A 57,671-nucleotide genomic window follows, 5' to 3' on the forward strand; every position below is an offset into this window, starting at 1 on the left:
GCTAGTTAGGATATTTGAATTGACTGTGCCAAATAACCGAAGTTATTTGTATTGGTCACTAGTATCATTGATAAATCTTTCGACTTAACTTTTCAACGAGTGCCCACACAGATTGCATGGTCAAATTATTAAAGAACAATCTTCAGCGAAACTAAAACTTTTAAACGTTTCAGGCTTTCGTTGAAGTGGATGGCCATTCTAGCGAAATAAGCTGTCGAGTCAAACACTTTTTTCAACTTATTTTATTAAATCTTTCATCCTATCGTCACTTCCCGAAATCCTTACTGGAAGCCGTTATCGCGTCGATGTGGCGGCATTATAGAGACAAAATGAGGCTTAGCAAGCAATAATTAACTTTTCTTTTAAAAAAGAGCACGTTAGTTCAAAAAGCAATCAACTTCCTATTTTTCATTCCGTTGCTGCTTAAATTGCGTAGCAAAATCGCTCACTTTATTCCAATCCGTGTATTCCACCTCTTTCGTCGTATCCGTTTCTCCACCTGTGATTTTCATAATCAACTTAATCATTGTGCGATCAAATAAGTTATAACGGGGATATCTTAGTGCGCCAGCAAAAACGCCGATTAACACAGGATGCCATGGTGACTTAATTAAGAACTTCTTAATATAAGCACTGCCCTCTGGCGTATCTTTGCCTTCTTTACGTGCAGTAAGATTCACACAGAAAAAAGCAACATTATATTGTGACAGTTCTTGTTGGTATTTATTGATAAATCGATACAGTTTCTTATTGAAGTGACCATAGCGAATAGAGGCGCCAACAAGCACACGATCATACAAATTAAAATCAACATTGGGCTCACTATGAATGTCTACATAGTCACAGTGGTACTGTTCACCTAATTGTTGCTCAATATGATTTAAGATTTTCTTAGTTTGCCCTTCACAACTCGAATGCAGCAACAATACCTTTTCCATAAGTGCTCCTTTAGTTACGCCAGAATGTCGGCGTAAATAAAACTAATAATGTAAAGACTTCTAATCGACCAAATAACATCGCAATAATTAATATCCATTTTGCGGAATCATTAACTTCACCAAAGTGGACAGCGACTTCTCCTAAACCGGGGCCTAAATTATTAAGTGTGGCTGCAACAGCTGAGAATGCAGTCAGCTCATCAAGCCCGGTCGCGATTAATGCCAACATGCAAACCACAAACACTAAGGCATAAGCCGAGAAAAAACCCCATACAGCATCAACGACTCGCTGAGGTAATGCTTTATTACCTAACTTAATCGTGTAAACCGCACGCGGGTGAACAAGACGTTTTAATTCACGTACACCTTGCAAAGAAAGTAGTAAAATTCTTATCACTTTCATACCGCCACCCGTTGAGCCTGCACATCCTCCTATAAATGAAGAGAATAAAAGCAGCACCGGTAAGAAAAGCGGCCAGTCAGAAAATCCTGTGGTCGTAAATCCTGCGGTCGTTGAGATAGATACGGTTTGAAATAACGCCTGATCAAACGCCGTAAAATAGGAATCATAAGGGCTATGTTTGAGTAATAAACCAAAGCAGATACCAAATAAAATCACCTGCGCACCGAGAAATGCGCGAAACTCAGGATCACGCCAATAGGTTCTTAAGTGCACACCACCATTACCGAAGGCAGCAAAGTGCAAAGAAAAATTACACGCTGAAATTAAAAGAAACACCACGGTGATCATATTAATCGTGGGGCTATTAAAATACCCGATACTGGCATCGTGGGTAGAAAAACCACCAATAGCGATAGTTGAGAAACTATGTGAGATAGCATCAAAAGCTGACATCCCTGCTAACCAAAATGCGAGTGCGCAAGCAATAGTTAAGGCAAGATAGATATACCACAAGGTTTTTGCTGTCTCAGCAATACGCGGCGTCATCTTACTGTCTTTTACCGGTCCCGGAATTTCTGCTCGATATAACTGCATCCCACCAATACCCAGTACGGGTAAAATGGCGACAGCAAGTACGATGATCCCCATACCACCAAACCACTGTAATAACTGGCGATAAAACAAAATCGCTTTAGGCAGATAGTCAAGGCCGACAATAACGGTCGCTCCTGTGGTTGTCAGCGCGGAAAATGATTCAAAAAAGGAGTCTGCGACTGACAAATCAGGTGTTTTAGATAATAAAAATGGGATTGCACCGGCACTACCAATAACCACCCAAAATAAGACAACAATAAGAAAACCGTCTCGAGCTTTTAGTTCATGGCGATGTTGTCGGTTTGGTAGCCACAATAAGCCACCACCTGTAATAAGAATAAAAAACGTCACGACAAACGGGAAACCCGCACCATCACGATAGATCAATGCCACCAGTGCAGGGATAAGCATGGTGACACTAAATAACGCGAGCAATAGCCCGACGATTCGAATAATTGAACGAAATTGCATGGCCTAAGCGGCTCTCACCTTAATATGGAAATGATTATGTATCTGAAGCCGAGCCTACAATGATGCGCCCGCCACTACGATTGGTTAATTTGGCACGAAACTCTTCCACTATACGATTATCTAGCTCTATCTGCATAGTGACTTGATTACCATAATCGGCATGTAACTGAGTGCCATTGTATTCACTTAATAATGCTTCAACTAAAGACACTTGATTATATTCACAACTCAAATGCAATGTTGAAGTGATCACTTTTTCTTTTGTTTCGAGTAATGTCAGGGCTTGCTGTACCCCACCACCATAAGCTTTTACTAACCCACCAGTACCTAAACGAATACCACCATAGTAACGTGTTACAACAGCGGTCATTTCACCAACACCAGAGCCTGTTAGCTGGGCCAATATCGGCTTACCAGCGGTGCCTGATGGTTCGCCATCATCACTAAACCCCCATTTCATTGAGTCACTCGGGCGACCAGCGACAAATGCCCAGCAATTATGGCGCGCATCATGGTGACGCTCTTTAATTTGCTGTACGAACAGTTTCGCAGCCTCAATATTAGGGGTATGCGCTAAATAAGTAATAAAGCGACTTTTCTTGATCTCTTCTTCAAATATCACTTCTGCAGTAGGAACAAGATAAGGTTCAGAATTCGACATTATTTACGCCTTAATGATAAAGGGGTGGCAGGATACCACATTCCTCTCTATCTCATAGTGCTGTCGTTAACACCCTGTTATTACGCCATGCGTCAACTCACACCTTGTCTTGAAGTTGAGTCATTCATCATAAATGTTAAACAAATGTTTAAATTAGTGTTTGAATTTGTTTCTTTTAGGGTTCACACTTAGTTTATACCTACAACAGGTCAAACCAGTTAAATCAAACCAAATCCAGCGTAGACTGGAACATATGGAGATAGAACATGATTTACCAAGGTGAAACCCTATCCGTTAGCTATCTGGAAGATGGTATTGCGGAGATCAACCTTAATGCTCAAGGCCCAGTGAATAAATTCAATATTTCGACACTGGAAAGCTTCAATCAAGCACTTAATGCGTTGTATCAACAACCCGATTTAAAAGGGGTAATTATTACCTCAGCAAAAGACGCCTTTATTGTCGGTGCGGATATTACTGAGTTTCTCGGACTATTTGCCAAGCCAGAACAAGAACTCTCACAATGGCTTTCTCATGCCAATGACATTTTTAATAAGCTTGAAGATCTCCCTGTACCGACGCTTTCAGCCATTAATGGTTATGCGTTAGGCGGCGGTTGTGAGTGTGTACTTGCTACAGATTTTCGTGTTGCTGATACTAAAGCGCGTATTGGTCTACCTGAAACAAAATTGGGGATCATGCCAGGCTTTGGTGGCACAGTAAGACTGCCGCGTTTAATTGGTGCTGATTCAGCAATGGAAATCATTACCGCAGGTAAAGATAAGAAAGCACAAGACGCTTTAAAGTTGGGACTGGTTGATGCTGTTGTTGAAACTGACAACTTAAAGTGCGCCGCACTGGCAATGATAAAAAGTGCGATTGAAGGAAAACTAGACTGGCAACAACGTCGAAAACAAAAACAAGCACCGCTTTCGCTTAATAAAATAGAAGCGACTATGAGCTTCTCGACAGCCAAAGGTATGGTCGCCAAAGTCGCTGGTAAACATTACCCTGCACCTATGGCTGCTGTGGCGACTATCGAACAAGCCGCACGATGCGCTCGAGATGAAGCATTAGTGATCGAAAACCAGCATTTTGTTCAATTAGCCAAAACCGATGTTGCTCAAGCATTGGTTAGCATTTTCTTAAACGACCAATATATTAAAAGCCAAGCCAAAAAAGCGTCAAAATCAGCAAAACCGACAGAGCACGCCATGGTATTAGGCGCAGGTATTATGGGGGGTGGTATCGCCTATCAATCAGCGCTAAAAGGCACGCCTGTTTTAATGAAAGATATTGCTGAAGCTTCATTGAGCTTAGGCATGAATGAAGCGGCCAAGCTGTTAAATAAACAACTTGAGCGTAAGCGTATTGATGGTTTAAAAATGGCTTCCGTTCTGTCATCCATTACTCCGAGTTTACATTACGCTGGCGCAGACAGTGTCGATATCGTAGTGGAAGCTGTCGTTGAAAATCCAAAAGTAAAAGCGGCGGTATTAGCTGATGTTGAAAACCAAGTGACCGACGACACCGTGCTTGCTTCAAATACCTCAACTATTCCAATTAACCTACTAGCCAAATCACTTAAACGCCCTGAAAATTTCTGTGGCATGCACTTTTTCAACCCCGTTCATCGCATGCCATTAGTTGAGATCATTCGCGGTGAAAAAACATCGAAAGAGACCATTGATCGCGTTGTCGCTTATGCTGCGAAAATGGGTAAATCACCAATTGTTGTTAATGACTGCCCAGGGTTCTTTGTGAACCGCGTGCTCTTCCCTTACTTTTCTGGCTTTAGCTTATTGCTTAAAGATGGGGCTGATTACATTCAAATCGATAAAGTCATGGAAAAAGAGTTTGGTTGGCCAATGGGTCCTGCTTATCTACTCGATGTTGTCGGTATTGATACGGCGCATCACGCGCAAGCGGTCATGGCAGAAGGTTTCCCTGATCGTATGGGGAAAAATGGTAAAGATGCCATTGATGTGATGTTTGAAGCACAGCGTTTCGGTCAGAAAAACGGCCATGGTTTCTTTAGCTACTCTATCGATCGTAAAGGTAAACCGAAAAAAGCCGTGTCAGATAAGACAGAAGCACTTCTCGCCCCTGTTTGCCAACCAAATACAGCGTTTACCAGCGACGCTATTATCGCTCGTATGATGATCCCTATGATTAATGAAGTGGTGCGTTGTTTAGAAGAAAACATTATCGCCACGCCAGCCGAAGCCGATATGGCGTTGGTGTACGGTTTAGGTTTCCCACCATTTAGAGGTGGTGTGTTCCGTTACCTTGATAGCTTAGGGCTTGCCAATTATGTTGCACTGGCCGATCAATATGCCGAATTAGGTGCATTGTATGAAGTACCAAAAGGACTACGAGAAAAAGCCACTAAAGGCGAAACGTACTATAACCATACCACTAACCTGAACGCTTAAGGATGAGGGCATCATTATGAATAACGTTGTAATTGTTGATTGTATCCGCACCCCGATGGGACGTTCAAAAGCTGGGGCTTATAGGAACGTTCGCGCCGAAGATCTTTCCGCTCATTTAATGAAAGGTTTGCTTGAGCGCAACCCACAACTCGATCCAAACAATATTGAAGATATTTACTGGGGCTGTGTGCAGCAAACCTTAGAGCAAGGTTTTAATGTCGCACGTAATGCCGCACTCTTAGCAGGCATTCCCCATTCTGTTGGTGCGACAACGGTTAATCGCTTATGTGGTTCATCAATGCAGGCGATACATGATGCAACCCGCGCAATCATGGTTGGTGACGCGAAAACGTGCATTATCGGTGGCGTTGAACACATGGGACATGTACCAATGAACCATGGTGTTGATTTCCACCCGGGTCTGTCAAAATCCGTTGCAAAAGCGGCAGGTATGATGGGACTAACCGCTGAAATGCTAGGTCGAATGCATGGTATCAGTCGAGAAATGCAAGATGCCTTTGCTGCACGCTCTCATCAACGAGCTTACGCAGCCACAGTTGAAGGACGTTTTAATAACGAAATACTCGCCACTGAAGGTCACGATAGCGATGGGATTTTAAAGCGCTTTGAAACCGATGAAGTTATTCGTCCTGAAACCACCGTAGAAACCTTGAGTCAGCTTCGCCCTGTTTTCGATCCCGTTAATGGTACGGTTACCGCTGGTACCTCTTCGGCCTTATCTGATGGTGCATCTGCTATGTTATTAATGGATGAGCAACATGCTCGTGATTTAGGGCTTCGTATTCGTGCGCGCGTAAAATCGATGGCCGTTGCAGGCTGCGATCCTTCGATTATGGGCTATGGCCCAGTACCTGCCACTCAAAAAGCACTCAAACGAGCGGGCTTAACCATCGATGACATCGGAATGATAGAACTCAATGAAGCCTTTGCAGCGCAATCGCTCCCTTGCGCAAAAGACTTAGGTCTACTCGATAAAATGGATGAAAAAGTCAATCTCAATGGCGGTGCGATTGCACTTGGGCATCCTCTTGGCTGTTCAGGCTCTCGTATTTCAACCACATTAATAAACTTAATGGAAAGCCATGACGTTGAGTTTGGTTTAGCGACCATGTGTATTGGTCTTGGTCAAGGTATTGCGACCATTTTTGAACGCGTAGAATAATAGACACGCTTCTGACACAAAAAGCTTACCCTCACGGTAAGCTTTTTTTATTCTCGCTATTTATTTTTTATATTAGGGATATACTCAATCAGACTATCTACCTAAAAGATAAAAGACGATTTCAACGAATATATGCTAGGTGTACATAGATACCATGATTAAGTTTCATTTTATTCATCACTAAAAGTCGATATACACTTATCTTACATTCACTGTCGAACATGAATTTACCGGAGCATTGCTATGTTTAAAGCACTCGTACTAGAACAAGAAGATAAAAAAACAATTGCAGGTATTCGTCAGCTAGAAACATCAGAGCTTCCTGAAGGTGATGTATTAATTAATGTTGATTACTCTTCACTGAATTACAAAGATGGTTTAGCGATCACCGGTAAAGGTCGCATTGTTCGTCAATTCCCAATGGTTCCAGGTGTCGATCTAACGGGTACTGTCGCTGAGTCTTCAGATAACCGTTACAAAGCTGGTGATAAAGTTGTCTTAACTGGCTGGGGTGTCGGTGAAGGTCACTGGGGTGGCATGGCAGAAAAAGCACGCCTAAAAGCAGATTGGTTAGTACCGCTACCTGAAAAATTCGATGGCAAGCAAGCCATGATGATTGGTACTGCGGGCTTAACAGCAATGCTTTGTGTACAAGCGCTTATTGATGCTGATGTAAAACCAGAAGACGGTGAAATTTTAGTTACAGGTGCAAGTGGCGGTGTTGGCTCTGTTGCTGTGACTTTACTTTCTCAACTAGGCTACAAAGTAGCGGCAGTGACAGGTCGCGCAGAAGTTAATGGCGACCTACTGAAAAAGCTTGGCGCAACAACAATTATTGAGCGTAGCGTATTTGAAGAGCCTGCTCGCCCATTAGATAAACAACTATGGGCTGGTGCTATTGATACTGTTGGTAGCAAAGTATTGGCAAAAGTATTGAGCCAAATTAACTACAATGGTGCGGTTGCTATTTGTGGTCTTGCTGGCGGCTTTGATTTACCAACAACAGTAATGCCATTTATTCTTCGTAACGTTCGCCTACAAGGTGTAGATTCTGTAATGTGTCCGTTCGAGAAACGTCAACAAGCTTGGCAACGTCTATCTGAAATTCTACCAGCAAGCTACTTTGAACAAGCTTGTCGCGAAGTAGAACTTGAAGAAGTTGCAGAATGTGCTGAAGCGATCACTAATGGTCAAATCACAGGTCGTGTCGTTATCAAGCTTTAATCGATAACCCCACACCAACTAAGAAGGTCAGTCATTGTGCTGGCCTTTTTGTTATCCGCTACTTTATTAAACCCATATCAAGGATCCGCGAATCAATCAGCCGACTACACTCTTCTTTTATAATATTACGTAGCCATATTTGCGATGCTGAATGCTCACACCGTGAATGCCAAATAAGAGAGTAATCAAACGGTTTAAACTCAAACGGCAGCGGTTTAACCACCAAGTCATAACGTTCTGCGACTAAATACGCGAGATCGGCAGGAACGGTAATAATCAGCGGCATGATCTTGAGCACCGCTAATGCGGCTTCTAAGTGGTATGCCCGTAGCACCAATTTAAGTTCAGGGTAGCCACGCAACTCATCATCAATTAATGACTTAACTCCATCACTAATCGCTATCATGGCATGAGGGTACGTCAGGTAATCATCAAACGTTAAGGGCTTATTAGCTAACGGGTGATCGGATGCTATCAAGCAAAATACACTCACTAAACCAAGTTGCTGATGACAAAGTGAATCAATATCTCCAACAGGGCGACAAATTGCCATGTCACATCCGTCACTGGTTAATTGCCCCAATAGGTGATCATGTTGCAGTGGTGCAAACTCTAATGAGATATGTGGCGCTTCTTGATAAATTCGCGGCAAAGCAAAAGGCAAAATGGTTTGCATCGCATAGTCTGTTGTCGCAATTTTGAACCGCTGATCACACTGGCTAGGTTGAAAATCATTAGGCGTTAATAAAAGACGTAACGACTCCAAAGGGTCATTTAACAGCTCATTGATCTCTAATGCTCGTTGAGTTGGAATTAGTGCCTGCCCCTGTCGGGTAAATAAGGGATCATGTAATAAATCACGTAATCGACCTAACACACGGCTCATGGCTGATTGGCTTAAATTCAAACGAACAGCTGCACGACTAACGCTTCCTTCATCCAAAAGAACTTTCAGTGCTACCAACAAATTTAAGTCACGACGATAAACTTCTTCTAGTTCCATCAGGCTCTCAGGGACTCGGAATTAATCAAATGTGACAATATTATGAGGGGATAGATAAAAAAAATCCCGCTTTAATCGCGGGAAAACCCAAGATGATGGGTGTTGGTTATGAATAAATTAGTTTTCTTCTTCCAATTCAGCATCGCTGGTCAGTTCAAACCATAATCCAAGAGCCGCTGAAAACAGGCCGCCAATAGCAAAAATGCCCATATCATTTGAACTGGTTAACATGATGGTGCAGAACGAGATAAAACACAGCACGGCATAAATTGTCAGTCTATCCATTGATGTCAGCATACTACTTCCCCCTAATCCTTCAGAAAGAAAAGTTAATAACTTGTTAATTACGTTACACAGTATATCTTGATTTGCCAAGTGTTATTGATTAATTCTTGTCCATAAGTATGATCTACCACTTACTAATTAGATGTGTATGTTATGACTGCTATTTTTGATAATCCGACCCACAGCCTAGAAGCGCAAGGACTACGCTGCCCTGAGCCTGTGATGATGGTTCGTAAAACGGTAAGGAAAATGGCCGAAGGCGAAACCCTATTGGTATTGGCTGACGATCCGTCAACGACACGCGATATTCCCAGTTTTTGCCGCTTTATGGATCACACACTGCTTGCCGCAGAAACAGAAAGCGTTCCTTATCGCTTTTTGATCCAAAAAGGCACCAACTAAGCACTGACAAAAATACCAAAATAAATAACAAAAAAGGCAGCCCTTTAAATTAGGCTGCCTTTTTAATTACTATCACATTATCTCTAACGTGAAAGAACACTACACATCATTCATTTTTTGACGTAATGCTGCTAACTCATGATGCAAATCACGTATTTCTTTTTTAAGCGGTAAGACATAACGCAATCGAACTAATGAATCTAACGCCAGATATAAGGTAACAAGCGCCCCTACTACCATAGGAAGCCACATGTCCGTTAAGACCATACCAAAGATATTCAGCACCAATGCCAAGTGAAATAACCAACATTGGCTTTTCAGCGATAGCGCGAGAAACTGAGCCATACTCCCTCCTGCAATTACAGCAAAACGAACCAATGACATAACTTCATTTACTCTAGCATGAGAGAATTAACGCTTCTTATCGTGCTATCACACTTCATCATAATGAAACAAAACACTGACTCCTGCTAGGCAATAAAGTCATGTTTCACATGAAACGATCAGTGATATCTACATACCAAACGCAGCACCTGCAGCTAAGAAAATAAAGAGCGCAGCAGTAATTTTGCGTATCAGTCCTAGCGGCATTTTTTCAGCTGATAACTTACCAATAAGAACCACGGGAACATTGGCCAACAACATTCCAATCGTCGTACCAAGCACAACCCACATTAGTGCATCATGGTATTTCGCCCCTAGCATCGTCGTAGCGATTTGGGTTTTATCACCAATTTCCGCGATAAAGAACGCAATAAAACTGGCAATGAAAGGGCCTCGATTTGATAATTTTTCTTCATCATCGAGTTTATCGGGAATTAAGATCCAGCCAGCCATTAAAATAAAACTCACCACTAACACCCACTTTAAAATATTCGGTGTTAAGTAATCAGCAATAGCGACACCAAGCCATGCAGCTAATGCATGATTAACGATAGTCGCAAGAAAAATGGCACTAATAATGGGAAAGGGTTTGCGATATCGACTGGCTAACAGTAGGGATAAAAGTTGGGTCTTATCACCAATTTCGGCTAAAGCAACAGACGTAATAGAAACAGCTAAAACACTCACAACATACTCTCTGGGGCGGGAATTATTGATACCAATAGCAAAACATACACTCCCACCCCGGTTTGTGTTGTTTGCCGTTGGTCTTGCCAAATTTATCGCGCTGGATAAATCATAATTACCACGAAGATTTTGCTTCGATTATGTTGATAATTATCTCGCAAAGTGCGAGAGGCTACTCCCCAAAGGAAAGCTAAGTGTAACAAAGAAAAGCGGGTATTTTAACCATTAATGATCATTCTATAGATACAAAAACGGTGAGCCAACGCTCACCGTTTGATCACGCTAAAGGTAAAATTAACCCAGTGGAGAAAGAATAATTTCTACACGACGGTTTTGCGCACGACCGTTCGCCGTACTATTAGAAGCGATTGGATTAGACTCACCACGCCCTTGAGATACCACACGATTAGCATTCACACCTTGACGGATTAAGTAGTTAGCAACCGCATCTGCACGAACTTGAGATAGGCGAAGATTGTATGCTTCAGCGCCTTTGCTATCAGTGAAACCTAATACATTTAACTGTGTTTTTTCGTATTCTTTAGCCACAATCGCTACGTTATGCAGAGCATTCATCGCACGATCATTTAAGTTTGCCTGATCAAAACCAAACGTAATTTCGTTTGGCATGTTAAGAATGATGTTATTACCATCACGGGTAACACTGATACCTGAAGATGCTAATTGCTGACGTAGTTTCGCTTCTTGCACATCCATGTAGTAACCAATACCGCCACCAAGTGCAGCACCAGCAGCAGCGCCAATCAGAGCACCTTTACCGCGGTCGTGCTTGCTTGAAGAAGCAACACCAATTGCAGCTCCAGCAAGTGCACCAATGATTGAGCCACCAGTGCCTTTCGCTGTTTGTGATTCACCTGTGTATGGATTTACAGTTGAACAACCAGCCATAGTTACAGAAGCCACAACAGAAAGTACTGCAGCGCGCACCCACTTTTTAGATGCCATTGCTTGAATTTGAGCCATCTTTTTTAAGTATCCGTATACTCGATCCGAAGATCGAAAAAATTGAAATTTATGCTACTAGGCCATTAAACCTAATAATACTTTTTATGTATTGTAATCAACAACGGTATATGAGGCATCAAAAGAATGTAAAAATTCCCTTAATGCAAAATAAAAAAGGAGAAAAGCTGGAAGAATTTTGGTAAATCCCCCAACAGATGTGTAAAAAACACGCACTGCCCCTACTCGCCTCAGGGTTGGCGAGGTATACTGGATTATTACTCTTTTTAATCCACTAATCTCGCGAAGCTGACAATGCAGAAATACGATATTAAAACCTTTCAGGGCATGATCCTCGCGCTGCAGGATTACTGGGGCCAACAAGGTTGTACTATTGTGCAACCCCTAGACATGGAAGTGGGCGCAGGTACTTCTCACCCAATGACATGTTTACGTGCTCTAGGTCCAGAACCAATTGCAGCAGCGTATGTACAACCATCTCGCCGACCAACTGACGGTCGTTACGGCGAAAACCCTAACCGTCTACAGCACTACTACCAGTTCCAAGTGATGCTAAAACCATCGCCAGACAACATTCAAGAACTGTACTTAGGCTCATTAGAAGTACTCGGTATCGATACTAAAGTGCACGACATCCGTTTTGTTGAAGACAACTGGGAAAACCCAACATTGGGTGCTTGGGGTCTAGGCTGGGAAGTTTGGCTAAACGGCATGGAAGTAACACAGTTTACTTACTTCCAGCAGGTTGGTGGCCTTGAGTGTAAACCTGTAACAGGTGAAATCACTTACGGTATCGAGCGTCTTGCGATGTACATTCAGAACGTTGATTCTGTTTACGACCTAGTATGGACTGATGGTCCTTTAGGCAAAGTGACGTATGGTGATATTTTCCACCAGAACGAAGTTGAGCAATCAACGTACAACTTTGAACACGCTGATGTCGACTTCCTATTCACATTCTTCGATCAATGTGAAAAAGAATCAATCAAACTACTAGAGCTAGAGCAACCACTACCGTTGCCTGCTTACGAGCGTATTCTAAAAGCCGCTCATGCATTTAACCTATTAGATGCACGTAAAGCGATCTCTGTAACTGAACGTCAACGTTATATTTTGCGTATTCGCAACGTAACTAAACAAGTTGCTGAAGCTTACTACGCATCTCGTGAAGCACTTGGCTTCCCAATGTGTAAAAAAGACAAGTAAGGGATCGCCATGACACATAAGAATTTCTTAATCGAACTCGGTACGGAAGAGCTACCACCAACAGCATTACGTACCCTAGCAGAAGCTTTTGCTGCTAACTTTGAAGCTGAATTAAAAGCCGCAGATCTACCTCATGATGGTATCAAATGGTATGCCGCTCCTCGTCGTTTAGCCCTTAAAGTAACGGGTCTTGCTGAAAACCAGCCAGACAAAGTGGTTGAAAAACGTGGACCTGCGGTATCAGCAGCATTCGACGCTGACGGAAAACCAACCAAAGCTGCTCAAGGTTGGGCTCGTGGTAATGGTATTACGGTTGATCAAGCAGAGCGCATGGTTACCGATAAAGGCGAATGGTTACTGTTCAAGCAAGAAGTCAAAGGCCAACCAGCCCAAACACTACTACCTGAACTGGCTGCTGCTGCACTGGCTAAACTGCCAATCCCACGTCCAATGCGTTGGGGTGATAAAGAAACTCAGTTTATCCGTCCAGTGAAAACACTGACCATGCTATTGGGTGACGAGCTAATCGAAGGCACTATTTTAGGTGTTGCTTCAGCACGTACTATCCGTGGTCACCGCTTCATGGGTGAAGCTGAGTTTACTATCGACAACGCGGATCAATACCCTGCTATCTTAGAAGAGCGCGGTAAAGTAATGGCTGATTATGAAGCGCGTAAAGCGATCATTTTAGCTGATGCGAAAAAAGCAGCTGAAGCTGTTGGCGGTATTGCAGATCTTGAAGATGATCTGGTTGAAGAAGTGACCTCTCTTGTTGAGTGGCCTGTGGTACTAACAGCATCTTTTGAAGAGGAATTCTTAAAGGTTCCTTCTGAAGCTTTAGTTTACACCATGAAAGGTGATCAGAAGTACTTCCCTGTCTACGATACGGAAGGCAAACTTGTGCCTAAGTTCATCTTCGTATCCAACATCATCTCTAACGATCCAAGCCAAATTATCTCAGGTAACGAGAAAGTGGTTCGTCCTCGTCTAGCGGATGCTGAGTTCTTCTTTAATACTGACCTTAAGAGCAAGTTGATTGATCGCCTGCCTCAACTAGAGACTGCGATTTTCCAAAAGCAATTGGGTACAATTAAAGACAAGACAGATCGTATTACTGAGCTTGCTGGCTACATTGCAGACAAGATCGGTGCTGATGTAACTAACGCAAAACGTGCTGGTCTACTGGCGAAATGTGACCTAATGACATCTATGGTATTTGAATTTACAGATACGCAAGGTGTAATGGGTATGCACTATGCACGTCACGACGGCGAAGCTGAAGATGTTGCACTAGCACTTAACGAGCAATACATGCCTCGTTTTGCTGGCGATCAACTTCCAAGCACACCTGTATCATCAGCCGTGGCTATGGCTGATAAACTAGATACGATTGTAGGTATCTTCGGTATTGGTCAAGCACCAAAAGGTAGTGATCCCTTCGCACTTCGTCGCGCATCGCTAGGTGTATTACGTATCATCGTTGAAAATGGCTACGACTTAGACTTAGTTGATCTAGTCGCGAAAGCGCACTCACTATTTGGTGACAAGCTAACCAACAACAACGTTGATTCAGATGTCATTGAGTTTATACTTGGCCGTTTCCGTGCATGGTACCAAGATGCAGGCTTTAGTATTGATGTTATCCAAGCTGTGCTTGCGATGCACCCAACTCAACCAGCCGACTTTGATAAGCGTGTTAAAGCGGTAAGCCACTTCCGTGAGCTTGATGCAGCTGAGTCACTAGCAGCAGCGAATAAGCGTGTTGGTAACATCCTTGCGAAGTTTGACGGTGAGCTCCCAACTACAGTTGATAACAGCCTACTTGTTGAAGCTGCGGAAAAAGAGCTAGCTGAAAAAGTTGAAGCGGTTGTAACAGCCCTTGAACCTGTCTTTGCTACTGGCGATTACCAAACAGCACTGACAGAACTTGCTTCACTTCGTGAGCCTGTCGATGCATTCTTCGATAACGTAATGGTGATGGCTGATGACGAAAAACTTAAAGTTAATCGTCTAGCACTACTTAACCTACTACGTAACCAATTCTTGAAAGTAGCAGATATCTCTCTACTGCAAAAATAAGGTTACTGACGTTATTAAAAACCACGCTCCGGCGTGGTTTTTTTTCGCCTTGATTCTGCTGTATCTTATCTATTGTTTCATGTGGAACATCTTTTTACTTATATTAAATACGCGTACAACCACCTTGATATACAGTGAAATCCACAGCACCGACCATCACCAACCGATAATATTTCAACTTTTTCTGAACCGAACAATACGTTATGTTACGCTCAATAAGCCATCATATTGATAGCACTTACATCAAGAACTAAATATCGACACTGAGGTTGTAAACGTAATGGACTTTTCGCGCTTTGGTAATAAGTTTGCAGGTGATTCTGGGATCACTCTATTAATGCAAGATCTCAACAATGGACTCACCAATCCCAATGCCATCATGCTCGGTGGTGGAAATCCAGCGCAAATCCCAGCCATGAATCACTACTTTACCGAGCTATTAAAAGACATGGCAATTACAGGTGAGCTTACCGCGTCGATGACTAACTATGATGGCCCACAAGGTAAAGATCGCTTTCTAGATGCGCTTGCTGCACTGTTACAGCAACAATACGGTTGGGAAATTAGTGCGAAAAATATTGTCTTAACCAATGGCAGCCAAAGTGCATTCTTTAGTTTATTTAACTTGCTGGCAGGTGAATTTGAAAATGGCAAAAAGAAGAAAATATTACTGCCGTTATCGCCAGAATACATTGGTTACGCTGATGCTGGTTTAAGCCCTGATATGTTTATCTCGTACCAACCTACGATCAGCATGTTGGATGATGGCTTTTTTAAATACCATATCGATTTTAGCAAACTCGTCATCGATGACAGCATCGCAGCAATTTGTGCTTCTCGTCCTACTAACCCGACTGGCAATGTACTTACAGATAAAGAAATTGAACATTTAGCAGCACTGGCTAAAGAGCACCAGATCCCATTAATTATCGACAATGCTTACGGCTTACCCTTCCCTGATATTATCTTTGAAGAGGTAACACCGTTTTGGGATCACAACACCATTCTGTGTATGAGCTTATCCAAACTTGGGTTACCCGGTGTCCGATGCGGTATCGTGATTGCCAATGAAGCCATGGTTACTGCTTTGTCTAACATCAATGGTATCGTCAACTTAGCGCCTGGTAGTATTGGCCCTGCGGTGGCAACGAAAATGATCCACCAGCAAGAACTATTACCACTAAGCCAAAACGTGATTAAGCCGTTTTATCATCAGAAGGTGCAACGCGCCGTTGAATTACTGCGCCAAGCTATCCCCGATCCTCGATTTAAAATTCACAAACCTGAAGGCGCTATCTTCTTATGGCTATGGTTTGAAGATTTACCGATCACCACGAAAGTACTGTATCAACGCTTAAAACAACGTGGCGTACTGATCGTGCCTGGTGAATATTTCTTTATCGGATTACAAGATGAGTGGGCACATAGCCATGAATGCTTACGCATGAACTATGTCCAAGATGATGAAGCAATGCAGCGTGGTATTACGATTATTGCAGAAGAAGTCGCTAAAGCTTACGCAGAATAACCACTTTTTAGTTAATATGGATAAATAAAAAACGCCGCTATCACTAGCGGCGTTTTTATTGAGCTTGAAAGCCAAACTATACGTTTGTGCTACACGTCAAGGTTAGCAACTTTCAGTGCATTCTCTTCGATGAAGTTACGACGAGGCTCAACTTGATCACCCATTAGACAGGTAAACAGTTCATCTGCGGCAACCGCATCATTGATCGTTACTTGCATCATGCGACGAGATTCAGGATCCATCGTTGTTTCCCAAAGCTGCTCTGGGTTCATTTCACCTAGACCTTTGTAGCGCTGTAGAGAAAGACCACGACGTGATTCTTTGTTCAGCCACTCCAACGCATCTTTAAAGCTTGAAACCGCTTGCTTACGCTCACCACGTTGAACAAATGCAGTATCATCAAGTAAACCGTTTAATGCTTCAGAAAGATCAGCGATCTTCGCGTATTCTTTTGAATTCAGTAAATCAAAGCTGAGTAAGTATTCGTGATCAACACCGTGAGTACGAACCACAACTTTAGGTAGGTACACATTGTTTTCTTCATCACGGATGACTTCGAAGCTGTACTGACTTTCACCAGATTGTTTAGCATTAAGTGCAACAATCAATGGTGTTAACCATGCTTCTACTTGTGCTTCTTCAGCCATCATCTCTGTACTTAAACGAGGTTGGTATACAAACTCATTTAACATCAATGATGGGTAGCGACGACTCATACGCTCAATTAACTTTATACCTGCATTATATTGAGTAACAAGACTTTCTAATGCTGTACCCGTCATTGCAGGTGCGCCATCATTGGCAAACAATGATGCGTTATCCAGTGCCAATGTCGTTTGGTACTGGTTCATGTCTTCATCATCTTTAATGTATTGCTCTTGCTTACCTTTCTTCACTTTGTAAAGTGGTGGCTGAGCAATATAAATGTGACCACGTTCGATCAGCTCTGGCATTTGACGGTAGAAGAAGGTCAATAGTAGCGTACGAATGTGCGAACCATCGACGTCGGCATCGGTCATGATGATGATGTTGTGGTAACGCAGTTTATCTGGGTTGTACTCGTCACGACCAATACCACAGCCCATTGCCGTGATAAGTGTTGCCACTTCTTGTGAAGACAGCATCTTGTCGAAACGGGCTTTTTCTACGTTAAGGATCTTACCTTTAAGCGGTAGGATTGCCTGATTTTTACGGTTACGTCCCTGCTTGGCTGAACCGCCAGCAGAGTCCCCTTCCACAATGTAAAGTTCAGATACTGCAGGATCTTTTTCCTGACAATCTGCAAGTTTACCAGGAAGACCTGCTAAATCTAATGCGCCTTTACGACGTGTCATTTCACGGGCTTTACGTGCCGCTTCACGCGCGCGTGATGCATCAATGATTTTGCTACATACGGTTTTCGCATCACTTGGGTTTTCTAATAAGAATTCCGCCAGCTTTTCGTTCATTGCAGATTCAACAGCCGCTTTGACTTCACTTGAAACTAGCTTATCTTTGGTCTGGCTAGAGAACTTAGGATCCGGCACTTTAACAGAAACAACTGCAGTTAAACCTTCACGTGCATCATCACCCGATGTCGCTGCTTTCGCTTTCTTCGAGTAGCCTTCTTTATCCATGAACGAGTTCAGCGTACGTGTTAACGCACCACGGAACCCCGCTAAGTGCGTACCACCATCACGTTGAGGGATGTTGTTCGTAAAGCAGTAAATATTTTCTTGGAAACCATCGTTCCACTGCATCGCAACTTCAACTGAGATACCGTCATCACGCTCACTATCAAAGTGGAAAACCTTCGGATGAATTGGCGTTTTGTTACGGTTTAAGTGCTCTACGAATGCGCGAATACCACCTTCATACATAAAGTGATCTTCTTTACCTTCTTCACGCTCATCACTTAAGTTGATTGATACGCCAGAGTTTAGGAATGAAAGCTCACGTAAACGCTTTGCTAGAATATCGTAGTGGAATTCGATATTGGTAAAGGTGTCTTCACTTGGCCAAAAGCGGATTCGTGTACCGGTTTTTTCAGTATCACCGATCACAGCCAATGGCGCATCAGGTACACCATGACGGTACACTTGTTGGTAAATATGGCCACCACGTTGAATAGTTAGCTCTACTTTTTCAGATAAGGCGTTAACAACTGATACACCTACACCGTGTAGACCACCCGATACTTTGTAAGAGTTATCATCGAACTTACCACCGGCGTGAAGTACCGTCATGATAACTTCTGCTGCTGATACACCTTCTTCTTCATGCATCTCGGTTGGAATACCACGACCGTCATCGCTTACCGATACCGAACCATCTTCATGGATAGTAACAATGATATCTTCACAGTGACCAGCAAGAGCTTCATCGATAGAGTTATCGACAACCTCAAAAACCATGTGGTGCAAGCCAGTACCATCATCGGTATCACCGATGTACATTCCTGGGCGCTTACGTACCGCATCGAGGCCTTTAAGCACCTTAATGCTTGATGAATCGTAATTATTGGACATTGAGTTACTCTCGCTTTAATTATCCTGCGGTTATTTTACCGTGTTCCACATGGAACAACTTGCCATTTTCATCAAGCATATCGGCAACTTGATCGTCACTAATAGCACTGATAAAGACTTGGGCGTTCGTTTCCTTTAATCGTTGCGCTAGCAACGCTCGCCTGTGGCTATCCAATTCGGAAGCAAAATCATCAATAAGGTAAATACATTGTTTGCCAGTCGCTTCTGTAAGATGTAAACCTTGCGCTAAGCGCAAAGCACACACCATCAATTTCAGTTGTCCACGAGACAACACGTCCTCAACAGGCGTACCGGCAACCTTTATCCGTAAATCAGCTTTGTGTGGCCCACTTACGGTATAGCCGAGTTGGCAATCACGTTCAAAATTGCGCTGCAACAACTCAGCATAAGGTGTTTCTTTTTCCCAGCCTCGGTAAAAGCCGAGTTGAATATCAAATTCAGGGAGAAAAACCTGAAATATCTCTGCGGCTTTTTCTTTTACCGCAGAAATGTAATCTTTACGCCATACACTTATTTCTTCTGCCAATAAGGCAAGCTCTTGATCCCAGTAACTGAGCTCTCGATAACTGCGGGCAGTTTTTAATAAGGCATTACGTTGTTTGGTTAATCGCTTTAAGCGCGCCCATGCATTATAGAACTTAGGTTCAACATGAAACACACCCCAATCGATAAACGCTCGGCGGTATTTAGGACCGCCGATTAATAAATCAAATCCTTCAGGGGTTATCAACTGTAATGGCAAAATCTGCGCAAGTTGTGCCAATTTTTGATTGGACTCCCCTGCTATTTTAACGTCAGTTGTCCCATCACGTTTTTTGTTGATCCCAATCGGCAGCATTAACTGAGTTTGGTTATCAACTACTCGGCCATGAATAAACAGCTCGGCCTGTTCATGACGGATCACTCTGCTCGTTAAGTGGCTACGGAACGAACGCCCATGACCTAAGTAATGGATAGCTTCCAATACACTGGTTTTGCCACTACCGTTAGCACCCACTAAAAAGTTAAAACCAGCAGCTAATGCTAAATCGCACGATGCAATATTACGAAAGTCGTGCACCATCAAACGAGTAAGTGCCATACCTATAGTCTGATAGGCATCACCACATACATGGCTTCATCGTTAGTGGCATCTTCAATTAACGACGGCGCATTAGCATCAGATAATGACAAACGAACTTGATCGCATTTAAGGGTGTTTAATACATCCAACACGTAGCTCACATTAAAACCAATTTCTAAGCTATCGCCTTGGTAATCAACATCAAGAAACTCTTCCGCTTCTTCTTGCTCTGGGTTGTTTGCGGTAATACGCATCTCACCATTAGACAAGTTAACCCGCACACCACGGAATTTTTCGTTTGATAAAATCGCCGCACGAGCAAATGCATTACGCATCTCTTCACAGCCAGCTTCAACAAACTTAGTGCTATTTTGTGGCATAACGCGACGATAATCAGGGAAGCGTCCATCAACTAATTTAGATGTGAAGACAAAGTTGTTCACTGTTGCGCGAATATTTGAATTACCAATTTGAATGTTGACTAACGATTCGGGGTTATCAAATAGACGAACCAACTCTAATACCCCTTTACGCGGTACGATAATTTGCTTCGTTGGTAATTCATGGCCTGTATCAATCGCACACACCGCCATACGGTGGCCGTCAGTTGCGACTGATCGTAAATGCTGACCATCAGTTTCAAACAACATACCATTTAAGTAGTAACGAACATCTTGGTTAGCCATTGAAAACTGCGTGCTATCAATCAACTGACGCATACGGCCTTGTTCAAGCGTAAATTCAACTTCGCTTTGCCAATCTTCAATATTTGGGAAATCAGCAGCAGGCAGTGTGGTTAATGTATAACGGCTACGGCTTGAACGAATAAGTACGCGATCACCTTCGTAACTCACCGAGATAGTGGCATTACTTGGTAAACCACGACAAATATCGAGGAACTTACGAGAAGGTACAGTAACCGTACCGGATTCATAATCCCCTTCAAGGGCAACCTTGGCGATAAGTTCAACTTCAAGATCGGTACCCGTCATCGACAAGCAACCATCTTCTACTTTCAACAAGATATTACCTAAAATAGGCAATGATGGACGACCACCAAGTGCCGCAGCAACTTGTTGTAAAGGCTTTAATAAATATTCGCGTTCGACGGTAAATTTCATATCAAGACGACAATGTTCTAATTAGGTTTGAATAATCTTCTTTAATATCGTGGCTCTCTTCACGCAGTTGCTCGATCTTACGGCAAGCATGAAGCACGGTAGTATGATCGCGGCCACCAAAAGCATCACCGATCTCAGGAAGACTGTGGTTGGTCAATTCTTTTGCCAGTGCCATTGCCATCTGACGAGGACGTGCAACACTGCGAGAACGACGCTTAGACAACATATCTGCCATCTTTATTTTATAGTATTCAGCAACAGTCTTCTGAATATTATCTATCGTGACCAGCTTTTCTTGCAGTGCTAGTAAGTCACGCAATGCTTCACGAACAAAATCAATCGTGATCGCACGACCAGTGAAGTTTGCATTGGCAATAACACGGTTCAATGCCCCTTCTAATTCGCGGACATTTGAACGAAGACGCTTGGCAATAAAGAACGCCACTTCATCAGCCAGACGAATATTATGATCTTCCGCCTTCTTCATTAAAATAGCAACGCGTGTTTCAAGCTCTGGCGGCTCAATTGCCACCGTTAAGCCCCAACCAAAACGTGATTTTAATCGATCCTCAACCCCGTTAATTTCACGCGGGTAACGATCTGAAGTCAAAATGATTTGCTGATTACCTTCTAATAACGCATTAAAGGTATGGAAGAACTCTTCTTGAGAACGCTCTTTATTAGCAAAGAATTGAATATCATCAATCAATAATGCATCAACGCTACGGTAATAACGTTTAAACTCTTCAATCGCATTATTTTGTAAGGCTTTGACCATATCCTGCACAAAACGTTCTGAATGCATGTAAACCACTTTGGCGTTCGGTTTACGATTAGCAATCGCATTACCGACCGCATGCAATAGGTGCGTTTTACCTAACCCGGTACCGCCATATAAAAACAATGGATTATACGCCGCTCCCGGATTATCAGATACCTGACGACACGCCGCTAAACCTAACTGGTTAGATTTACCTTCAACAAAATTATTAAAATTATGTTTTGGGTTGACGTTAGAACGGTAACCACCAGGCGATTCATTTTGCACCGGAGAAGGCGCAGACGCTGGCTCATGGTGGACGGCTGGTTGAGGTTCTACTTCAGGTTTTGATTTTGGCAAAGTAAAAACAGGAGGCGCAACTGGCTGCGGCGGTGCTGCAACAGGTTTGCTCCCAACTTCAAAATGCAGGCTCGGTGCATCTGCACCACAAAACTCATTAAGTAGACGATTGATGTTATTAAGATATTTATCGCGAACCCAATCTAATACAAATCGATTAGGAGCAAATAATGTCAAAGTATGATCATTTAATTCAGCCTGAAGCGGACGTAGCCACATACTGAATTCTGTCGCAGGGAGTTCTTCTTGAAGGCGTTGAAGGCACTGCAACCATAGCGAAGATGACAAGGTAGACTCCACACTGAATAAACAAAACATAAAAGGAAGATAATTTTATACTCGCTGAACAAGGATCACCAGTAAAGAGATCGCAGATCCAGTGAATAAGATCGAACTTATGCACATAGATCGCACAACAAGATGTAAGATCAGCACAAATTAACCCACCATTACCCACAGCTATATTAACACAGCTAGCACAAAGATAAGTCTTTCATTCCCCGTTTAATGCTATTTTTACTTAAGAATGACCATTTTATCATCGCCAATTATCATCCACAGGGAAAAGTTTTCATTGTGGGTAACCTTTTCTATCAATTTCCTCGCTCAGACATACAAAAAAGACATGATGACACACGGTAATATGCTAGCAATTAAACAAATAGTTATTTCAGATAGCTGTTAATTATTATTTAGTGCCAAGACAGAATTGATTACGCGCATAAAACACGACGAATAAAAGGTAAATATCGAATAAAAAATGGGATTACACCGACCATGGTTACCACTACACGGGTTGCATGTTCTACCACCAGCGTTATGGCAGAAACTATGGTAAAAGTCGGTATGTCAGGACGTTATTTCCCTTTTACATTTGTTAGTAACGACAAATTACAGAGATTTGAAGTCGACCTATGGCATGAGATAAGTCAACGTAATGACTATAAGGTTAAATTTGTTATCGCGAGTTTCTCTATCTAGATTGTTTGGACAATGATAAACAGGGCGTATTGATACTATTTCAACCAAAGGATTTGGTAACAATACCAACCCAATAATAATCACGCCCCCACCATTGATAGTTTAGCCCAATAGTGGCTCTCTCTTATCTTTCATTCCATCAGCACAACGGATCATCATTATGGGTTTTGATTTTAATTTTTACTTGGTTACGGCTTACCTCAGATCATACCAAGCTTGGTCGGGCTAGATGCATTTAGCGCAGCCGTGATGAGTCTTAGCATGCATTATGCCGCTTACATGTCTGAAAGTATTCGTGCTGCAATTATAATAGGGGGTGATCGAAACCAACGCTTATCCAACAGCGCTTTTAGGCGGTTAACAACAACGTATAAGCATTGGTCAAGCAATGGCATTAGACGCTGAATGATTGTTAGTTGATGAGCCAACATCAGTGTTGGATCCCCCTATGGGTAAATGAAGTATTAAGCTTGATCAATCAATTAGCGCAACAACAGCAAACCATGTTGATCGTTACTCATAAATTACAGTTTTCCCGTGAAGTCGCCGATAGCGTGATCGTCATCGCTGACGGCGAATTTGTCGAGCAAGGACCACCACACCAGATCTTCAGTCAACCTAAGGATCTACGGCCACAAGCGTTCTGAACACAAATTGAGATCCAATAAGGATCCTTGAACTTCGGCTAATAAAAAGTATAATGCAGCGCCCGTTGCCAGTTACACGTATATTTATTGACTCTTTGTTAGTCAGTGATTACAATTCCGCCTCTTTGTTAGAGGTGTTTGACTAATTTAAGTCAAAGACTGGTAACACACTTAAAAACTGATCAGTTAATTTAAGGTAACAAAATGTCTAAACGTACTTTCCAACCAACTGTTCTTAAGCGTAAGCGTACTCACGGTTTCCGTGCTCGCATGGCTACTAAGAACGGTCGTGCAACAATCAATGCACGTCGCGCTAAAGGCCGTAAGCGTCTTTCTAAGTAATCATCGACGATTATTTTGAAGAACTACGCTTTTTCTCGGGAGTTACGCTTGTTAACTCCCGAACATTATAAAACTGTCTTCCAGCAAGCTCATCGTGCTGGCTCTCCTCACTTAACTATTCTTGCCCGTTCTAACGAACTAAACTGCCCCCGTCTTGGTCTGGCTGTTCCAAAAAAACAGATTAAAACTGCTGTAGATAGAAATCGCTTTAAACGCATTGTGCGTGAAAGTTTTCGTCTGAAACAACATCAGCTTCCAGCAAAAGACTTCGTAGTGATTGCAAAGAAATCAGCTAACGAGTTGAGCAACGAAGAACTCTTCAAGTTGTTAGATAAGTTATGGCATCGCCTGTCTCGCCCTTCGCGTGGCTAGTCGTTGGACTAGTCCGCTTTTACCAAATGGCAATCAGTCCTCTCCTTGGGCCACGATGTCGTTTCACTCCGACCTGCTCTCAATATGCGATCGAAGCTGTAAAAACGCATGGAGCGCTAAAAGGTTGTTGGTTAGCGGCGAAACGTCTATTAAAATGTCATCCTTTAAATGACGGTGGTTACGACCCCGTTCCGCCTACTAAGCATAACGACAGAGAACATTAACTATGGGTTCCCAACGTAATATTCTGTTAATTGCCCTACTTTTTGTCTCATTCTTATTATTTCAACAATGGAATGCTGACAAAACTCCTAAGCCTCAAAGCCAAGGTGTAGCGCAACAATCGACACAAAGCAGTGATATCCCGTCACATTCTGCTGAAGGTCAGCCTCTAACTGATCAAACTAGCTCACAAAACTTAATTACCATAAAAACGAATGTACTGGAATTAACAGTCGATACGCTTGGTGGTGATGTAGTTGATGCTAAGCTGCTAAAATACAACAACACACTCGATTCAAAAGACCCGTTTGTACTGCTTAATGATACAGATGGTCATGAATACATTGCACAATCAGGTTTAATCGGCCCGAATGGTGCTGATTCTCAACAAGGTGGCCGTGCGCAATACAGCGTAACAGCAAAAGACTTTGTAATGGGTCCTGATCAAAATGAATTACGTGTACCGATGACATTTACTAAAGATGGCATCAATTACACTAAAACATTTGTTCTTAAGCGTAATGATTACGCTGTTAACGTTGATTACACCGTTGCGAACAACACTGATAAAGCAGCAAGCGTGCAGATGTATGCACAGCTTCGTCATAAGCTAAGTGATTCAGGCGGTAGCCTAACTATGCCTACTTACCTTGGTGGCGCATATTCTGCAAACGATACTAAGTACAAGAAATACAGTTTCGACGACATGAAGGAGAAGAACCTTGATGTTGCTGCGAACGAAGGTTGGGTTGCTATCATGCAACACTACTTTGTTTCTGCTTGGATCCCACGCGATGGCGCAGATCAAACGTCTCAAGTTTACTCTACAACTAGCAACGGTAACGGCTATATTGGTGTACGCATGCCAATCGAAACAATTGCACCTGGTAAGAGTAAAGAAATCAAAGCAACACTTTGGGTCGGTCCTAAGCTACAAAACGAAATGGCTGCAACGGCGAAGAACCTTAACCTAACAGTTGATTACGGTTGGTTATGGTTCATTGCTAGCCCGCTACACAAGCTATTATCATTTATCCATAGCCTTGTGGGTAACTGGGGTATTGCAATCATCATCCTAACGTTTATCGTTCGTGGTGCGATGTATCCACTAACAAAAGCGCAATACACGTCGATGGCTAAAATGCGTATGCTTCAGCCTAAGATCCAAGCAATGCGCGAGCGTCTAGGTGATGACCGTCAACGTCAAAGCCAAGAGATGATGGAACTGTACAAGAAAGAGAAAGTTAACCCACTGGGTGGCTGTCTTCCTATCTTACTACAGATGCCAATCTTCATTGCACTGTACTGGGCATTAATGGAATCGGTTGAATTGCGTCACGCGCCATTCTTCGGTTGGATCCATGACTTGTCAGCACAAGACCCGTACTACGTGCTACCTATCTTAATGGGTATCACTATGTTCTTTATCCAGAAGATGAGTCCGTCAACAGTGACAGACCCTATGCAGCAGAAGATCATGACCTTTATGCCGGTTATGTTTACTTTCTTCTTCCTGTTCTTCCCTTCAGGTCTAGTACTTTACTGGTTAGTGTCAAACATCGTTACACTGATCCAGCAAACGATTATTTTCCGTGCCCTTGAGAAAAAAGGCTTACACAGCAGTAAAAAAGCGAAGTAATCTTCTCTAGCACTAAAAAGGCGACCCTCGGGTCGCCTTTTTTATTTGCATTACTCGGACTTTAGTACGAATATTATTGGTTAAAATTTAATCTTTCTATGGCAGAGCCCGGCACGACATTATGAATCCAGATTTAAATACAGCAGCACTCCCTGATTACGGTTGGTCATCATTTATCGCCACTCCCTTACATGAACTTCTTGCATTCATTCATGGCATCGTGGGTAACTGGGGCGTCGCCATCATTATTCTAACGTTGATTGTCCGTGGCTTAATGTATCCACTAACTAAAGCGCAATACACATCAATGGCTAAGATGCGTATGCTGCAACCGAAAATCCAAGCGATGCGTGAGCGTTTCGGCGACGACCGCCAACGTCAAAGCCAAGAGATGATGGCGCTGTACAAGAAAGAGAAAGTTAACCCATTGGGTGGCTGCTTACCTTTGCTAATACAAATGCCCATTTTTATTGCGCTTTATACCGTATTGAATCTATCTACAGAGCTGCGTAACGCGCCCTTTTTTGGGTGGATCCAAAACTTATCAGCGCAAGACCCATACTATGTACTGCCGATTTTAATGGGTATCACTATGTTCTTTATCCAAAAGAATAACCCCTCTACCGTCACTGATCCCATGCAAAAGAAAATCATGACGTTTATGCCTGTAATATTCACGGTTTTCTTCTTGTACTTCCCTGCTGGACTTGTGCTGTACTGGTTAACCTCCAATATTGTCACCTTGATCCAACAAACTATTATTTTCCGTAAATTAGAACAGCAGGGCTTACATAGTCGAAAAAAGACGAAGTAAGAGAATATTTGCACTGAGGTGGCTTTTTAGCCACCTTTTTTATTTGCCTAATTAGGTGTTACACGCAACACTAGTTTACAATTCCCCTGTTTTTATCAAGCAAAGCCAAGGTTATGAATCAACACATCGATACTATCGTCGCTCAAGCGACACCGCCGGGTCGTGGTGGCGTCGGCATCATCCGCGTTTCAGGTCCTAAAGCCAAAGAGGTTGCGCTTGCTGTTGCAGGTCGCGAACTGAAAACGCGTTACGCTGAATACCTTCCTTTTAAAAATGAAGATGGCACCGCACTGGATCAAGGCATCGCCCTCTTTTTTAAAGGCCCTAACTCATTTACTGGCGAAGATGTGTTGGAACTCCAAGGTCATGGTGGCCCTGTACTGATGGATATGATGATCCGTCGTATCTTAAAAATTGACGGGATCCGTGCAGCACGTCCTGGTGAGTTCTCAGAGCGCGCCTTTATGAACGATAAGCTCGATTTAGCGCAAGCAGAAGCGATTGCCGACTTAATTGATGCAAGCTCTGAAGAAGCGGCAAAGAGTGCGTTTAAATCACTGCAAGGGGCATTCTCAACCAAAGTAAATGAACTGGTTGAAGCCTTGATCCATTTACGTATTTTTGTAGAAGCAGCAATTGATTTCCCAGAAGAAGAAATTGATTTTCTTTCTGATGGTAAAGTCGGTGGTGATTTAAATGGCATTATCGAGCGCTTAAATGCAGTACGTAAAGAAGCCAACCAAGGCGCAATTATGCGTGAAGGCATGAAAGTCGTCATTGCGGGTCGCCCTAATGCAGGTAAATCTAGCCTGTTGAATGCTCTATCTGGTAAAGATAGCGCGATTGTGACAGATATTGCAGGTACGACTCGTGACGTATTGCGTGAGCATATCCACATTGATGGCATGCCTCTGCACATTATTGATACTGCAGGTTTGCGTGAAGCCTCTGATGAAGTAGAGCGCATTGGTATTGAACGTGCGTGGGATGAAATTGAGCATGCTGATCGCGTTCTGTTTATGGTTGATAGCACCACGACAGATGCGACCGATCCCAAAGAGATCTGGCCTGATTTCATTGAGCGTCTGCCGGCTGATATGGGTTTAACTGTGATTCGTAACAAAGCAGAGCTTACCGGTGAACAAGCGGGTATCTGTCATGCCAATAATCCAACCTTAATTCGATTATCAGCACGTACAGGCGATGGCGTAGATGCCCTACGTGAACACCTAAAACAATGTATGGGTTTCTCTGGTACCACTGAAGGCGGCTTTATGGCTCGCCGCCGTCACTTAGATGCCCTAGAGCGTGCCGCTGAGCACCTCGATATTGGTAAAGAGCAGCTTGAAGGCTTTATGGCAGGTGAAATTCTTGCTGAAGAGTTACGTCTTGCTCAACAACACTTAAGTGAGATCACAGGTGAATTTACATCGGATGATTTACTCGGTCGTATCTTTACCTCGTTCTGTATTGGTAAGTAAATACTAACCATTGATAACAGAAACAAGAAAACGTCATATATCTTTGATATATGACGTTTTTTATTATTTTTTATCTTCACTTTTCGGCGCTTTAGGATAATTAATACTGATATATTCTGGCTCTTCAATACCCGCTTGTTGGTTTAATACTCGGGTCAATGCAAAATAGTAGTTCACTAACAAGTTAGTAAAGCGCGGTAAGGTCTCTGGTACATTTTTACCCGAAGCGTCCACTAACACTAATTGACGAACCACTTTCTTCGCTAAACTTCGACATTGATGCAACAGCACAACCGAACCAACACCACGAGGCAAAACAAAGCGTTTATTGTTATCCGTCACCTGATCTCGGAAATGGTGGTAATCCGATTTGAGTTTCTCGATATCAGTTTCAAAAATCCCACATTTTCCCCGAATAGAACCATTGAGATGGAACAGATGTGGCTGTAACCATGCTAATGATTGGCGGATCTCCCCCTCTTCAAGTTGAGATAATGCCAGCCCTGTATAGGTGCATAATTCATCGGTTAGAATTTCAAAATCACACAAGGGGGAGTCTTCAAATATAAAGGGATAAGCCAGCTCATCAATATCACCTGAGAACTTTAATGTCATTGGTACCACCTTAAGATAACGAATCCTGCGATATTAACAGAGTGATACACGACTGTAATTGACAGCATAATCAAAATCGCTAACTATGACGCCACCTTTTGTTCGCCCAAGGAAGAGCGACAAGCAGCCTTTATCATGCTTTCGATGACTATTATGCGCCAATTTTTTCATGCTTTTTCACTGTGTACCATATTACTACTCAGCAGCCCAAGTAATGCTGAACAAGCAACAACCTACCCGCTTACAGTAATGGATGCGACTCAAAAAATGGTCTCTCTCAACAACCCACCATTGCGTGTATCATCAAAAAGTATGTTCAGTGATCAGGTATTAATTGAATTACTACCAGCTCATCAAATCACAAGCTTAAGTCGATTAAGTAACGATCCGACTTACTCTTTGATCGCTAATAAATTACCGACAACAATCCCACTATTGGATCTGAATATTGAACGCACTATCGCTAACCAACCTGATTTACTGATTGCAGCCAATTGGAGCGACCAACAAAAAGTGAATATCCTGCGTCAAGCAGGGATCAATGTTTTTGTATTTAATACCGTATATACATTAGCTGATATTGAAAAAAACATTCTCATGTTAGGTAAATTAGTTAATCAAAACCAACGCGCTCAGCAGTTAGTCGAGACGATGGATCGTAAATTAAAACAACACGTCATCATTCCCAAGCACCGACTTACCGCCGTTGAATACACCCCATGGGGCGCATCAAGCAACCGCCAATCAACCATTAATACCATTTTTGAGCAAGCAGGCTTAATCAATGCCATTGCTGCAACCCAAGGGGATAAATACGGTCAAGTACCACTGGCAAAAGAGCAGTTATTACTTATCAATCCTGATGTCATTATTGTTCCTGGAACCTGTGGTAAAGATACCAATGATAGCAGTAACACCTTTCGTCAGGAGTTATTAAACGATCCTTCACTACAACAATTAAACGCCATAAAACACCACAAAGTGATCTGTTTGCCTCAAGCACTACGTTCAACAGATAGCCAGTATATTGTTGATGCCATTATCTATTTAAACCATCGCGTTTATGGCAAACCTCATGCCTAAATTAGCAACTTCCTATCAGTGGTTACTGACGAGCGTCATCTTTATTATTACTGTTATAGCGTATCTCAGCTTAGGCTCTGTCTCTATCCCAATAACAGATATCACAGGTCTGCTACATACTTATCTCGTCCAAGGTAGCCACGCAGCAGCGGAGCAATATCCACTCGCCAATGCTATCGTGCTCCATATTCGCCTCCCCCGTGCTTGTGCCGCCATATTAGCGGGTGGTGCATTAGCCCTTGCAGGTGCTTGTAGCCAAGGATTATTTAAAAACCCCTTGGCCAGCCCTGATATTTTAGGGATCAGTGCCGGTAGCAGCTTTGCTGCTGTTATCGCCATCGTCACAGGGATCAGTGCCGCAGCTATAGGTTGGCTACCTCTTTTCACGACTATTGGCGCACTTACTAGCGCTTTATTGGTATATATGCTCGCGGCTAAATCTCACCAACAAGGACTATTTATTATCTTGGCAGGTCTCGCAGTATCAAGTTTGCTAGGAGGCTTAACCATGGGCGTATTACTGACTGCACAACAATATGAGATCAGCGAGTTTGTCTTCTGGACAATGGGAGGATTAGACTCTCGCATCTGGCAACAGTTGCTATGGCCCACACCGATCATTGTTATTGCAGCAATCGTGCTGTTACGCCATGGCCAAGTTTTAAACTTGCTGGCTTTAGGTGAACAAAATGCCCATGGTATGGGCGTTAATGTCAGGCGCAGCCGATTCACATTACTGGTATTAACCACCGTACTCACCGCAATGGCTATTGCGGTAGCAGGCCCGATTGGCTTTATCGGCTTAATCGTACCGCATTTGGTTCGTCTTCTTTTAGGACCAGATAATCGACGGTTACTGCCATTTTCAGCTATTTTCGGCGCTTTATTTTTATTACTGTGCGATCTTCTAGCGCGAACCGTGATCGCTCCCAATGAATTGAAAACAGGGATCATTACCGCCGTGATTGGTGGCATTTATTTTATTGCCCTATTGATCCGTAGTCAGTACCAAGGGATAGCCCAATGAATACGATCATTCAAGCCAAACACCTTTCTTTTCAGCAAGGAAACAAGCCATTATTAACCGATATCAATTTCACAATTGGCGCAGGTGAACTGGTTGGGATTATTGGTCCAAATGGTGCAGGAAAAAGTACATTATTAAAGTGTTTAGCGGGCTATTTGACGCCGTCATCTGGCGAGATATTTCTCAAAGAAAAACGACTTTCCAGTTATCGTCACCAACAACGTGCACAGCACATGAGTTATCTCCCCCAACATACAGAGCCAGCGTTCGCTTTTTTAGTCAAAGATGTAATTGATTACGGCCGCTACAGCCACAACAACCCAATAAGTGACAAAGAGTTTAATAGAACCATCCATCAATTAAACATTGAAAAACTATTAAATCAATCACTTAATCAACTATCGGGAGGAGAACAACAACGCGTACACTTTGCTCGTCTATTACTTCAAAACGCTGATTGCATGTTACTGGACGAGCCCACAGCCAGCCTAGATATCGGCCATGAATCTGAGTTAATGAATATCCTCGCAGCGCAATGCCAACAAGGCAAAACGGCGCTGGTGGCCATTCACAACCTCAATACTGCACTTGAATTCTGCGATCAGTTATTACTTTTACAGCAGGGTGAATTAATTGCCTTTGATACCCCAGATAACGTATTAACTCCTTCTCGATTACATCAGTTATACCAAGATAACATCACGATTTGTCGCCACCCAACATCCGATAAACTTTATCTGACGCCACGAAGAAAATAGATCCTTTTTTTACATCATAAAACGATAGGATCGACCGGTTTGTTATGATCATAAGCCTGTGATTAAAATATCAAGATCGTGTGGGTAAGATCATTAGTGATATATTATCCACAACAGTATGATCTCCAATCTAAGATCATCTATCTACTTTATAACTCGACCTTTTCTTATAAAGTACCCACATATTTTCCTCTTAATTAAGACTTAATTTGCTGGTGGATATCAGTTAGCCATAGATAAGTGAATAAAATGGCGATAACCTACAGCAAAGAATATCTAATTGATGATAAAAATCATCGAAATTAACAATCAACACGAGCTAGATCTTTGCTAATTCAAAGGCTCTAGCTTTTTCTATCTATATAAAGGATAACTATGAGCTCACTTAGCCTTATTACCGGTAGTACTTTAGGTGGCGCTGAATATGTCGCCGATCATTTAGCAGAATTGCTCGAAGATAATGGCCACCAAGCTGAAGTCATCAATCAAGCAGAGTTTTCAGAGCTCGATCAAGACACTATCTGGCTAATCATTTGCTCAACGCACGGTGCTGGCGACTATCCTGATAACTTTTTGCCATTTGTAGAGCAACTCACTCAACAACAACCCACACTGAGCGGTGTTAAATTTGCTGTCATTGGGCTTGGTGATAGTAATTACGATACCTTCTGTGCGGCAGGTAAGAAAATAGAAGGATTATTACTTTCTTTAGGTGCAAAGCAGATCGGTGAACGTCTTGATATTGATGTTTCAGAGACACCAGTGCCTGAAGAGCCTGCTGAAGCATGGTTTAATAACTGGAAAAACTTAATTACTGATTAAAAAACCATCAATAGTTACTCAGTTTCCAGCTTATTTCGATCTTTTTTCTGTGGATAACTATAGATCTAAACGGTGGTCAACCCATAGTTATCCATTTAATAACTTATATGACTTCCTCCCCCTGTGTATAAGTAGCTTTTTTGATCCCAGCCTATACACGATCAGATCCAAGCTCCTACACAAGAAATGATCCTTCTTAAATACATGATCATTAGGATCATTTGTCGGTTATCCACACGATCGTACGATCCTAATAGTAGATCTAATAGAAGATCTCTTTAAAAAGATCTTATATATATTTAAAGAGCGTAATTAAACTGATCAAATGATCTTGATGAAATATTCTCTCTTGCACAGAAAAAGGATAGAATGTCCGCCCTTTGCTCGAGTTAACTCACTGGCTATTTAAATACCTGAGGAAGTTCCATGTTTTACCAGGAAAAATTTGATGTCATCGTTGTGGGTGGTGGTCATGCAGGCACAGAAGCCGCATTGGCAGCAGCCCGAATGGGACAAAAAACCTTACTGTTGACCCATAATATCGATACGTTGGGCCAAATGTCGTGCAACCCAGCTATTGGCGGGATCGGGAAAGGACACCTGGTTAAAGAAGTTGATGCCCTTGGTGGATTAATGGCGCAAGCCATTGATAAAGGTGGTATTCAATTTCGTACACTGAACTCATCGAAAGGTCCTGCAGTACGTGCGACTCGTGCTCAAGCAGACCGCGCATTATACAAAGCAGCTGTTCGTAACGTATTAGAAAACCAAGAAAATCTAATGATTTTCCAACAAGCCGTCACTGATTTAATTGTTGAAAATCACCGTGCTGTTGGTGTTGTAACGGAAATGGGCTTAAAGTTTCACGCCAAAGCCGTTGTGTTAACTGTTGGTACTTTCCTTGGTGGTAAGATCCACATTGGTATGGAAAACTACAGTGGCGGACGTACTGGTGATCCTGCATCGAATGCCCTCGCGGATCGTCTACGCGAATTACCATTACGTGTTGATCGCTTAAAAACAGGTACTCCTCCACGTATTGATGCGCGCAGTGTTGATTTCAGTGTGCTTGAAGAGCAGCACGGTGATAACCCGACACCAACATTTTCATTTATGGGTAAGTCGTCGGATCATCCACGTCAAATCCCATGTTTTATTACTTACACCAATGAACGCACACATGAAGTGATCCGCAATAATTTGGATCGTAGCCCAATGTATGCCGGTGTTATTGAAGGAATTGGTCCACGTTACTGTCCTTCGATTGAAGATAAAGTGATGCGTTTTGCAGATAAAAATAGTCACCAGATCTTCATTGAGCCGGAAGGCTTAACGACAAATGAATTATATCCAAACGGGATCTCCACCAGCTTACCGTTTGATGTACAAATGCAAATTGTTCGTTCAATGAAAGGCTTTGAGAACGCAACCATTATGCGTCCAGGTTATGCGATTGAATATGATTTCTTTGACCCTCGCGATCTAAAACAAACCTTCGAAAACAAATATATCGATGGTCTGTTCTTTGCAGGACAAATTAACGGTACGACAGGTTACGAAGAAGCGGCAGCACAAGGCTTAATGGCGGGTATGAACGCCGCGCTTCAAGTTCAAGATAAAGAAGGCTGGAGTCCTCGTCGTGATCAAGCATACATGGGCGTATTGATTGATGATCTATCAACGATTGGTACTAAAGAACCATACCGTATGTTTACTTCTCGTGCCGAATACCGCTTATTGCTTCGTGAAGACAATGCTGATTTACGCTTAACCCCAATGGGTCGTGAGTTTGGTTTAGTTGATGATGCTCGCTGGTCTCGTTTCAATCAAAAAATTGAAAATATGGAACTTGAACGTCAACGTCTGAAAGATATTTGGATCAATCCAAAATCGGATCATGTTGATGAATTAAACAAAATTCTTAAAGCGCCGATCGCTCGTGAAGCGAGTGGTGAAGATCTTCTTCGTCGTCCTGAAGTGACTTACGAACAACTGACAAGCATCGAAACATTTGCACCAGCGCTTGACGATATTGAAGCGCGTGAGCAAGTTGAGATCCAGGTGAAATACCAAGGTTATATTGATCGTCAGCGTGATGAAGTTGAAAAATCCCTGCGTCATGAAACTACTAAGCTGCCATTTGATATTGATTACAGCAATGTTAAAGGCCTATCGAATGAAGTAGTGGTAAAACTTAATGATGCAAAACCTGAATCAATTGGTATGGCATCACGTATTTCAGGTATTACCCCTGCTGCGATTTCGCTGTTATTGGTTTATTTGAAAAAACACGGCTTATTAAAAAAAGGCGAATAAGGGCTAAACAATGAAACAACGATTAGTACAACTTATCGCCCAAACTGAACTGCAGGTCACAGAACAGCAACTTGACCAGCTGATCGGTTATGTAGAACTGCTGCACAAATGGAATAAAGCGTATAATCTGACGTCAGTCCGTGATCCTAACGAAATGTTAGTTAAACATATTATGGATAGTATTGTCGTCAGCCAGTATTTAGATGGCGCTAGTTACATTGATGTTGGAACAGGACCGGGACTGCCAGGTATTCCGTTGGCGATTATGTGTCCTGATAAATCATTTACCTTGTTAGATAGCTTAGGTAAACGCATCCGTTTTATTCGCCAAGTGATCCATGAGCTAAAAATTACCAATGTGACGCCAGTACAAAGTCGCGTTGAAGAGTTTGAAGCCGGTGATGGCTTTGATGCAGTGTTAAGTCGTGCGTTTGCTTCAATGGCCGATATGGTTAACTGGTGCCACCATCTACCAAAATCAGGTGGTCAGTTCCTCGCATTGAAAGGCCAATATAACGAGCAAGAAGCGGCAGAACTGCCAGAATGGTGCTCAGTTATAGAAGTGAAATCTTTACAGGTTCCTGATTTAGAAGGTGAGCGTCATCTAGTAGTCTTGACGGCAAAGGATTAATTGTTGAGGTTTTCTTGTGGGAAGAATCATAGCGGTAGCAAATCAAAAAGGTGGTGTGGGTAAAACCACCACCTGTGTAAATTTAGCAGCATCCTTGGCTGCAACCCAACGTAAAGTATTAGTGGTTGATCTTGATCCACAAGGTAATGCAACCATGGCCAGTGGGGTTGATAAATACCAAGTTGATGCCACCGCTTATGATCTTTTGGTCGAGGAAACGCCATTTAATGACGTTGTTATAAAAGAAACGACGGGGGGCTATCATTTGATAGCCGCTAATGGTGATGTCACTGCTGCTGAAATAAAGTTGATGGAAGTGTTTGCCCGTGAAGTGCGTCTACGTACTGCACTTGCCAAGGTTCGTGATGACTACGACTATATTTTTATTGACTGTCCCCCTTCGCTAAACTTACTCACCATTAATGCTATGACAGCGGCGGATTCCGTATTAGTGCCGATGCAATGTGAGTATTTTGCTCTTGAAGGCTTAACAGCATTAATGGATACCATTAGCAAGTTAACAGCGGTGGTGAATAGTGAACTTAAAATAGAAGGTTTACTGCGCACCATGTTTGATCCTCGGAATAGATTAGCTAACGAAGTCTCTCAACAGCTGAAAAAACACTTTGGTGACAAAGTCTATCGTACCGTTATTCCACGCAATGTCCGTTTAGCAGAAGCGCCAAGCCATGGTCGTCCTGCGATGTATTACGATAAGTATTCTAGTGGCGCTAAAGCCTATTTAGCGCTCGCGGGTGAAATGATTCGTCGTGATGAATTAGCATTACAAACGGTGACTTCTGAGGACGCATAAGGCTTTTCATGAATTTTAATAAACGTGGTTTAGGCAAAGGCCTTGATGCCTTGCTTTCTACCAGTGCAGTCGCACAAGCTAAGCAACAAACCCATCAACAAACAGCACTTTCGACTTCAAACAATGACAGTGAATTACGGGACCTTGCGATTGAACTGCTGCAATCGGGTCAGTTCCAGCCGCGTAAATCGATAGCTGATGATACGCTTGCGGAGCTTGCTGAATCGATTCAAGCCCAAGGGATCATTCAACCTATTGTTGTTCGACGTTTAGCTGATCAACGTTTTGAAATTATTGCCGGTGAGCGTCGTTGGCAAGCGGCTAAAATCGCAGGATTAACGACGGTGCCTTGTTTGGTTAAAAGCGTTGATGATCGCGCGACAATTGCTATTGCGTTGATTGAAAATATTCAACGTGAAGATCTCAATGTAATAGAAGAAGCGGTGGCTTTAGCACGACTACAGCAAGAGTTTTCACTGACTCACCAGCAAATTGCTGAAGCGGTCGGGAAATCACGTGCTGCCGTCTCTAACTTATTGCGTTTAAACCAGTTAAGCGAGCCTGTTAAACAATTAGTGGAGCAGAAAAAACTCGAAATGGGTCATGCAAGGGCTTTATTATCCTTAGATGAAACACAACAGTTAGCTGTAGCACAAAAAATTGTCAATAATTTGTTAACTGTACGTGAAACTGAAAAACTGGTTAAAACACTTTTAAATCCATCAATACCTAAAGTGCCTGCATCACAAAGTGAACATGTTGTTTTATTACAAAACAGGCTAACTGAGCAATTAGGCACTAAGGTGGCGATTAATCAAACTAAAAGTGGCAAAGGAAAAATCGTTATTAACTTTGAACAGCAAGACAAGTTAGAGCAAATTCTTGCAATTCTCGATAATAAAATGTGATGTTAGAGCTGCAATTTTTGTTAAAAAAATAACATCATCGTGATCAAGTTAGAGTGTTGTAAAATCTAACTGTTTTTTTTGCTGCTATTTGATTGCAATCAATCTAATGAGCCGTATAATTTTCGCTGTTTTCCCAAGCACGGATTGTGTAAAGGAATGGACTCGAGGAACGAATACATGGTATCGACGCTAGCTAAACCGGGACGCCAACTGGCAAAACGGTTGCTGTTACTACAATCTGGCGTCGTGATAGCAACGGCATTAACGGCAGTTTTTGCTGTCAATGTTGACTGGGGAATCTCTGCATTGATTGGCGGTGGCATCTTTGTTATTGCCAATACTGTCTTCGCGATGTGTGCCTTCATGTTTAGTGGTGCTAGGAATGCACGGCTAGTCATGGCGTCATTTTATGGCGGAGAAGTGCTTAAAATTCTTATCACAGTCATCCTTTTTGCCATTGCTTACCTGTATATGGGAGTGGAACTTGTTCCTCTCAAACTAACCTATTTGCTGGCCCTTGGTATTAATATTTTTGGACCGGTTTTATTCATTAACAACAACAAATAGGATGAGTTATGGCTGCGCAAGGTGAAGCGCTAACGTCTGCAAGTTATATCACTCACCACTTGACCAACTTATCAACCGATAAATTGGGCTTAGTGAGTGAAGGTAGCTTTTGGGCGGTAAACATAGATAGCCTTATCTTCTCTGTTTTGACCGGTTTAGCTTTTCTATGGCTATTTCGTTCAGTAGCGAAGAAGGCATCATCAGGAGTTCCAAGTAAAGTACAATGTTTTGTTGAAATGGTTGTTGAATTCGTTGATACCAACGTCAAAGATACTTTCCATGGCCGCAATCCACTTGTAGCTCCGTTAGCACTAACTATTTTCTGCTGGATTTTACTGATGAATATCATGGACCTTGTGCCTATTGATTTCATTCCGTATGCCGCACAAAGTATCGGGATCCCTTATATGAAAGTGGTTCCAAGTGCTGACGTTAACATCACCATGGCAATGGCGCTAGGCGTGTTCGCATTGATGATTTACTACAGCATCAAAGTGAAAGGTCTTGTCGGTTTTGCTAAAGAACTGGCTCTTCACCCGTTCAATCACCCTATCATGATCCCGTTTAACCTTCTTCTTGAAGTGGTATCGCTATTAGCGAAGCCTATTTCACTAGGTATGCGTTTATTCGGTAACATGTTTGCAGGTGAGGTGGTGTTTATCCTAATCGCGGCACTAATGCCGTGGTGGGCTCAATGGCTAGGCTCGGTACCGTGGGCTATTTTCCACATTCTGGTCATTACAATTCAAGCTTTCGTATTCATGATGTTAACTATCGTGTACCTGTCTCAGGCACATGAAGACAATCATTAACGATTTTTTGTAACATTTTTTATTATATTGGCGTTTTGCCGACAACTATAAACTGGAGATAGTGATGGAAACTTTACTAAGCTTTTCTGCAATTGCCGTGGGCATCATTGTAGGTCTTGCTTCCCTTGGTACAGCGATCGGCTTCGCACTTCTAGGTGGTAAATTCCTTGAGGGTGCTGCACGTCAACCTGAAATGGCTCCAATGCTTCAAGTTAAGATGTTCATCATCGCTGGTCTACTTGATGCGGTACCAATGATCGGTATCGTAATCGCGCTGCTATTCACATTCGCAAACCCATTTGTTGGTCAGCTAGCTGGTTAATAAATCGTAATGTCAGCTTGTTTCAAGCTGACATTAAGTAGCAAATGGACTCTAGCAACCCTTTTAAAGGAGATGCGTTGTGAATATGAATGCAACTTTGCTGGGTCAAGCTATCGCTTTCTTCCTCTTCGTGGTGTTCTGCATGAAATATGTATGGCCACCGATTATGGAAGCGATTGAAGAACGTCAGAAAAAAATTGCTGACGGCTTGGCTGCCGCAGATCGCGCAGCTAAAGACCTTGACCTTGCACAAGCGAATGCTTCTGATCAACTAAAAGAAGCGAAACGCGCTGCGAGCGAGTTGATCGAGCAAGCAAACAAGCGTAAAGCTCAAATTATCGATGAAGCGAAAACGGAAGCACAAACTGAGCGCGAGAAAATCCTTGCGCAAGGTATGGCTGAAATTGAAGCGGAACGTAATCGTGCTCGTGATGAGTTAAGAAAACAAGTTGCAACTCTAGCTGTGATTGGTGCTGAGAAGATCATTGAGCGCTCCATTGATGTGGATGCTCAAGCCGATATTCTTAACAAAGTCACTGCAGAACTGTAATTAAAGGGGCAAGCATATGTCACAAATGACTACAATCGCACGCCCCTACGCTAAAGCAGCTTTTGACTTTGCGGTCGAGACGAACCAACTAGCTCAGTGGGCAGAAATGCTGAACTTTGCCAGTGAAGTAGCAAAAAATGACACTATGCAGGATGTACTGGATAGCGGATTTGCTGCGGATAAGCTAACTGAAATTTTTGTTTCAGTATGCGGTGAGCAACTCGATGAATTCGGTCAAAACCTTCTAAAGGTGATGGCTGAAAATGGACGCCTTAAGGCGCTACCTGATGTCTGTGATGAATTCATGCTGATGAAACATGAGCATGAGCACACCATCGAAGCGACAGTAATTTCTGCTATTGCTTTAGATGATAATCAACTAGATGCCATTAGCGTGAAACTTGAGCAGCGTTTAGCGCGTAAAGTTATGCTGACTTGCAGTGTAGACGAGACCCTGATTGCCGGGGTTGTAATTAGAGCTGGAGACCTTGTTATCGATAACTCTGTACGGGGCAAATTGAACCGTCTGAGCGATACTTTGCAGTCTTGATTTGGGGAATTGGAGCATGCAACTTAATTCCACGGAAATTAGCGCACTGATCAAACAACGTATTGAAAACTTCAACGTTGTAAGTGAAGCGCGTAACGAAGGTACTATCGTTTCTGTAAGCGACGGTATTATTCGTATCCATGGCCTTGCTGACGTAATGCAAGGTGAAATGATTGAACTACCAGGCGGACTATTCGCACTAGCACTTAACCTTGAGCGTGACTCGGTAGGTGCAGTTGTAATGGGCCCTTATGCTTCTCTACAGGAAGGCATGAAGGTAACCGGTACTGGTCGTATTCTTGAAGTACCTGTAGGTCCTGCGCTACTTGGTCGTGTTGTAAACACACTAGGTCAGCCTATCGATGGTAAAGGTCCAATTGAAACAGAGACATTCTCTCCTGTTGAAGTAATTGCACCGGGTGTAATCGATCGTAAATCTGTTGATCAACCAGTACAAACTGGTTACAAAGCAGTTGACTCAATGATCCCAATCGGCCGTGGTCAGCGTGAGCTTATCATCGGTGACCGTCAGACTGGTAAAACAGCGATGGCTATCGATGCCATCATCAACCAGAAAAATTCTGGTATCTACTCTGTGTATGTGGCTATTGGCCAGAAAGCTTCAACTATCGCTAACGTAGTTCGTAAGCTGGAAGAGCACGGCGCACTGGAAAACACTATCGTAGTTGTAGCATCAGCATCAGAAGCTGCTGCGCTACAATACCTAGCACCATACTCTGGTTGTGCGATGGGCGAATACTTCCGTGACCGCGGCGAAGATGCACTGATCGTATACGATGACCTGTCTAAGCAGGCTGTTGCTTACCGTCAAATCTCACTATTGCTTAAGCGTCCACCTGGTCGTGAAGCATTCCCTGGTGATGTTTTCTACCTTCACTCGCGTCTTCTAGAGCGTGCTTCTCGTGTAAGCGAGCACTACGTTGAGAAATTCACTAACGGTGAAGTGAAAGGTCAAACCGGATCGCTAACGGCACTACCGATTATCGAAACCCAAGCGGGTGACGTATCGGCATTCGTACCGACTAACGTTATCTCTATCACCGATGGTCAGATCTTCCTACAAACAGAGCTATTCAACGCTGGTATTCGTCCTGCTGTTGACCCAGGTATCTCTGTATCGCGTGTAGGTGGTGCTGCCCAAACCAAGATCATCAAGAAACTGTCGGGTGGTATTCGTACCGCACTTGCACAGTACCGTGAACTTGCAGCGTTTGCACAGTTCTCGTCTGACCTTGATGACGCTACTAAGAAACAGCTAGATCATGGTCAGAAAGTAACTGAACTGATGAAGCAAAAACAATACGCGCCAATGTCTGTATTTGAGCAAGCGGTTGTTATCTTTGCAGCTGAAAAAGGCTACTTGAATGATGTTGAGCTAACTAAGCTTGCTGATTTCGAAGCAGCGTTACTTTCTTACGCGAAAGGTCAGTTTGCTGAGCTTGTAGCTCAGATAGATGAAACGGGTGCTTACAACGATGAAATCGCTGCGCAGTTTGCAAAACTGCTAGAAGATTTCAAAGCGACCCAGACTTGGTAATTGGTTGGTGATCGCTTGCGATCACCTTCTAACGGAGAGTAACGATGGCCGGCGCAAAAGAGATTCGTAACAAGATCGGTAGTGTTAAAAACACGCAAAAGATCACTAAAGCGATGGAAATGGTGGCTGCTTCTAAAATGCGTAAAACGCAGGAAGCAATGGAGTCATCACGTCCATACGCACAAACTATGCGCAAAGTGATCGGTCATATCGCCCTTGGTAGCCTCGAGTATAAGCATCCTTATCTTGAAGAGCGTGAAGCCAAGCGCGTTGGTTACATCATTGTTTCAACTGACCGTGGTTTGTGTGGTGGCTTGAACATTAACTTGTTCAAAAAAGCGATCACCGATATTAAAACATGGTCAGATAAAGGTGCCGATGTTGATTTAGCGCTAATTGGAGCTAAAGCAACAGCATTCTTTAATAGCTACGGCGGTAACGTAGCAGCTCAAGTATCAGGCCTTGGTGACACGCCAAGTGTTGATGAGTTGATCGGTACTGTTGGCGTAATGCTGAAGAAATATGATGAAGGCCAACTGGATCGTCTGTATGTGGTTTACAACCAGTTTGTAAATACCATGGTACAGCAACCAGTGATTGATCAATTGTTGCCTTTGCCTAAGTCAGAAGACGAAGAAATGCAGCGCAACCATTCTTGGGATTATATTTATGAGCCCGAGCCTAAACCGCTACTAGATACCCTATTGGTTCGCTATGCCGAATCACAAGTGTACCAAGGTGTGGTTGAGAACCTTGCCAGTGAGCAAGCGGCACGAATGGTAGCGATGAAAGCTGCAACAGATAATGCAGGGGATCTGATTGATGAACTGCAACTTGTGTACAACAAAGCCCGTCAGGCTGCGATCACACAAGAACTGTCAGAAATCGTTTCTGGCGCATCTGCTGTTTAAGGCAAAGAATTAATAAGTTTAGAGGATTAACGATGGCTACAGGTAAGATCGTACAGATCATCGGTGCGGTAGTCGACGTAGAGTTTCCACAGGACTCTGTACCACAGGTATACGATGCCCTTCATGTTGATGCGAAAGAGAACGGTACACTAGTACTGGAAGTTCAGCAGCAACTTGGTGGTGGTGTTGTTCGTGGTATCGCTATGGGTACTTCTGATGGCTTACGTCGTGGTTTGTCTGTTGAAAACACAGGCCGCCCAATTGAAGTGCCAGTAGGTACAGCGACTTTAGGACGTATCATGAACGTTCTTGGTCAACCTATTGATGAGTGTGGTGAGATCGGTGAGCAAGAGCGTTACGCTATTCACCGTGAAGCACCAAGCTATGAAGATCAGTCAAACGTAACTGAACTCCTAGAAACAGGTGTTAAAGTTATCGACTTAATCTGTCCATTCGCTAAGGGTGGTAAGATCGGTCTGTTTGGTGGTGCGGGTGTTGGTAAGACCGTTAACATGATGGAACTTATCAACAACATCGCCCTAAAACACTCAGGTTTATCTGTGTTTGCAGGTGTTGGTGAGCGTACACGTGAAGGTAACGATTTCTACTTTGAAATGCAGGAAGCAGGTGTTGTTAACATCGAAAAACCTGAAGAATCAAAAGTAGCAATGGTTTACGGTCAGATGAACGAGCCACCAGGTAACCGTCTACGTGTTGCATTGACTGGCCTTACTATGGCTGAGCGTTTCCGTGACGAAGGTCGTGACGTACTGTTATTTATCGATAACATCTACCGTTACACCCTTGCAGGTACTGAAGTATCAGCACTACTAGGTCGTATGCCATCTGCCGTAGGTTACCAGCCTACACTAGCAGAAGAGATGGGTGTACTTCAGGAGCGTATCACGTCAACGAAGTCTGGTTCTATCACGTCAGTTCAGGCGGTATACGTACCTGCCGATGACTTGACTGACCCATCACCAGCAACAACCTTTGCTCACTTAGATGCAACAGTTGTACTTTCGCGTCAGATCGCATCGCTAGGTCTATACCCTGCGATCGACCCATTGGATTCAACATCACGTATGCTTGATCCATTGGTTGTAGGTCAAGAGCACTACGACATTGCTCGTGGCGTTCAGAGCCTACTTCAACGTTATAAAGAGCTAAAAGACATCATCGCTATTCTTGGTATGGACGAGCTATCTGAAGAAGATAAGCAAGCTGTATCACGTGCACGTAAGATTGAACGTTTCCTAACTCAGCCTTACCACGTAGCAGAAGTCTTTACTGGTGACCCAGGTATCTACGTAACGTTGAAAGACACACTACGTAGCTTCAAAGGCTTATTAGCGGGTGAATACGACGATATCCCAGAGCAGGCATTTATGTACTGTGGTGCGATTGAAGACGTATTAGAAAACGCGAAGAAGCTGTAAGCTAATTAGGAGGCGACATGGCAGCGATAACTTTCCAGTTGGAAGTAGTCAGTGCTGAGAAACGTCTGTTCTCTGGTCGTGCTGAAAATATTCAAGTAACAGGTAGTGAAGGTGAGCTAGGTATTCATGCCGGTCACACGCCACTACTTACAGCTATTACCCCTGGCATGGTACGTATTACCAAGCAAGGTGGTGAGGAAGATGTAATCTATCTTTCTGGCGGTATGCTTGAAGTTCAGCCTTCTGCAGTGACGGTATTAGCCGATACAGCTATTCGTGGTATTGATTTAGACGCCGCGAAAGCAGAAGAAGCTAAGCGTCAAGCTGAGGAGCGCATCCATAATCAGCATGGCGATATTGACTTCGCACAGGCAGCCAGTGATTTAGCGAAAGCCATTGCTCAGCTTCGAGTAATTGAACTAACTAAACGCGCACGCTAGTCTGACGCTAAAGTAATATAAAAAGCGACCATTAAGGTCGCTTTTTTTATTGCTAAAAATCTTATTGATTGATGTTGTTTGGGGATATTTATTATTACAAAAATGATTTTCTATTAAGACTTTTGCGAGGTACACCTGTTATTTCTTAGTGAGAATTAAACAATTACGCTTAAATCTAGTGAAACTTGACGGTACAATACCAATTAAATAACAAATTTATGCATCAAGAGGGACATCCCATCATGCGCTTTAGTGCTGTGATTTTAGCTGCGGGAAAAGGCACCCGTATGTATTCTAACTTGCCAAAAGTACTTCATACTTTAGCCGGAAAGCCGATGGTCAAACATGTGATTGATACATGTAATGATCTTGGTGCGAAAAATATTAATTTAGTTTATGGCCATGGTGGCGACACCATGCAACAAGTATTGGCTCAAGAATCAGTCAATTGGGTACTACAGGCTGAGCAATTAGGAACAGGACACGCGGTTAATCAAGCAACCCCGAACCTTGCTGATGATGAAAAAGCATTGATTTTATACGGTGATGTGCCACTGATTAGTGCACAAACGTTAGAAAACCTGCTTGATGCTCAGCCTGATGGTGGCATTGCCTTACTAACCGTTGTTCTTGATGATCCAAGTGGTTACGGTCGTATTGTGCGTCGTAATGGTCCCGTAGTTGCGATCGTAGAGCAAAAAGATGCCACTGAAGAGCAAAAGCTCATAAAAGAAATCAATACTGGTGTCATGGTGGCTAATGGCGGTGATCTTAAGCGTTGGTTAGCGGCGCTTAAAAATGATAATGCGCAAGGTGAATATTACCTAACCGATATTATTGAGATTGCCCATGATGAAGGTCGTGCCGTCGAAGCGGTGCACCCTGTAAGCCCTATTGAGGTTGAAGGTGTAAATAACCGTATTCAACTTGCGCGCCTTGAGCGAGCTTTCCAAGCTCAACAAGCTGAGCGTTTATTAGAGCAAGGTGTGATGTTACTCGATCCTGCTCGTTTTGATTTACGTGGCGAATTACAATGCGGTACCGATGTTGAAATTGATGTTAACGTGGTGATTGAAGGCAGCGTTAGTATTGGTGATAACGTCGTGATTGGCGCCGGTTGTGTGCTTAAAGACTGTGAGATTGATGATAACTCAATTATCAGCCCATACAGTGTGATTGATGGTGCGACGGTAGGTGAAGCCTGTACGGTCGGTCCATTTGCTCGTTTACGTCCAGGTACGGAGCTTCAAGCTCAAGCGCATGTGGGTAATTTTGTTGAAATCAAGCAAACGCGTTTAGGTGAAGGCTCTAAAGCGGGTCATTTAACTTACCTTGGTGATGCTGAGATTGGTGCTAACGTCAATATAGGTGCAGGTACTATTACTTGTAACTACGATGGCGCGAACAAATTTAAAACTGAAATTGGCGATGATGTATTTGTTGGCTCTGATACTCAACTTATCGCCCCAGTTAAAGTTGCAAGCGGTGCAACCATTGGTGCCGGTGCAACGATTAATCGTAATGTTGGAGAAGGTGAGTTAGTGATCACTCGCGCACCCGCACGAACGATTCAAGGCTGGAAACGCCCAACCAAGAAGTAATTTTCAATTACGTTATCATTTTTAAAGCAGGAGTTTCTCCTGCTTTTTTATTGTCTAGCTCCACCCCCCGCCCCTATATTCCTCTAGCTTTTCCATTCCAGTAGTTATTTCGAGAGAAAAATTATACCGAATCTGCATATTTGTTATTGATCGATTAATTTTTAAAACGCTATACTAAGTTTCAAACTGAAACTTAATCTATCATTTCAAAACTTATGTCTAAACGTAATACGCAACAACGTCGCCATGCTATTGCAGCTATGGTTGGTATTGAAGGTGAAGTTAGTGTGGATACACTTGCTAGTCACTTCTCGACCTCTGAGGTCACAATTCGTAAAGATCTCGCGGCATTAGAAAGTTCTGGCTTATTGCTACGCCGATACGGTGGCGCCATTGCTATGCCGAGTGAAATAGTTGCAACTGGCTTAGAAGAAAAAGTTTCAGAACGAAAGTCAGCGATTGCGATTGCTGCCGCTGATCTGATCCGAGATCACAATCGCATTATCGTTGATTGTGGTAGTACAACAGCAGCATTAATTAACCTACTAAGCACTAAACAAGGCTTAGTGGTAATGACTAATTCTTTGCAAGTCGCGAATGCACTAAATGCACTTGAAAATGAACCTACCTTATTGATGACGGGCGGTACATGGGATCCGCATTCGGAATCATTTCAAGGCAAAGTTGCAGAATCCGTATTGCGTTCATACGATTTTGATCAGTTATTTATTGGTGCTGATGGCATTGATATCACGCGTGGCACAACCACCTTTAATGAGCTGACGGGGCTAAGTCGAGTGATGGCGGAAGTTTCTCGCGAAGTGGTGGTAATGATTGAGTCTTGTAAGGTCGGACGAAAAATTCCGAATTTAGAGTTAACGTGGCAAGGGATCGATACTTTAATTACCGATAATGGCATGAGTGATGCTGATACTGTTGCGATAGAACAACAGGGTGTGCGCGTGATTCGTGCCTATAGTGAATAATAACAAGTTATAAAGGATAGCAGTTATGTGTGGGATTGTAGGTGCGGTAGCACAACGTGATGTAGCAGAGATCTTAGTCGAAGGCTTACGTCGATTAGAATATCGCGGGTATGACTCAGCAGGTCTTGCCGTTGTTGATGAACAATTTAAATTACAACGCTTACGACGTATGGGGAAAGTTCAAGCCTTAGCTGAGGCGGTTAATGAAACGCAAGTTATTGGTGGAACGGGGATCGCGCATACACGTTGGGCAACACATGGCGAACCCTCAGAAGCTAACGCCCACCCTCATGTCTCTGGTGAGCATATAGCGATTGTTCATAATGGGATTATTGAGAATCACCAAGCATTGCGTGATCTATTACAACAACGAGGTTATGTGTTTCATTCTCAAACCGATACTGAAGTAATTGCACATTTAGTTGAGTGGGAACTGCGAACTGCCGATTCTTTATTAGCCGCTGTGAAGCAAGCTGTTGCTCAACTAGAAGGCGCTTATGGTACCGTAGTGATGGATAGTCGCGATCCGGAACGTTTGGTTGTTGCGCGCTCTGGTAGCCCGTTGGTGATCGGATTAGGTGTAGGTGAAAACTTTATTGCGTCTGATCAATTGGCTTTGCTGAATGTGACTCGTCGCTTTATGTTTTTAGAAGAAGGTGATGTTGCCGAAGTCACCCGTCGTGATATTCGAGTGTATAATCAACAAGATGAGTTGGTTGAACGTGAAGTCACCGAATCTCATATTCAACATGATGATACGGATAAAGGTCATTATCGTCACTATATGCAAAAAGAGATCTTTGAGCAGCCAAGCGCTCTGATCAATACCATGGAAGGCAGGATCCGCAACAATCGCGTGATCTTGGAAAGTTTTGGTAATGAAGCGAAAACGATCTTTGATCATGTTGAGCATATTCAAATTATTGCTTGTGGTACCTCCTATAACGCGGGCATGGTGGCACGTTACTGGTTTGAATCTATTGCAGGAATTAGCTGTGATGTTGAAATTGCCTCTGAATTTCGCTACCGCAAATTTGTTACCCGTCCAAATAGCTTACTGATCACCCTTTCTCAATCAGGTGAAACAGCAGATACCTTAGCGGCACTGCGTTTAGCAAAAGAAAAAGGCTATATGGCTGCGATGACAATTTGTAATGTTGCAGGCTCATCTTTGGTACGTGAATCTGATTTAGCTTTTATGACCCGCGCGGGGGCTGAAATTGGGGTCGCATCAACTAAAGCGTTTACTACGCAGTTAGTCGCGTTATTAATGCTTGTAACTGCATTAGGTAAGCAGCAAGGTACGATTGATAATGAGCAAGAAGAAAAAATCGTTCATTCACTACAGCAATTACCAAGCTTTATTGAGAAAGCATTAACGCTTGATAAGTCGATTGAGCTATTGGCTGAAGAATTCAGCGATAAACAACATGCATTATTTTTAGGTCGTGGTGAGTTCTACCCAATTGCTGTTGAAGCTTCACTTAAATTAAAAGAGATCTCGTACATTCATGCAGAGGCTTATGCGGCTGGTGAATTAAAGCATGGCCCACTTGCGTTAGTTGATGCTGAAATGCCTGTTATCGTGGTGGCACCTACCAATGATTTATTAGAAAAGCTCAAATCTAATATTGAAGAAGTACGTGCTCGCGGTGGCTTACTGTATGTGTTTGCCGATAGTGAAGCTGGATTTGAAGAGACCAGCGGCATGAAAATCATGACCATGCCCAGTGTGGATGAAATCATCGCACCGATTTTTTATACCATTCCGATGCAGTTGTTGTCGTATCACGTGGCTTTAATTAAAGGTACTGATGTTGATCAGCCTCGTAATTTAGCCAAAGCGGTGACTGTTGAGTAATGTCAAATGAGAAAAGGCGCAACTTGCGTCTTTTTTATCGGTACTCTTGATAACGTTTACCGTGTTGCGAAATAAAAAAATGCCTGATTATCCATACGATGTGCGATTCAAATTAAGAATAAAAGTCTGCTTTGATTTTATCTTATTGAATATTAAGAATTAAAAAAAATGAAAAATTGGCTCATCATCTGCACTGCAACAAATAGTGAAGCGTTCTTCACTATCTGATTGGAGAAGGTGTATGACAGAGCCAAAGACAAAGATTGCCGCTAGGATCAAGGAGGCTCGTGAATGGAAAGGATTAACCCAAGTACATATGGCCCAGCAGTTGAAAGTCGCTCGCCAAACGTATCTTGATCTAGAGACCGGAAAAACAGAGCCTAAAGTACGATTATTGTCTGAGATCTCGGAGATCACTGAGAGGCCATTAACTTGGTTTGTTTATGGTGATGAAGGGATTGAAATTTTAGAAAGTGAGTATAAGGAAGAAATTGATCGCTTATTGCAATTTTTTAGTCACTTGCCACATTCTGCTCGCCACGTTATTTTGCAGCAATGTATCAACTTAGCGAGTTTTATGGCGGAATACACCCGTGCTTTAACACATAAAAATAAGTAGCGAATAACGATCTTCCTTGGTGCCTACTTAATTGTTCATTTCGATCTTTTTATTGTCTATATTTGATGACAGTGAATATGGCGTATCACATTTTTGTACTAGCACCCATAGACATCTATTTTAGCGAAGAATAGTTTAAACAAAGTTTATGGGTTTAGTGCGGTATAAATGTCGATGATGAGTGAATATAGTGTTGAGCGTGAGATTAATAACGCAATAACAGAAATAGCGCATATTGCACAAAAGATTCGAGAAGCGAGAGAATGGAAAGGGGTCACTCAAGTGAGTATGGCTAAGCAGCTAGGTGTTGCTCGTCAAACTTACCTTGATGTAGAGTCGGGGAAAACAGAGCCTCGAATATTAATGCTAATGAATATAGCAAAGATAACAGGGCGTCCTTTGCATTGGTTTATTTCAGACGACAATACACCTGAATATGGTGATATCAATCGATTATCGGTTATGTATGCGCAGGTACCTTCTCCTTTACGCCAAAAAATGATCGAACAAAATATTAATTTGATTTCCTGTTGCCTTGAATATGTTTCAAACAGTCGTTAATCATGTTGATTGTTATAAAAAAAGCAGCGATTACGCTGCTTTTTTTGTTAGGGACTATTCATTACTGAGCAAGAAAAAACTTATAGGCTGGATTTTCTGTTTCGTCTTTCCATTGATAGCCCAATTCGCGTAAGTGGCTAGTAAATGACAGCAAATCTTTGTCTTCAAGTTCAAAGCCACATAAAACACGACCATAATCTGCCCCATGATTACGATAATTAAATAAGCTAATATTCCAATGACAACCAAGGGTATTTAAAAAGCGAATAAGTGCACCTGGGTATTCAGGGAACTCAAAGCTATATAAACGTTCTTTAAGCGGTTTTGATGGTCTACCCCCAATCATATAACGAACATGGACTTTCGCCATTTCGTCATCAGATAAATCGACCACCGGATATCCGCCTTTTCGCAGATCTTTAATGATGCCATCAAGTTCTTCTTGGCCTTGCATTAAACGCACACCGACAAAAACATTGGCCAGCGCATCATCGTTATAACGGTAGTTAAATTCGGTTACCGCCCGCCCCCCAATCAAATGGCAGAAATCAAGAAAAGCCCCCGGACGTTCAGGGATCGTAACGGCTAATAACCCTTCACGTTTTTCACCTAACTCACAACGTTCTGAAACATAGCGTAGACCATGAAAATTCAAGTTTGCGCCTGATAAAATCGCAGCAAGTTGCTGATCGAGGATTTGATGCAGCTCGACGTATTTTTTTAGCCCAGCAAGAGAAAGTGCCCCCGAAGGTTCAGCAATCGCGCGGGTATCTTCAAAGATATCTTTAACCGCCGAGCAAATTTCATCACTGCTGACCGTGATAACATCATCAAGGTATTGCTGACATAAACGGAAAGTTTCACTACCAATACGTTTCACAGCTACACCATCAGCAAACATGCCGACTTGATCTAATGTGACTGGTTGGCCTGCATCAAGCGCTGCTTTTAAACAGGCAGAATCTTCAGCCTCAACCCCAACCACTTTAATTTCAGGTAGTAGCTGTTTGAGTAAAACGGCAACGCCTGCCGCCAAACCACCGCCACCAACCGGTACAAAAACACAATCAAGATGACCATTTTGTTGCACCAACTCAATACCAATTGTGCCTTGTCCTGCGATCACCGATGGGTGATCGAAAGGAGGGATAAAGGTATAGCCGTGTTGTTGCGCTAATTGTTCGGCATAACCCTTAGCTTCATCAAAATTACTGCCATGCAGCACGACAATACCACCAAAACTACGTACCGCATCCACCTTGATATCAGGTGTCGTACGTGGCATCACAATCGTGGCTTTAACCCCGAGTTGCTGGCTCGATAAGGCTAAACCTTGTGCATGATTACCGGCAGAGGCTGCAATCACTCCTGCCGCTTTTTGCGGCTCAGTCAGCTGCGACATCATGTTATAAGCGCCACGTAACTTAAACGAGTGAACCGGCTGGCGATCTTCTCGTTTTAGTTGGATCTGATTTGCAATCCTTGCGCTCAGACGAGACATATTTTGCAATGGGGTGACTTGTGCCACCTCATATACTGGCGCTCGAAGGATATTGCGAAGATAGTCGGCTCCGCTAAGTAGCACTTCATCCGTGGCCTGTTTCACTTCGCTCATGATGATTATCCTTCTAGTTTAGACTTATCGCGCACTGCGCCTTTATCTGCACTGGTGGCGAGGTTGGCATAGGCTTTTAGGGCAAAAGAAACCTGACGTTCACGATCGACAGGCTTCCAACCGCGTTGGTTCGTTGCTTCACGACGTGCCGCGAGGGTTGCATCATCGACATTGAGCTCAATGCTACGGTTTGGAATATCAATGGCGATAATGTCGCCATTTTCGATCAGGCCAATCGTGCCACCGTTTGCTGCTTCAGGCGAAACGTGACCAATAGATAGGCCACTGGTACCGCCAGAGAATCGACCGTCAGTGATCAACGCACATTCTTTGCCAAGACCCATAGATTTAAGGTAAGTGGTCGGGTACAACATTTCTTGCATACCAGGGCCACCTTTAGGTCCTTCATAACGAATAACCACGACATCGCCTGCTTTCACTTTACCTGCAAGAATCGCTTCAACAGCGGTATCTTGGCTTTCAAACACAACGGCAGGACCTGTAAAGGTTAAGCAACTTTCATCAACGCCTGCGGTTTTAACAATACAGCCATCAAGTGCCATATTGCCTGACAGTACAGCAAGACCGCCATCTTGGCTAAAGGCAAACTCTTTACTACGAATACAGCCATTTTCTCGATCATCGTCAAGCGTTTCCCAACGGCAATCTTGCGAGAATGCTTGCGTGGTACGGATACCTGCAGGACCTGCGCGGAAGAACGTTTTAATTTCTTCTGAATCCGTTACTTTAATATCGTAGTGTTTGAAGCTTTCGGCAAAGGTTTCACCCAGAATATTGTGACAATCGTTATGGAAGAGACCTGCGCGATCCAGTTCACCTAAAATACTGTAAACGCCACCTGCTCGGTGAACATCTTCCATATGATATTTCGGTGTTGATGGTGCAACTTTACAGAGGTGTGGAACAATACGAGACATGCGATCAATATCGGTCATGGTGAAATCAATTTCACCTTCTTGCGCTGCGGCTAAAAGGTGTAAAACGGTATTAGTTGATCCCCCCATTGCAATATCTAATGCCATCGCATTTTCGAAGGCTTTTTTATTGGCAATGTTACGTGGCAATGCGGTTTCATCGTCTTGCTCATAGTAACGCTTAGTTAGACCAACAATACGCTTACCCGCGTTAATAAATAGCTGCTCGCGATCTGCGTGTGTTGCGAGCATTGAACCGTTACCCGGCTGGCTTAAACCAAGCGCTTCGGTTAAACAGTTCATGGAGTTCGCCGTGAACATACCAGAGCACGAACCACAAGTTGGGCATGCTGAACGTTCGATCTGCTCACTTTGCTCATCAGATACTTTAGGATCGGCACCTTGGATCATTGCATCAACCAAATCGAGCTTGATCACTTGCTCTGAAAGCTTGGTTTTACCGGCTTCCATTGGTCCGCCAGAAACAAAAATAACCGGAATATTTAAGCGAAGTGATGCCATTAACATTCCAGGGGTGATTTTGTCACAGTTTGAGATACATACCATCGCATCGGCACAGTGGGCATTCACCATGTACTCAACAGAATCTGAAATAAGCTCACGTGATGGGAGTGAATACAGCATACCGCCATGCCCCATCGCAATGCCGTCATCAACAGCAATGGTATTAAACTCTTTGGCAATACCGCCCGCTTCTTCGATTTGCTTTGCGACTAATTGACCGAGATCTTTTAAGTGGACGTGACCGGGAACAAATTGGGTAAACGAGTTCACAACGGCAATAATCGGCTTACCAAAATCTTCATCTTTGACGCCAGTGGCACGCCAAAGCGCACGAGCACCAGCCATATTTCGGCCATGGGTTGTGGTTGCAGAACGGTATTTAGGCATAACAGAAAATCCTTTTTGAGCACTGTCGCTAATGCATTAGCGACAGTTTTGATATGTATTGGTTGGGTTGTGAAGGGCAATTACTTTTGTGGATAAACGTAATCTAACCAGCCCCATTTATCTTCTGTTTCACCATTGAACAGACCGAAGTAAGCGGCTTGCAGCTCTTTGGTGATAGGGCCTCGTTTACCTTCACCGACGGTAATTTGATCCACACTGCGTACCGGTACGATTTCAGCTGCTGTCCCTGTCATGAAGATTTCATCGGCAAGGTAAAGTGCTTCACGAGCAATGTTTTCTTCACGTACTTCGTAACCCCGTTCTTTAGCTAGGATCATAATCGTGTCACGGGTGATGCCGGGTAAAATTGCGCTAGTTGTTGGTGGTGTTGAAAGAACGCCGTTACGAATGACAAAGATATTTTCACCAGCGCCTTCTGATAGATAACCATCAACACTTAATGCGATCCCTTCTGCGTAACCATGGCGACGTGCTTCGCTACCAACCAGTAGTGATGATAGGTAGTTACCGCCTGCTTTTGCAGCCGTTGGAATAGTATTTGGCGCGGCACGATTCCAGCTAGAAATCATCGCATCAACGCCATTTTCCAGTGCTTCTTCACCTAAGTAAGAGCCCCAAGGGAAAGCGGCAACAATCAAATCCATTTTTGTATCAACGGGAGGACAAACCCCTAGGCCAACATTCCCCACATAACCCAATGGGCGAATGTAAGCAGAATCGAGTTTATTGACTCGGATCGTTTCACGGCAAATTTCCATTAGTTCATCGCAGCTGTATGGGATTGGGAAGCGATAAATTTTTGCCGAATTTTTTAGCCGTACCATATGTTCTTCATGACGAAAAATGGCTGGGCCTTTTGGCGTGTTGTAGCAACGGATCCCTTCAAATACTGAAGTACCATAGTGCATTGCGTGGGTTAAAACGTGAACATTAGCATCAGCCCAAGGCACTATTTCACCGTTAAACCAAATGTAATCTGCTGTATTTGCCATGTTGAATTCCTTTCTAAAATTTAATCCAGTAACTGCAGGGGGGAAGTCTCTACACTGATGATGTCCCACAGTTTTTCAATTTGGTTGATAAGCGTCGATATAGGACGAGTACTATCGACGATAATTTCGATTCTGGCTATCTTGCTGTGATGATTTTGTGTTGCATCGACTTTTTTTATGATGAAGCCACGATGGCGGATCACACGTAAAATTCGCTCAAGTAATACAGGCTTATCATTAGCGGTAATGTTGAGTAAATATCTTTCCATTAGGTGTTCTCCAGCATATCTTGGTTTGCAGCACCCGGTGGAACCAGTGGCCATACATTTTGTTCTTCATCAATTAGCACATGCAGTAAGTAAGCGGTTTTACTGGCGAGCATTTCTTCCAGTGCAGGAGCCACTTCTTCTTTGCGAGTAATGGTTTTTCCCGGAATATCAAACGCTTTAGCTAACATCACAAAATCAGGGTTATCATCTAGGATGGTTTCACTGTGGCGGCCATCAAAAAATAGCGATTGCCATTGACGTACCATACCTAAGCGCTGGTTATTGATAAGTACCATTTTGACGGGAATACTGCGGCGCTTTAAGGTTCCCAATTCTTGTACATTCATCATAAACGAGCCATCACCAGAGATCAGAATAGATTGATCATCAGGACGGGCAACACTGGCTCCCATTGCTGCAGGTAAACCAAATCCCATCGTACCAAGGCCGGCTGATGTAATGTAGTTTTGTGGCGCACGAGGTTGAATATGCTGTGCAGCCCACATTTGGTGCTGACCAACATCAGTCGATATCATGCTGCTATCAGGCATCATATCTGATAATTGTTTAAGCAGTAATGGTGCGTAAATCAGATCGCCTGGATGGTCATAGCGCCATTTACCTATTTTACGAATATGTTCACTGTGAGTGAGCCAACGGCTGATATCTTGGCTCAGCTCTAACTGAGGCAAAATAGTATTAATATCGCCACGTAATGGCGCATCAGCATGACGTAATTTACTAAATTCAGCGGCATCAATATCAATATGAATTACTTTTGCATGTGGCGCAAAGGTATCCAATTTTCCGGTTACGCGATCATCAAATCGGGCGCCAACCACAATTAATAAATCCGCTTCTTGTACCACTAGGTTGGCTGCTTTTGTGCCGTGCATACCAAGCATGCCAAGGTAATGGGGATCATGGCGTTCAATAGACCCTAAGCCTTTTAAAGTACTGACCGAAGGCATTGGATTAAGGTTTAAAAATTGACGTAACGTATCGGTTGCATGGGCAATTTGCACCCCACCACCGACATACATTACGGGACGATGACTTTGATCTAATAATTGTTGAGCTGCAGTGATAGCTTCACTATTAACCGTTGGAACCGCTGGTGGTTCAATTGGGGGGAGTAATTCGGTTGGCGCTTGTGCAAGCTGTACATCTTTGGCTATATCGACAATAACAGGGCCCGGACGACCAGCTTTAGCGACTACGAATGCTTCAGCAAGGGTTGGTGCAAGTTCATTGATATCGGTGACCAGATAGCTGTGTTTGGTACATGATAAAGACATCCCAATCACATCCATTTCTTGGAAGGCATCGGTTCCAATATGGGTGCTGGCAACTTGTCCAGTGATCGCAACTAGGGGGACTGAATCCATAAAGGCGTCAGCAAGTCCAGTGACGAGGTTTGTGGCACCTGGACCTGATGTTGCCATACAGACAGCGACATCTTGGGTGGATCGGGCCATACCAATAGCAGCCATTGCTGCTCCTTGTTCGTGACGGCAGAGGATATGCTCTACTCCACCATCATATAACGCGTCATAAATTGGCATGATGGCACCGCCTGGGTAACCAAATACGGTTTTGATACCCTGCTGATGCAGCGCTTTTACGACTAATTCTGCCCCTGTCATCGCAGCTCCTTGCTTGCTTTGCGAGATCTATTTGAGATGATAACGATTACTCAAATCCATTTGTTGAAAAAAGCCCCCGAACTTCTCAGTGCGGGGGCTTTTTGTTTGCGTCTTTGCGCTACTTTGCGCCAGCAAATCCCCGCTGCGGTGACATAATCACCACAATGACTTTAATAATGAGTACGAGGGATGTTGTTAAGCGCATGTATATTTGTCCAACTTTTGTTGTCTAGTTGTTGCTATATGTTAGTGGTAACACAGACATCTATCGCATGACAAGCAAAAACTGTGGTTTTTTTAGCAAACGAGCTGCATTTACAGGCATCTTATGAAACTAAAAATAAATATTTCATTAACGAATGTTTTTTTATCTCAGTGAGGTGATGGTTCATGACGCTTGCGATTGTTCATAGTCGAGCTTGTGTGGGAGTGCAGGCTCCACCTGTAACGGTAGAAGTCCACTTAAGTAATGGGTTGCCAAGTTTTACATTAGTAGGGCTACCTGAAACTACGGTAAAAGAGGCTAAAGATCGGGTTCGAAGTGCAATTATTAATGCGAATTTTGAGTTCCCATCACGACGTATCACTGTCAACTTAGCCCCTGCTGATTTGCCTAAAGAAGGAGGACGATTTGATTTACCTATAGCGTTAGGTATTTTAGCGGCATCAGGTCAGATCCCAACAGATAAATTATCAGAGCATGAGTTTATCGGTGAATTAGCATTATCGGGAG

General features: G+C 43.1%; 54 protein-coding genes and 3 pseudogenes (1 of these 57 running past the window's edge). 39 read left to right on the forward strand and 18 right to left on the reverse strand.

The window, feature by feature from the left end:
• Positions 1-401 precede the first annotated feature (401 nt).
• From hemG to C9J40_RS18235, 3 genes are read right to left on the reverse strand one after another with little or no spacing between them, the layout of a single operon-like run.
• A complete protein-coding gene (gene hemG, locus C9J40_RS18225) occupies positions 402-938 on the reverse strand; it encodes a menaquinone-dependent protoporphyrinogen IX dehydrogenase (protein ID WP_107247606.1) in 537 nt (178 codons plus the stop codon).
• A gap of 10 nt (positions 939-948) precedes the next feature.
• On the reverse strand, positions 949-2,406 hold the full coding sequence (locus C9J40_RS18230) for a TrkH family potassium uptake protein (RefSeq protein ID WP_107208109.1): 1,458 nt from the start codon (positions 2,404-2,406) through the stop codon (positions 949-951).
• 34 nt (positions 2,407-2,440) lie between these two features.
• Positions 2,441-3,067 (reverse strand): YigZ family protein, encoded by a 627-nt coding sequence (locus C9J40_RS18235; protein ID WP_107247607.1) that lies wholly within the window; start codon positions 3,065-3,067, stop codon positions 2,441-2,443.
• A gap of 266 nt (positions 3,068-3,333) precedes the next feature.
• On the opposite strand from C9J40_RS18235, the gene fadB reads away from it, so the two are divergent.
• From fadB to C9J40_RS18250, 3 genes are all read left to right on the forward strand, one after another.
• Positions 3,334-5,502, forward strand: coding sequence for a fatty acid oxidation complex subunit alpha FadB (fadB, locus tag C9J40_RS18240; RefSeq protein WP_107247608.1), 2,169 nt, complete (start codon positions 3,334-3,336; stop codon positions 5,500-5,502).
• A gap of 16 nt (positions 5,503-5,518) precedes the next feature.
• Positions 5,519-6,685 carry an acetyl-CoA C-acyltransferase FadA gene (gene fadA / locus C9J40_RS18245; protein WP_107208106.1) on the forward strand — a complete coding sequence of 389 codons (1,167 nt, stop codon included), beginning with the start codon at positions 5,519-5,521 and terminating at the stop codon, positions 6,683-6,685.
• Between the two features lie 243 nt (positions 6,686-6,928).
• Positions 6,929-7,909 (forward strand): MDR family oxidoreductase, encoded by a 981-nt coding sequence (locus tag C9J40_RS18250; RefSeq protein WP_105061244.1) that lies wholly within the window; start codon positions 6,929-6,931, stop codon positions 7,907-7,909.
• Between the two features lie 58 nt (positions 7,910-7,967).
• Here the strand turns inward: C9J40_RS18250 and C9J40_RS18255 are convergent, their stop codons facing one another.
• Complete coding sequence (locus C9J40_RS18255; RefSeq protein ID WP_107208105.1) at positions 7,968-8,912, reverse strand: LysR family transcriptional regulator; 945 nt, start codon at positions 8,910-8,912, stop codon at positions 7,968-7,970.
• Positions 8,913-9,029: 117 nt separating this feature from the next.
• Positions 9,030-9,209 (reverse strand): hypothetical protein, encoded by a 180-nt coding sequence (locus C9J40_RS18260; RefSeq protein WP_005372235.1) that lies wholly within the window; start codon positions 9,207-9,209, stop codon positions 9,030-9,032.
• 141 nt (positions 9,210-9,350) lie between these two features.
• Between C9J40_RS18260 and tusA the strand changes: the two genes are divergently transcribed.
• Entirely contained in the window at positions 9,351-9,599 is a 249-nt protein-coding gene (gene tusA, locus C9J40_RS18265; RefSeq protein WP_005372237.1) for a sulfurtransferase TusA, read from the forward strand.
• A 99-nt stretch (positions 9,600-9,698) separates the two neighbouring features.
• On the opposite strand, the gene C9J40_RS18270 is transcribed toward tusA, so the two are convergent.
• The 3 genes from C9J40_RS18270 to C9J40_RS18280 all read right to left on the reverse strand — a co-directional run bounded on the left by C9J40_RS18270 (position 9,699) and on the right by C9J40_RS18280 (position 11,654).
• The gene (locus C9J40_RS18270; RefSeq protein ID WP_199188125.1) at positions 9,699-9,944 is read right to left on the reverse strand and encodes a hypothetical protein; all 246 of its coding nucleotides are present in this window, start codon (positions 9,942-9,944) and stop codon (positions 9,699-9,701) included.
• 168 nt (positions 9,945-10,112) lie between these two features.
• A complete protein-coding gene (locus tag C9J40_RS18275) occupies positions 10,113-10,670 on the reverse strand; it encodes a TMEM165/GDT1 family protein (RefSeq protein WP_107247610.1) in 558 nt (185 codons plus the stop codon).
• Between the two features lie 294 nt (positions 10,671-10,964).
• The gene (locus C9J40_RS18280; protein ID WP_107247611.1) at positions 10,965-11,654 is read right to left on the reverse strand and encodes an OmpA family lipoprotein; all 690 of its coding nucleotides are present in this window, start codon (positions 11,652-11,654) and stop codon (positions 10,965-10,967) included.
• A 294-nt stretch (positions 11,655-11,948) separates the two neighbouring features.
• Between C9J40_RS18280 and glyQ the strand changes: the two genes are divergently transcribed.
• From glyQ to C9J40_RS18295, 3 genes are all read left to right on the forward strand, one after another.
• The gene (gene glyQ / locus C9J40_RS18285) at positions 11,949-12,860 is read left to right on the forward strand and encodes a glycine--tRNA ligase subunit alpha (protein ID WP_005372243.1); all 912 of its coding nucleotides are present in this window, start codon (positions 11,949-11,951) and stop codon (positions 12,858-12,860) included.
• Between the two features lie 9 nt (positions 12,861-12,869).
• Complete coding sequence (gene glyS / locus C9J40_RS18290) at positions 12,870-14,939, forward strand: glycine--tRNA ligase subunit beta (protein WP_107247612.1); 2,070 nt, start codon at positions 12,870-12,872, stop codon at positions 14,937-14,939.
• A gap of 280 nt (positions 14,940-15,219) precedes the next feature.
• A complete protein-coding gene (locus C9J40_RS18295) occupies positions 15,220-16,467 on the forward strand; it encodes a valine--pyruvate transaminase (RefSeq protein ID WP_107247613.1) in 1,248 nt (415 codons plus the stop codon).
• 89 nt (positions 16,468-16,556) lie between these two features.
• Here the strand turns inward: C9J40_RS18295 and gyrB are convergent, their stop codons facing one another.
• From gyrB to dnaA, 4 genes are read right to left on the reverse strand one after another with little or no spacing between them, the layout of a single operon-like run.
• The gene (gene gyrB, locus C9J40_RS18300) at positions 16,557-18,974 is read right to left on the reverse strand and encodes a DNA topoisomerase (ATP-hydrolyzing) subunit B (RefSeq protein ID WP_107247614.1); all 2,418 of its coding nucleotides are present in this window, start codon (positions 18,972-18,974) and stop codon (positions 16,557-16,559) included.
• A 19-nt stretch (positions 18,975-18,993) separates the two neighbouring features.
• Positions 18,994-20,076, reverse strand: coding sequence for a DNA replication/repair protein RecF (recF, locus tag C9J40_RS18305; protein ID WP_107247615.1), 1,083 nt, complete (start codon positions 20,074-20,076; stop codon positions 18,994-18,996).
• A gap of 2 nt (positions 20,077-20,078) precedes the next feature.
• Positions 20,079-21,179, reverse strand: a complete 1,101-nt coding sequence (dnaN, locus tag C9J40_RS18310; protein WP_005372253.1) for a DNA polymerase III subunit beta — start codon at positions 21,177-21,179, stop codon at positions 20,079-20,081.
• Between the two features lies 1 nt (position 21,180).
• Positions 21,181-22,587, reverse strand: coding sequence for a chromosomal replication initiator protein DnaA (dnaA, locus tag C9J40_RS18315; RefSeq protein WP_107208098.1), 1,407 nt, complete (start codon positions 22,585-22,587; stop codon positions 21,181-21,183).
• Between the two features lie 489 nt (positions 22,588-23,076).
• Between dnaA and C9J40_RS18320 the strand changes: the two are divergent.
• From C9J40_RS18320 to mnmE, 9 genes and pseudogenes are all read left to right on the forward strand, one after another.
• Positions 23,077-23,274, forward strand: a pseudogene (locus tag C9J40_RS18320) (transporter substrate-binding domain-containing protein); the annotation flags it as partial.
• 183 nt (positions 23,275-23,457) lie between these two features.
• Positions 23,458-23,610 (forward strand): annotated as a pseudogene (locus C9J40_RS18325) (amino acid ABC transporter permease); the annotation flags it as partial.
• Positions 23,611-23,699: 89 nt separating this feature from the next.
• A complete protein-coding gene (locus tag C9J40_RS18330; protein WP_233217798.1) occupies positions 23,700-23,927 on the forward strand; it encodes a hypothetical protein in 228 nt (75 codons plus the stop codon).
• A 204-nt stretch (positions 23,928-24,131) separates the two neighbouring features.
• Positions 24,132-24,269, forward strand: a complete 138-nt coding sequence (rpmH, locus tag C9J40_RS18335) for a 50S ribosomal protein L34 (RefSeq protein WP_005372258.1) — start codon at positions 24,132-24,134, stop codon at positions 24,267-24,269.
• Positions 24,270-24,284: 15 nt separating this feature from the next.
• A complete protein-coding gene (rnpA, locus tag C9J40_RS18340; protein WP_005372259.1) occupies positions 24,285-24,641 on the forward strand; it encodes a ribonuclease P protein component in 357 nt (118 codons plus the stop codon).
• Complete coding sequence (gene yidD, locus C9J40_RS18345; protein ID WP_083784444.1) at positions 24,608-24,865, forward strand: membrane protein insertion efficiency factor YidD; 258 nt, start codon at positions 24,608-24,610, stop codon at positions 24,863-24,865. The genes rnpA and yidD overlap by 34 nt, the downstream gene beginning before the upstream one ends.
• A 2-nt stretch (positions 24,866-24,867) precedes the next feature.
• Positions 24,868-26,502 (forward strand): membrane protein insertase YidC, encoded by a 1,635-nt coding sequence (gene yidC / locus C9J40_RS18350; RefSeq protein ID WP_107247616.1) that lies wholly within the window; start codon positions 24,868-24,870, stop codon positions 26,500-26,502.
• A gap of 151 nt (positions 26,503-26,653) precedes the next feature.
• Positions 26,654-27,316 (forward strand): annotated as a pseudogene (gene yidC / locus C9J40_RS18355) (membrane protein insertase YidC); the annotation flags it as partial.
• Between the two features lie 113 nt (positions 27,317-27,429).
• A complete protein-coding gene (gene mnmE / locus C9J40_RS18360) occupies positions 27,430-28,797 on the forward strand; it encodes a tRNA uridine-5-carboxymethylaminomethyl(34) synthesis GTPase MnmE (RefSeq protein ID WP_107208095.1) in 1,368 nt (455 codons plus the stop codon).
• Positions 28,798-28,860: 63 nt separating this feature from the next.
• On the opposite strand, the gene C9J40_RS18365 is transcribed toward mnmE, so the two are convergent.
• Positions 28,861-29,412 carry a cobalamin adenosyltransferase gene (locus tag C9J40_RS18365; RefSeq protein WP_107208094.1) on the reverse strand — a complete coding sequence of 184 codons (552 nt, stop codon included), beginning with the start codon at positions 29,410-29,412 and terminating at the stop codon, positions 28,861-28,863.
• Positions 29,413-29,547: 135 nt separating this feature from the next.
• On the opposite strand from C9J40_RS18365, the gene C9J40_RS18370 reads away from it, so the two are divergent.
• The 22 genes from C9J40_RS18370 (at position 29,548) to C9J40_RS18475 (ending at position 50,548) form a co-directional block, all read left to right on the forward strand.
• Complete coding sequence (locus C9J40_RS18370) at positions 29,548-30,495, forward strand: ABC transporter substrate-binding protein (RefSeq protein WP_233220334.1); 948 nt, start codon at positions 29,548-29,550, stop codon at positions 30,493-30,495.
• Positions 30,488-31,522 (forward strand): iron ABC transporter permease, encoded by a 1,035-nt coding sequence (locus tag C9J40_RS18375; protein WP_107247619.1) that lies wholly within the window; start codon positions 30,488-30,490, stop codon positions 31,520-31,522. The genes C9J40_RS18370 and C9J40_RS18375 overlap by 8 nt, the downstream gene beginning before the upstream one ends.
• Entirely contained in the window at positions 31,519-32,280 is a 762-nt protein-coding gene (locus C9J40_RS18380; RefSeq protein WP_107247620.1) for an ABC transporter ATP-binding protein, read from the forward strand. The genes C9J40_RS18375 and C9J40_RS18380 overlap by 4 nt, the downstream gene beginning before the upstream one ends.
• Positions 32,281-32,655: 375 nt before the next feature.
• The gene (gene mioC, locus C9J40_RS18385; RefSeq protein WP_107247621.1) at positions 32,656-33,102 is read left to right on the forward strand and encodes an FMN-binding protein MioC; all 447 of its coding nucleotides are present in this window, start codon (positions 32,656-32,658) and stop codon (positions 33,100-33,102) included.
• 426 nt (positions 33,103-33,528) lie between these two features.
• A complete protein-coding gene (gene mnmG, locus C9J40_RS18390; RefSeq protein WP_107208089.1) occupies positions 33,529-35,418 on the forward strand; it encodes a tRNA uridine-5-carboxymethylaminomethyl(34) synthesis enzyme MnmG in 1,890 nt (629 codons plus the stop codon).
• A 10-nt stretch (positions 35,419-35,428) separates the two neighbouring features.
• A complete protein-coding gene (gene rsmG, locus C9J40_RS18395; RefSeq protein WP_045153763.1) occupies positions 35,429-36,049 on the forward strand; it encodes a 16S rRNA (guanine(527)-N(7))-methyltransferase RsmG in 621 nt (206 codons plus the stop codon).
• Positions 36,050-36,065: 16 nt separating this feature from the next.
• A complete protein-coding gene (locus C9J40_RS18400; RefSeq protein ID WP_105061258.1) occupies positions 36,066-36,863 on the forward strand; it encodes a ParA family protein in 798 nt (265 codons plus the stop codon).
• Between the two features lie 8 nt (positions 36,864-36,871).
• On the forward strand, positions 36,872-37,771 hold the full coding sequence (locus C9J40_RS18405; RefSeq protein WP_107247622.1) for a ParB/RepB/Spo0J family partition protein: 900 nt from the start codon (positions 36,872-36,874) through the stop codon (positions 37,769-37,771).
• Positions 37,772-37,948: 177 nt separating this feature from the next.
• On the forward strand, positions 37,949-38,338 hold the full coding sequence (locus C9J40_RS18410) for a F0F1 ATP synthase subunit I (protein ID WP_107208086.1): 390 nt from the start codon (positions 37,949-37,951) through the stop codon (positions 38,336-38,338).
• 8 nt (positions 38,339-38,346) lie between these two features.
• Positions 38,347-39,150 carry a F0F1 ATP synthase subunit A gene (gene atpB, locus C9J40_RS18415; protein WP_107208085.1) on the forward strand — a complete coding sequence of 268 codons (804 nt, stop codon included), beginning with the start codon at positions 38,347-38,349 and terminating at the stop codon, positions 39,148-39,150.
• 64 nt (positions 39,151-39,214) lie between these two features.
• Entirely contained in the window at positions 39,215-39,472 is a 258-nt protein-coding gene (atpE, locus tag C9J40_RS18420) for a F0F1 ATP synthase subunit C (RefSeq protein WP_005372317.1), read from the forward strand.
• 79 nt (positions 39,473-39,551) lie between these two features.
• The gene (gene atpF / locus C9J40_RS18425) at positions 39,552-40,022 is read left to right on the forward strand and encodes a F0F1 ATP synthase subunit B (RefSeq protein ID WP_005372318.1); all 471 of its coding nucleotides are present in this window, start codon (positions 39,552-39,554) and stop codon (positions 40,020-40,022) included.
• A gap of 16 nt (positions 40,023-40,038) precedes the next feature.
• The gene (atpH, locus tag C9J40_RS18430; protein ID WP_045130846.1) at positions 40,039-40,572 is read left to right on the forward strand and encodes a F0F1 ATP synthase subunit delta; all 534 of its coding nucleotides are present in this window, start codon (positions 40,039-40,041) and stop codon (positions 40,570-40,572) included.
• A 16-nt stretch (positions 40,573-40,588) separates the two neighbouring features.
• Positions 40,589-42,130: a F0F1 ATP synthase subunit alpha gene (gene atpA, locus C9J40_RS18435; RefSeq protein WP_005372324.1), complete on the forward strand. Its 1,542-nt coding sequence runs from the start codon at positions 40,589-40,591 to the stop codon at positions 42,128-42,130.
• A gap of 44 nt (positions 42,131-42,174) precedes the next feature.
• Positions 42,175-43,041, forward strand: a complete 867-nt coding sequence (gene atpG, locus C9J40_RS18440) for a F0F1 ATP synthase subunit gamma (RefSeq protein ID WP_005372328.1) — start codon at positions 42,175-42,177, stop codon at positions 43,039-43,041.
• A gap of 32 nt (positions 43,042-43,073) precedes the next feature.
• Positions 43,074-44,480: a F0F1 ATP synthase subunit beta gene (atpD, locus tag C9J40_RS18445; RefSeq protein WP_107208084.1), complete on the forward strand. Its 1,407-nt coding sequence runs from the start codon at positions 43,074-43,076 to the stop codon at positions 44,478-44,480.
• Between the two features lie 17 nt (positions 44,481-44,497).
• Positions 44,498-44,920, forward strand: a complete 423-nt coding sequence (locus tag C9J40_RS18450) for a F0F1 ATP synthase subunit epsilon (protein ID WP_107208083.1) — start codon at positions 44,498-44,500, stop codon at positions 44,918-44,920.
• Between the two features lie 242 nt (positions 44,921-45,162).
• Positions 45,163-46,521, forward strand: coding sequence for a bifunctional UDP-N-acetylglucosamine diphosphorylase/glucosamine-1-phosphate N-acetyltransferase GlmU (gene glmU / locus C9J40_RS18455; RefSeq protein ID WP_107247623.1), 1,359 nt, complete (start codon positions 45,163-45,165; stop codon positions 46,519-46,521).
• 215 nt (positions 46,522-46,736) lie between these two features.
• The gene (locus C9J40_RS18460) at positions 46,737-47,507 is read left to right on the forward strand and encodes a DeoR family transcriptional regulator (RefSeq protein ID WP_107247624.1); all 771 of its coding nucleotides are present in this window, start codon (positions 46,737-46,739) and stop codon (positions 47,505-47,507) included.
• A 25-nt stretch (positions 47,508-47,532) separates the two neighbouring features.
• Entirely contained in the window at positions 47,533-49,368 is a 1,836-nt protein-coding gene (gene glmS, locus C9J40_RS18465) for a glutamine--fructose-6-phosphate transaminase (isomerizing) (protein WP_107208080.1), read from the forward strand.
• Between the two features lie 241 nt (positions 49,369-49,609).
• Entirely contained in the window at positions 49,610-49,987 is a 378-nt protein-coding gene (locus C9J40_RS18470) for a helix-turn-helix transcriptional regulator (protein ID WP_107208079.1), read from the forward strand.
• A gap of 168 nt (positions 49,988-50,155) precedes the next feature.
• Positions 50,156-50,548 carry a helix-turn-helix transcriptional regulator gene (locus tag C9J40_RS18475; RefSeq protein WP_107247625.1) on the forward strand — a complete coding sequence of 131 codons (393 nt, stop codon included), beginning with the start codon at positions 50,156-50,158 and terminating at the stop codon, positions 50,546-50,548.
• A gap of 61 nt (positions 50,549-50,609) precedes the next feature.
• On the opposite strand, the gene ilvA is transcribed toward C9J40_RS18475, so the two are convergent.
• From ilvA to ilvG, 5 genes are all read right to left on the reverse strand, one after another.
• Complete coding sequence (gene ilvA / locus C9J40_RS18480) at positions 50,610-52,163, reverse strand: threonine ammonia-lyase, biosynthetic (RefSeq protein ID WP_107247626.1); 1,554 nt, start codon at positions 52,161-52,163, stop codon at positions 50,610-50,612.
• 5 nt (positions 52,164-52,168) lie between these two features.
• Positions 52,169-54,010, reverse strand: a complete 1,842-nt coding sequence (gene ilvD / locus C9J40_RS18485; protein ID WP_107208076.1) for a dihydroxy-acid dehydratase — start codon at positions 54,008-54,010, stop codon at positions 52,169-52,171.
• 80 nt (positions 54,011-54,090) lie between these two features.
• Positions 54,091-55,023 (reverse strand): branched-chain-amino-acid transaminase, encoded by a 933-nt coding sequence (gene ilvE, locus C9J40_RS18490; protein ID WP_107247627.1) that lies wholly within the window; start codon positions 55,021-55,023, stop codon positions 54,091-54,093.
• Positions 55,024-55,043: 20 nt separating this feature from the next.
• Positions 55,044-55,292, reverse strand: a complete 249-nt coding sequence (gene ilvM, locus C9J40_RS18495; protein ID WP_005372349.1) for an acetolactate synthase 2 small subunit — start codon at positions 55,290-55,292, stop codon at positions 55,044-55,046.
• Positions 55,292-56,938 carry an acetolactate synthase 2 catalytic subunit gene (gene ilvG / locus C9J40_RS18500; RefSeq protein WP_107247628.1) on the reverse strand — a complete coding sequence of 549 codons (1,647 nt, stop codon included), beginning with the start codon at positions 56,936-56,938 and terminating at the stop codon, positions 55,292-55,294. The genes ilvM and ilvG overlap by 1 nt, the downstream gene beginning before the upstream one ends.
• Positions 56,939-57,328: 390 nt before the next feature.
• Here ilvG and C9J40_RS18505 point away from each other — a divergent pair, with 390 nt between their 5' ends.
• On the forward strand, positions 57,329-57,671 hold the 5' end (the start) of the coding sequence (locus tag C9J40_RS18505) for a YifB family Mg chelatase-like AAA ATPase (RefSeq protein WP_107208074.1). Its footprint extends 1,184 nt past the window's final position; only the first 343 of its 1,527 coding nucleotides appear in the window; its start codon is at positions 57,329-57,331; its stop codon lies off the right edge, out of view.

Origin of the sequence: Photobacterium sp. GB-72 (genome assembly GCF_003026095.1) — a bacterium.
Lineage (GTDB): Bacteria > Pseudomonadota > Gammaproteobacteria > Enterobacterales > Vibrionaceae > Photobacterium.

What these genes read in the sequence shown, in the direction of transcription:
- atpA (WP_005372324.1), top strand. Translation starts at nt 40,589, where the DNA reads ATGCAACTTAATTCCACGGAAATTAGCGCACTGATCAAACAACGTATT.
- C9J40_RS18460 (WP_107247624.1), top strand. Translation starts at nt 46,737, where the DNA reads ATGTCTAAACGTAATACGCAACAACGTCGCCATGCTATTGCAGCTATG.
- ilvE (WP_107247627.1), bottom strand. Translation starts at nt 55,023, where the DNA reads ATGGCAAATACAGCAGATTACATTTGGTTTAACGGTGAAATAGTGCCT.
- tusA (WP_005372237.1), top strand. Translation starts at nt 9,351, where the DNA reads ATGACTGCTATTTTTGATAATCCGACCCACAGCCTAGAAGCGCAAGGA.
- gyrB (WP_107247614.1), bottom strand. Translation starts at nt 18,974, where the DNA reads ATGTCCAATAATTACGATTCATCAAGCATTAAGGTGCTTAAAGGCCTC.
- rpmH (WP_005372258.1), top strand. Translation starts at nt 24,132, where the DNA reads ATGTCTAAACGTACTTTCCAACCAACTGTTCTTAAGCGTAAGCGTACT.
- C9J40_RS18235 (WP_107247607.1), bottom strand. Translation starts at nt 3,067, where the DNA reads ATGTCGAATTCTGAACCTTATCTTGTTCCTACTGCAGAAGTGATATTT.
- glyQ (WP_005372243.1), top strand. Translation starts at nt 11,949, where the DNA reads ATGCAGAAATACGATATTAAAACCTTTCAGGGCATGATCCTCGCGCTG.
- ilvM (WP_005372349.1), bottom strand. Translation starts at nt 55,292, where the DNA reads ATGGAAAGATATTTACTCAACATTACCGCTAATGATAAGCCTGTATTA.
- yidD (WP_083784444.1), top strand. Translation starts at nt 24,608, where the DNA reads ATGGCATCGCCTGTCTCGCCCTTCGCGTGGCTAGTCGTTGGACTAGTC.
- mnmE (WP_107208095.1), top strand. Translation starts at nt 27,430, where the DNA reads ATGAATCAACACATCGATACTATCGTCGCTCAAGCGACACCGCCGGGT.
- atpD (WP_107208084.1), top strand. Translation starts at nt 43,074, where the DNA reads ATGGCTACAGGTAAGATCGTACAGATCATCGGTGCGGTAGTCGACGTA.
- atpE (WP_005372317.1), top strand. Translation starts at nt 39,215, where the DNA reads ATGGAAACTTTACTAAGCTTTTCTGCAATTGCCGTGGGCATCATTGTA.
- C9J40_RS18260 (WP_005372235.1), bottom strand. Translation starts at nt 9,209, where the DNA reads ATGCTGACATCAATGGATAGACTGACAATTTATGCCGTGCTGTGTTTT.
- mioC (WP_107247621.1), top strand. Translation starts at nt 32,656, where the DNA reads ATGAGCTCACTTAGCCTTATTACCGGTAGTACTTTAGGTGGCGCTGAA.
- ilvG (WP_107247628.1), bottom strand. Translation starts at nt 56,938, where the DNA reads ATGACAGGGGCAGAATTAGTCGTAAAAGCGCTGCATCAGCAGGGTATC.
- C9J40_RS18365 (WP_107208094.1), bottom strand. Translation starts at nt 29,412, where the DNA reads ATGACATTAAAGTTCTCAGGTGATATTGATGAGCTGGCTTATCCCTTT.
- yidC (WP_107247616.1), top strand. Translation starts at nt 24,868, where the DNA reads ATGGGTTCCCAACGTAATATTCTGTTAATTGCCCTACTTTTTGTCTCA.
- C9J40_RS18230 (WP_107208109.1), bottom strand. Translation starts at nt 2,406, where the DNA reads ATGCAATTTCGTTCAATTATTCGAATCGTCGGGCTATTGCTCGCGTTA.
- C9J40_RS18450 (WP_107208083.1), top strand. Translation starts at nt 44,498, where the DNA reads ATGGCAGCGATAACTTTCCAGTTGGAAGTAGTCAGTGCTGAGAAACGT.
- glyS (WP_107247612.1), top strand. Translation starts at nt 12,870, where the DNA reads ATGACACATAAGAATTTCTTAATCGAACTCGGTACGGAAGAGCTACCA.
- fadA (WP_107208106.1), top strand. Translation starts at nt 5,519, where the DNA reads ATGAATAACGTTGTAATTGTTGATTGTATCCGCACCCCGATGGGACGT.
- C9J40_RS18270 (WP_199188125.1), bottom strand. Translation starts at nt 9,944, where the DNA reads ATGGCTCAGTTTCTCGCGCTATCGCTGAAAAGCCAATGTTGGTTATTT.
- rsmG (WP_045153763.1), top strand. Translation starts at nt 35,429, where the DNA reads ATGAAACAACGATTAGTACAACTTATCGCCCAAACTGAACTGCAGGTC.
- mnmG (WP_107208089.1), top strand. Translation starts at nt 33,529, where the DNA reads ATGTTTTACCAGGAAAAATTTGATGTCATCGTTGTGGGTGGTGGTCAT.
- ilvA (WP_107247626.1), bottom strand. Translation starts at nt 52,163, where the DNA reads ATGAGCGAAGTGAAACAGGCCACGGATGAAGTGCTACTTAGCGGAGCC.
- atpG (WP_005372328.1), top strand. Translation starts at nt 42,175, where the DNA reads ATGGCCGGCGCAAAAGAGATTCGTAACAAGATCGGTAGTGTTAAAAAC.
- C9J40_RS18370 (WP_233220334.1), top strand. Translation starts at nt 29,548, where the DNA reads ATGCTTTCGATGACTATTATGCGCCAATTTTTTCATGCTTTTTCACTG.
- C9J40_RS18250 (WP_105061244.1), top strand. Translation starts at nt 6,929, where the DNA reads ATGTTTAAAGCACTCGTACTAGAACAAGAAGATAAAAAAACAATTGCA.
- atpH (WP_045130846.1), top strand. Translation starts at nt 40,039, where the DNA reads ATGTCACAAATGACTACAATCGCACGCCCCTACGCTAAAGCAGCTTTT.
- glmU (WP_107247623.1), top strand. Translation starts at nt 45,163, where the DNA reads ATGCGCTTTAGTGCTGTGATTTTAGCTGCGGGAAAAGGCACCCGTATG.
- atpB (WP_107208085.1), top strand. Translation starts at nt 38,347, where the DNA reads ATGGCTGCGCAAGGTGAAGCGCTAACGTCTGCAAGTTATATCACTCAC.
- C9J40_RS18280 (WP_107247611.1), bottom strand. Translation starts at nt 11,654, where the DNA reads ATGGCTCAAATTCAAGCAATGGCATCTAAAAAGTGGGTGCGCGCTGCA.
- glmS (WP_107208080.1), top strand. Translation starts at nt 47,533, where the DNA reads ATGTGTGGGATTGTAGGTGCGGTAGCACAACGTGATGTAGCAGAGATC.
- C9J40_RS18330 (WP_233217798.1), top strand. Translation starts at nt 23,700, where the DNA reads ATGAGCCAACATCAGTGTTGGATCCCCCTATGGGTAAATGAAGTATTA.
- C9J40_RS18405 (WP_107247622.1), top strand. Translation starts at nt 36,872, where the DNA reads ATGAATTTTAATAAACGTGGTTTAGGCAAAGGCCTTGATGCCTTGCTT.
- C9J40_RS18375 (WP_107247619.1), top strand. Translation starts at nt 30,488, where the DNA reads ATGCCTAAATTAGCAACTTCCTATCAGTGGTTACTGACGAGCGTCATC.
- dnaN (WP_005372253.1), bottom strand. Translation starts at nt 21,179, where the DNA reads ATGAAATTTACCGTCGAACGCGAATATTTATTAAAGCCTTTACAACAA.
- fadB (WP_107247608.1), top strand. Translation starts at nt 3,334, where the DNA reads ATGATTTACCAAGGTGAAACCCTATCCGTTAGCTATCTGGAAGATGGT.
- recF (WP_107247615.1), bottom strand. Translation starts at nt 20,076, where the DNA reads ATGGCACTTACTCGTTTGATGGTGCACGACTTTCGTAATATTGCATCG.
- C9J40_RS18255 (WP_107208105.1), bottom strand. Translation starts at nt 8,912, where the DNA reads ATGGAACTAGAAGAAGTTTATCGTCGTGACTTAAATTTGTTGGTAGCA.
- C9J40_RS18470 (WP_107208079.1), top strand. Translation starts at nt 49,610, where the DNA reads ATGACAGAGCCAAAGACAAAGATTGCCGCTAGGATCAAGGAGGCTCGT.
- C9J40_RS18475 (WP_107247625.1), top strand. Translation starts at nt 50,156, where the DNA reads ATGTCGATGATGAGTGAATATAGTGTTGAGCGTGAGATTAATAACGCA.
- C9J40_RS18380 (WP_107247620.1), top strand. Translation starts at nt 31,519, where the DNA reads ATGAATACGATCATTCAAGCCAAACACCTTTCTTTTCAGCAAGGAAAC.
- C9J40_RS18295 (WP_107247613.1), top strand. Translation starts at nt 15,220, where the DNA reads ATGGACTTTTCGCGCTTTGGTAATAAGTTTGCAGGTGATTCTGGGATC.
- ilvD (WP_107208076.1), bottom strand. Translation starts at nt 54,010, where the DNA reads ATGCCTAAATACCGTTCTGCAACCACAACCCATGGCCGAAATATGGCT.
- hemG (WP_107247606.1), bottom strand. Translation starts at nt 938, where the DNA reads ATGGAAAAGGTATTGTTGCTGCATTCGAGTTGTGAAGGGCAAACTAAG.
- C9J40_RS18410 (WP_107208086.1), top strand. Translation starts at nt 37,949, where the DNA reads ATGGTATCGACGCTAGCTAAACCGGGACGCCAACTGGCAAAACGGTTG.